The organism is Streptomyces fulvoviolaceus (genome assembly GCF_000718165.1).
GTDB classification, from domain to species: Bacteria; Actinomycetota; Actinomycetes; order Streptomycetales; family Streptomycetaceae; genus Streptomyces; species Streptomyces fulvoviolaceus.
Genome location: NZ_JOEY01000004.1, coordinates 1 through 57671 on the forward strand (window position 1 = coordinate 1; position 57671 = coordinate 57671).

The 57671-nt window shown below is 70.4% G+C and carries 51 protein-coding genes; 25 read left to right on the forward strand and 26 right to left on the reverse strand.

Annotated elements, in window-relative coordinates:
* Positions 1 to 162 precede the first annotated feature (162 nt).
* From IG08_RS0105015 to IG08_RS0105025, 3 genes are all read right to left on the reverse strand, one after another.
* Positions 163 to 924 carry an ANTAR domain-containing protein gene (locus IG08_RS0105015; RefSeq protein ID WP_030596718.1) on the reverse strand — a complete coding sequence of 254 codons (762 nt, stop codon included), beginning with the start codon at positions 922 to 924 and terminating at the stop codon, positions 163 to 165.
* Positions 921 to 1502 carry a hypothetical protein gene (locus IG08_RS58805; protein ID WP_234342807.1) on the reverse strand — a complete coding sequence of 194 codons (582 nt, stop codon included), beginning with the start codon at positions 1500 to 1502 and terminating at the stop codon, positions 921 to 923. The genes IG08_RS0105015 and IG08_RS58805 overlap by 4 nt, the downstream gene beginning before the upstream one ends.
* Before the next feature lie 80 nt (positions 1503 to 1582).
* Positions 1583 to 2017, reverse strand: coding sequence for an STAS domain-containing protein (locus tag IG08_RS0105025; RefSeq protein WP_030596722.1), 435 nt, complete (start codon positions 2015 to 2017; stop codon positions 1583 to 1585).
* Positions 2018 to 3627: 1610 nt separating this feature from the next.
* On the opposite strand from IG08_RS0105025, the gene IG08_RS0105035 reads away from it, so the two are divergent.
* A complete protein-coding gene (locus IG08_RS0105035) occupies positions 3628 to 4251 on the forward strand; it encodes a restriction endonuclease (RefSeq protein ID WP_078655451.1) in 624 nt (207 codons plus the stop codon).
* Positions 4252 to 4387: 136 nt separating this feature from the next.
* A complete protein-coding gene (locus tag IG08_RS53910; RefSeq protein ID WP_315904008.1) occupies positions 4388 to 4768 on the forward strand; it encodes a hypothetical protein in 381 nt (126 codons plus the stop codon).
* 46 nt (positions 4769 to 4814) lie between these two features.
* On the opposite strand, the gene IG08_RS62405 is transcribed toward IG08_RS53910, so the two are convergent.
* Together IG08_RS62405 and IG08_RS0105050 are read right to left on the reverse strand one after the other, a co-directional pair.
* Complete coding sequence (locus IG08_RS62405; RefSeq protein WP_030596727.1) at positions 4815 to 5069, reverse strand: ANTAR domain-containing protein; 255 nt, start codon at positions 5067 to 5069, stop codon at positions 4815 to 4817.
* A 153-nt stretch (positions 5070 to 5222) separates the two neighbouring features.
* Positions 5223 to 6092 carry a hypothetical protein gene (locus IG08_RS0105050; protein ID WP_030596729.1) on the reverse strand — a complete coding sequence of 290 codons (870 nt, stop codon included), beginning with the start codon at positions 6090 to 6092 and terminating at the stop codon, positions 5223 to 5225.
* Between the two features lie 345 nt (positions 6093 to 6437).
* On the opposite strand from IG08_RS0105050, the gene IG08_RS0105055 reads away from it, so the two are divergent.
* On the forward strand, positions 6438 to 6683 hold the full coding sequence (locus IG08_RS0105055; RefSeq protein ID WP_030596732.1) for a hypothetical protein: 246 nt from the start codon (positions 6438 to 6440) through the stop codon (positions 6681 to 6683).
* A 3-nt stretch (positions 6684 to 6686) separates the two neighbouring features.
* On the opposite strand, the gene IG08_RS0105060 is transcribed toward IG08_RS0105055, so the two are convergent.
* Genes IG08_RS0105060 through IG08_RS0105070 form a run of 3 tightly spaced genes read right to left on the reverse strand, consistent with a single transcriptional unit; the run spans position 6687 to position 8807 of the window.
* Positions 6687 to 7226, reverse strand: coding sequence for a carboxymuconolactone decarboxylase family protein (locus IG08_RS0105060; protein ID WP_030596734.1), 540 nt, complete (start codon positions 7224 to 7226; stop codon positions 6687 to 6689).
* A gap of 31 nt (positions 7227 to 7257) precedes the next feature.
* The gene (locus IG08_RS0105065; RefSeq protein WP_030596736.1) at positions 7258 to 7776 is read right to left on the reverse strand and encodes a DUF4240 domain-containing protein; all 519 of its coding nucleotides are present in this window, start codon (positions 7774 to 7776) and stop codon (positions 7258 to 7260) included.
* Between the two features lie 56 nt (positions 7777 to 7832).
* On the reverse strand, positions 7833 to 8807 hold the full coding sequence (locus tag IG08_RS0105070; RefSeq protein ID WP_030596738.1) for a helix-turn-helix transcriptional regulator: 975 nt from the start codon (positions 8805 to 8807) through the stop codon (positions 7833 to 7835).
* Between the two features lie 111 nt (positions 8808 to 8918).
* Here IG08_RS0105070 and IG08_RS0105075 point away from each other — a divergent pair, with 111 nt between their 5' ends.
* Positions 8919 to 9713: a class I SAM-dependent methyltransferase gene (locus IG08_RS0105075; RefSeq protein WP_030596739.1), complete on the forward strand. Its 795-nt coding sequence runs from the start codon at positions 8919 to 8921 to the stop codon at positions 9711 to 9713.
* Positions 9714 to 9823: 110 nt separating this feature from the next.
* Here IG08_RS0105075 and aceE read toward each other — a convergent pair whose 3' ends face one another.
* The gene (gene aceE / locus IG08_RS0105080; protein WP_030596741.1) at positions 9824 to 12526 is read right to left on the reverse strand and encodes a pyruvate dehydrogenase (acetyl-transferring), homodimeric type; all 2703 of its coding nucleotides are present in this window, start codon (positions 12524 to 12526) and stop codon (positions 9824 to 9826) included.
* A 284-nt stretch (positions 12527 to 12810) separates the two neighbouring features.
* The gene (locus tag IG08_RS0105085; protein ID WP_030596744.1) at positions 12811 to 13434 is read right to left on the reverse strand and encodes a GntR family transcriptional regulator; all 624 of its coding nucleotides are present in this window, start codon (positions 13432 to 13434) and stop codon (positions 12811 to 12813) included.
* Between the two features lie 281 nt (positions 13435 to 13715).
* Here IG08_RS0105085 and IG08_RS0105090 point away from each other — a divergent pair, with 281 nt between their 5' ends.
* Positions 13716 to 14396, forward strand: coding sequence for a hypothetical protein (locus IG08_RS0105090; RefSeq protein WP_030596746.1), 681 nt, complete (start codon positions 13716 to 13718; stop codon positions 14394 to 14396).
* Positions 14397 to 14463: 67 nt separating this feature from the next.
* On the opposite strand, the gene sucB is transcribed toward IG08_RS0105090, so the two are convergent.
* The 3 genes from sucB to IG08_RS0105105 all read right to left on the reverse strand — a co-directional run bounded on the left by sucB (position 14464) and on the right by IG08_RS0105105 (position 19499).
* Complete coding sequence (gene sucB, locus IG08_RS0105095; RefSeq protein WP_030596747.1) at positions 14464 to 16212, reverse strand: 2-oxoglutarate dehydrogenase, E2 component, dihydrolipoamide succinyltransferase; 1749 nt, start codon at positions 16210 to 16212, stop codon at positions 14464 to 14466.
* A gap of 59 nt (positions 16213 to 16271) precedes the next feature.
* On the reverse strand, positions 16272 to 17660 hold the full coding sequence (lpdA, locus tag IG08_RS0105100; RefSeq protein ID WP_030596749.1) for a dihydrolipoyl dehydrogenase: 1389 nt from the start codon (positions 17658 to 17660) through the stop codon (positions 16272 to 16274).
* Positions 17661 to 17972: 312 nt separating this feature from the next.
* Positions 17973 to 19499 carry a leucyl aminopeptidase gene (locus tag IG08_RS0105105; protein ID WP_030596751.1) on the reverse strand — a complete coding sequence of 509 codons (1527 nt, stop codon included), beginning with the start codon at positions 19497 to 19499 and terminating at the stop codon, positions 17973 to 17975.
* Between the two features lie 340 nt (positions 19500 to 19839).
* Between IG08_RS0105105 and IG08_RS0105110 the strand changes: the two genes are divergently transcribed.
* The 5 genes from IG08_RS0105110 to IG08_RS0105130 all read left to right on the forward strand — a co-directional run bounded on the left by IG08_RS0105110 (position 19840) and on the right by IG08_RS0105130 (position 26423).
* Complete coding sequence (locus tag IG08_RS0105110) at positions 19840 to 21879, forward strand: hypothetical protein (RefSeq protein ID WP_052424491.1); 2040 nt, start codon at positions 19840 to 19842, stop codon at positions 21877 to 21879.
* Between the two features lie 107 nt (positions 21880 to 21986).
* Positions 21987 to 23510 (forward strand): GT4 family glycosyltransferase PelF, encoded by a 1524-nt coding sequence (pelF, locus tag IG08_RS0105115; RefSeq protein ID WP_030596761.1) that lies wholly within the window; start codon positions 21987 to 21989, stop codon positions 23508 to 23510.
* Positions 23507 to 25003: a hypothetical protein gene (locus IG08_RS0105120; RefSeq protein WP_030596764.1), complete on the forward strand. Its 1497-nt coding sequence runs from the start codon at positions 23507 to 23509 to the stop codon at positions 25001 to 25003. The genes pelF and IG08_RS0105120 overlap by 4 nt, the downstream gene beginning before the upstream one ends.
* Positions 25000 to 25650, forward strand: a complete 651-nt coding sequence (locus IG08_RS0105125) for a spherulation-specific family 4 protein (RefSeq protein ID WP_030596766.1) — start codon at positions 25000 to 25002, stop codon at positions 25648 to 25650. Before IG08_RS0105120 ends, IG08_RS0105125 begins: the two co-directional genes overlap by 4 nt.
* Positions 25647 to 26423, forward strand: coding sequence for an endo alpha-1,4 polygalactosaminidase (locus tag IG08_RS0105130; RefSeq protein WP_030596767.1), 777 nt, complete (start codon positions 25647 to 25649; stop codon positions 26421 to 26423). The genes IG08_RS0105125 and IG08_RS0105130 overlap by 4 nt, the downstream gene beginning before the upstream one ends.
* A gap of 69 nt (positions 26424 to 26492) precedes the next feature.
* Here the strand turns inward: IG08_RS0105130 and IG08_RS0105135 are convergent, their stop codons facing one another.
* The gene (locus tag IG08_RS0105135) at positions 26493 to 27278 is read right to left on the reverse strand and encodes an adenosylcobinamide-GDP ribazoletransferase (protein WP_030596769.1); all 786 of its coding nucleotides are present in this window, start codon (positions 27276 to 27278) and stop codon (positions 26493 to 26495) included.
* 60 nt (positions 27279 to 27338) lie between these two features.
* Here IG08_RS0105135 and IG08_RS0105140 point away from each other — a divergent pair, with 60 nt between their 5' ends.
* Positions 27339 to 28091, forward strand: coding sequence for a hypothetical protein (locus IG08_RS0105140; protein ID WP_030596771.1), 753 nt, complete (start codon positions 27339 to 27341; stop codon positions 28089 to 28091).
* Here IG08_RS0105140 and IG08_RS59945 read toward each other — a convergent pair.
* The 3 genes from IG08_RS59945 to cobT form a co-directional block, all read right to left on the reverse strand.
* Positions 28043 to 28729, reverse strand: coding sequence for a hypothetical protein (locus tag IG08_RS59945; protein WP_030596772.1), 687 nt, complete (start codon positions 28727 to 28729; stop codon positions 28043 to 28045). The genes IG08_RS0105140 and IG08_RS59945 overlap by 49 nt on opposite strands.
* On the reverse strand, positions 28726 to 30480 hold the full coding sequence (locus tag IG08_RS0105150) for a phosphatidylglycerol lysyltransferase domain-containing protein (RefSeq protein WP_030596774.1): 1755 nt from the start codon (positions 30478 to 30480) through the stop codon (positions 28726 to 28728). Before IG08_RS0105150 ends, IG08_RS59945 begins: the two co-directional genes overlap by 4 nt.
* Before the next feature lie 68 nt (positions 30481 to 30548).
* Positions 30549 to 31637, reverse strand: coding sequence for a nicotinate-nucleotide--dimethylbenzimidazole phosphoribosyltransferase (gene cobT / locus IG08_RS0105155; protein ID WP_030596776.1), 1089 nt, complete (start codon positions 31635 to 31637; stop codon positions 30549 to 30551).
* Between the two features lie 138 nt (positions 31638 to 31775).
* Here cobT and IG08_RS0105160 point away from each other — a divergent pair, with 138 nt between their 5' ends.
* The gene (locus IG08_RS0105160) at positions 31776 to 32378 is read left to right on the forward strand and encodes a methyltransferase domain-containing protein (protein ID WP_043453296.1); all 603 of its coding nucleotides are present in this window, start codon (positions 31776 to 31778) and stop codon (positions 32376 to 32378) included.
* On the opposite strand, the gene IG08_RS0105165 is transcribed toward IG08_RS0105160, so the two are convergent.
* Positions 32367 to 33569 (reverse strand): bifunctional adenosylcobinamide kinase/adenosylcobinamide-phosphate guanylyltransferase, encoded by a 1203-nt coding sequence (locus IG08_RS0105165; protein ID WP_030596780.1) that lies wholly within the window; start codon positions 33567 to 33569, stop codon positions 32367 to 32369. The two genes, IG08_RS0105160 and IG08_RS0105165, sit on opposite strands and share 12 nt — an antisense overlap.
* A 205-nt stretch (positions 33570 to 33774) precedes the next feature.
* Here IG08_RS0105165 and IG08_RS0105170 point away from each other — a divergent pair, with 205 nt between their 5' ends.
* Positions 33775 to 33993 carry a hypothetical protein gene (locus IG08_RS0105170; RefSeq protein WP_030596783.1) on the forward strand — a complete coding sequence of 73 codons (219 nt, stop codon included), beginning with the start codon at positions 33775 to 33777 and terminating at the stop codon, positions 33991 to 33993.
* A gap of 43 nt (positions 33994 to 34036) precedes the next feature.
* Here IG08_RS0105170 and IG08_RS0105175 read toward each other — a convergent pair whose 3' ends face one another.
* The 3 genes from IG08_RS0105175 to IG08_RS0105185 form a co-directional block, all read right to left on the reverse strand.
* A complete protein-coding gene (locus IG08_RS0105175; protein ID WP_030596784.1) occupies positions 34037 to 35104 on the reverse strand; it encodes a S1C family serine protease in 1068 nt (355 codons plus the stop codon).
* A 57-nt stretch (positions 35105 to 35161) separates the two neighbouring features.
* On the reverse strand, positions 35162 to 35863 hold the full coding sequence (locus tag IG08_RS0105180) for a class I SAM-dependent methyltransferase (protein WP_030596785.1): 702 nt from the start codon (positions 35861 to 35863) through the stop codon (positions 35162 to 35164).
* An 80-nt stretch (positions 35864 to 35943) separates the two neighbouring features.
* A complete protein-coding gene (locus tag IG08_RS0105185) occupies positions 35944 to 36573 on the reverse strand; it encodes a DUF3043 domain-containing protein (protein WP_078655454.1) in 630 nt (209 codons plus the stop codon).
* A 251-nt stretch (positions 36574 to 36824) separates the two neighbouring features.
* On the opposite strand from IG08_RS0105185, the gene IG08_RS0105190 reads away from it, so the two are divergent.
* The 6 genes from IG08_RS0105190 (at position 36825) to IG08_RS0105215 (ending at position 45597) form a co-directional block, all read left to right on the forward strand.
* Complete coding sequence (locus tag IG08_RS0105190; protein ID WP_078655455.1) at positions 36825 to 37625, forward strand: PspA/IM30 family protein; 801 nt, start codon at positions 36825 to 36827, stop codon at positions 37623 to 37625.
* A gap of 23 nt (positions 37626 to 37648) precedes the next feature.
* Positions 37649 to 37927, forward strand: a complete 279-nt coding sequence (gene pspAA / locus IG08_RS0105195) for a PspA-associated protein PspAA (RefSeq protein WP_030596791.1) — start codon at positions 37649 to 37651, stop codon at positions 37925 to 37927.
* A 154-nt stretch (positions 37928 to 38081) separates the two neighbouring features.
* Positions 38082 to 39302 (forward strand): sensor histidine kinase, encoded by a 1221-nt coding sequence (locus tag IG08_RS0105200; protein WP_030596793.1) that lies wholly within the window; start codon positions 38082 to 38084, stop codon positions 39300 to 39302.
* Complete coding sequence (locus IG08_RS0105205) at positions 39299 to 39982, forward strand: response regulator (protein WP_030596795.1); 684 nt, start codon at positions 39299 to 39301, stop codon at positions 39980 to 39982. The genes IG08_RS0105200 and IG08_RS0105205 overlap by 4 nt, the downstream gene beginning before the upstream one ends.
* 137 nt (positions 39983 to 40119) lie before the next feature.
* Positions 40120 to 43239, forward strand: a complete 3120-nt coding sequence (locus IG08_RS0105210; RefSeq protein WP_030596798.1) for an efflux RND transporter permease subunit — start codon at positions 40120 to 40122, stop codon at positions 43237 to 43239.
* Positions 43240 to 43350: 111 nt separating this feature from the next.
* Entirely contained in the window at positions 43351 to 45597 is a 2247-nt protein-coding gene (locus tag IG08_RS0105215) for a protein kinase domain-containing protein (protein ID WP_030596800.1), read from the forward strand.
* A gap of 18 nt (positions 45598 to 45615) precedes the next feature.
* Here IG08_RS0105215 and nadA read toward each other — a convergent pair whose 3' ends face one another.
* A complete protein-coding gene (gene nadA / locus IG08_RS0105220; protein WP_030596802.1) occupies positions 45616 to 46800 on the reverse strand; it encodes a quinolinate synthase NadA in 1185 nt (394 codons plus the stop codon).
* 254 nt (positions 46801 to 47054) lie between these two features.
* Here nadA and IG08_RS0105225 point away from each other — a divergent pair, with 254 nt between their 5' ends.
* Positions 47055 to 47411: an iron-sulfur cluster assembly accessory protein gene (locus tag IG08_RS0105225; protein WP_030596804.1), complete on the forward strand. Its 357-nt coding sequence runs from the start codon at positions 47055 to 47057 to the stop codon at positions 47409 to 47411.
* A 70-nt stretch (positions 47412 to 47481) separates the two neighbouring features.
* Here the strand turns inward: IG08_RS0105225 and IG08_RS0105230 are convergent, their stop codons facing one another.
* Together IG08_RS0105230 and IG08_RS0105235 are read right to left on the reverse strand one after the other, a co-directional pair.
* A complete protein-coding gene (locus IG08_RS0105230; RefSeq protein WP_030596811.1) occupies positions 47482 to 49314 on the reverse strand; it encodes a hypothetical protein in 1833 nt (610 codons plus the stop codon).
* 106 nt (positions 49315 to 49420) lie between these two features.
* A complete protein-coding gene (locus IG08_RS0105235) occupies positions 49421 to 49630 on the reverse strand; it encodes a hypothetical protein (protein ID WP_030596813.1) in 210 nt (69 codons plus the stop codon).
* A 130-nt stretch (positions 49631 to 49760) separates the two neighbouring features.
* Between IG08_RS0105235 and IG08_RS0105240 the strand changes: the two genes are divergently transcribed.
* Positions 49761 to 50735 (forward strand): carbohydrate kinase family protein, encoded by a 975-nt coding sequence (locus IG08_RS0105240; RefSeq protein WP_030596815.1) that lies wholly within the window; start codon positions 49761 to 49763, stop codon positions 50733 to 50735.
* Between the two features lie 85 nt (positions 50736 to 50820).
* Here IG08_RS0105240 and IG08_RS0105245 read toward each other — a convergent pair whose 3' ends face one another.
* On the reverse strand, positions 50821 to 52197 hold the full coding sequence (locus tag IG08_RS0105245) for a cysteine desulfurase/sulfurtransferase TusA family protein (protein WP_030596817.1): 1377 nt from the start codon (positions 52195 to 52197) through the stop codon (positions 50821 to 50823).
* A gap of 312 nt (positions 52198 to 52509) precedes the next feature.
* On the opposite strand from IG08_RS0105245, the gene ctaC reads away from it, so the two are divergent.
* From ctaC to IG08_RS0105265, 4 genes are all read left to right on the forward strand, one after another.
* Positions 52510 to 53469, forward strand: a complete 960-nt coding sequence (gene ctaC, locus IG08_RS0105250) for an aa3-type cytochrome oxidase subunit II (protein WP_030596818.1) — start codon at positions 52510 to 52512, stop codon at positions 53467 to 53469.
* Positions 53466 to 55202 carry an aa3-type cytochrome oxidase subunit I gene (ctaD, locus tag IG08_RS0105255; RefSeq protein ID WP_030596820.1) on the forward strand — a complete coding sequence of 579 codons (1737 nt, stop codon included), beginning with the start codon at positions 53466 to 53468 and terminating at the stop codon, positions 55200 to 55202. Before ctaC ends, ctaD begins: the two co-directional genes overlap by 4 nt.
* Entirely contained in the window at positions 55199 to 55597 is a 399-nt protein-coding gene (locus IG08_RS0105260) for a cytochrome c oxidase subunit 4 (RefSeq protein ID WP_030596822.1), read from the forward strand. The genes ctaD and IG08_RS0105260 overlap by 4 nt, the downstream gene beginning before the upstream one ends.
* A 130-nt stretch (positions 55598 to 55727) precedes the next feature.
* Complete coding sequence (locus IG08_RS0105265) at positions 55728 to 56990, forward strand: L,D-transpeptidase (RefSeq protein ID WP_030596824.1); 1263 nt, start codon at positions 55728 to 55730, stop codon at positions 56988 to 56990.
* A gap of 98 nt (positions 56991 to 57088) precedes the next feature.
* On the opposite strand, the gene IG08_RS0105270 is transcribed toward IG08_RS0105265, so the two are convergent.
* Positions 57089 to 57490 carry a response regulator gene (locus IG08_RS0105270; RefSeq protein ID WP_030596826.1) on the reverse strand — a complete coding sequence of 134 codons (402 nt, stop codon included), beginning with the start codon at positions 57488 to 57490 and terminating at the stop codon, positions 57089 to 57091.
* Positions 57491 to 57671: the final 181 nt, after the last annotated feature.

Consider the following 57671-nt stretch of genomic DNA (forward strand, 5'->3'; position numbering starts at 1 on the left):
GCGCAGGAAGTCGATCAGGTCGAAGTCGGCGACCAGGTTGTCCGCCAGCTCGACGAAGGTCTTGGCCAGGAGCTGCTGATTCATCGTGTCACCCTCGATGGAGACTATGCCCGCCGCAAGGGGGCGGGAAGTGCGGCACGTGCGTCGGATGGCACCGGTACATCAGGTTTCCTCGTCGGTCCGTTCGGGTTCCGCGTCCGGGGAGGAGCGGAGCCGATGGGCCACCACGTCGGCGGCCACGTCGGCGAGCCGGCGCCCCTGCGTGTAGGCGTGGGCGCGGAGCCGGACGAAGGCTTCGTCGATGCCGACGCCGAGCTGGACGCTCAGGATGCCGGTGGCCTGGTCGATTTCCGCCCGATAGGCGCCCAGGTCCTCGAAGTCTCGGTCTGCCGGTGCTCCTCCGGCCGGTGCGCCCGTCTCGTCGATCCGCGCGTCGAGCAGGAGCAGCGTCGCGAGATCGGCGAACGCCAGCGCGTCGGCCAGTTCCTCGGCGTCCAGTACGGTCGGCACGTCGGCGTACAGGTCCAGGACTCCCGGGCTGATCGCCCCCATCTGCAGGGGGAGCGCGAAGACGGCGCGTGCCCCGGCTTCCAGGGCCGCATCCGCGAACACGGTCCAGCGGTCCTGCAGTTCACCCGTCAGCAGATCGGGCGTCAGGACGGCTGAGCCATGGGTGAAGGCATCCACACAGGGCCCCTCGCCCAGCGTGAGCTGCAGCTCCTCCAGTTGTTCGCTGATGTCGTCGGTGCTGCACAGCGGATGGCTCGCCGTGGTGCGGGACATCGCCGACAGTCCGGCCCCGCCGACCGGGAGCGCGGCCACGGCCGCGGTGCACACGTCCACCACACCGACCCGGGCACCGCGTCGCGCCGCCTGCTCGGCGACCAGCACCTGTATCCGCTCCGACCGGCTGTCGGACCTCACCCGGACCACCGGCTCCGGGCATCATGCACCAGGCCGTCCAGCCTCGCCCCGGCCCGCTCCCCGACAGGAAGCACCAGCACCTCGAGCAGCGTGGCACTGACCGGCCTCCAGATCTCTCCCACGTCCAGCCATCCCCACGAGTGGAGCGCGGTGAGGGTGGGGTGATCGGCCCGGTTCACCAAGGTGGCGCCGAGCCACGCCTGTTGGTCGGTCAGCAGCCGCTCCTGCAACCGGCGGGCGACGTCCCGGTCCTGCGGGTGCGGGCGGACCAGGAGGTCGGTGATCGCGAAGACGCTGCCGGACTCGGCGAGTTGCTCGATGCCGCGCGGCAGTGCTCCCTCGAACCCGAGCCACCAGAAGCGGTCGCTGCGCACCGGGAATCCGAAGGCGCAACCCACCAGACCATCCGTTTCCGCGATCACCATGGCGAACCCCGGCCGACGGATGTCGCCGGTGAGACGGTTCAGGAAGTCGTGGCGGTCAGGAGCACGGTATGTCCGACGTGGAGGCGTCCCGAGTGAGTCCACGTACAGATCCGCCAACTCCGCGCCCAGGCCTTGCGCCTGCCAGCGGTTCACCCGACGCAACCGCACCGCGTCCGGAGCAGGCGACTCGCCGCTCCGGCGTTTGTACGGCTGTCCCTGCCCGAGTCGGCCCGTCACTGCACATCGCCCGAGAGGACGGGCACCAGCGGAACATGCCGGTGCGGCCGGTGCCCAGTGGCCGGATCGGGCACGGCCGGGACGTCCCCGTGAGGAGATGGCGGGTACCCGACCGGCAGGCCGAGGAGCAGGGCCCCCGAGCCGGTGAGGTCGAGTATCAGGCTCAGTGTCCGTGGCGGGTGGTGCAGTCGCAGGGTCCCGCCGGCCTCGGTGGTCATCTGCGCGGCGTGCAGGAAGACGTTGAGGCCGCTGCAGTCGCAGAAGGTGACGGGGGAGAGGTCGACGTCGATGGTGCGGATACCGTCGCCCGGACACCGCTGCAGTGCCGCACGCACCAGCGGGGCCGTTTCCAGGTCGATCTCGCCGGCCAGGGTGATCAGCGCCCGGTGCCTTCGGACATGACGGTAGACGGTGAGCTGCGGAAGGGGCATGACGCCTCGGTTCGGAGGACCATCCGGCAGTGCACGCGGCGACGCCGGGACTCCCGGGCCCCCTTGGCGCGCTCCCGGCAGGGGCGTACGTTCGGCGGAGGTGGAGCGACGGTCGGTCCGACCGCCTGTGCGACAGGACAGTGGACCCACCCGGTTCCCTCCAGGGATGCGCCGGGTGACGGACGAAAGGTCCGCTCCCCGCAGCCATCGGTGTCGAGCAACGACAAGCCGCCGGGGTCTGGGACGTCTGTACAGCAGCATAGTCCGCAACCCGGTCCGGCGGACGGCCGGAAGCCGCCCATTCCCCGTCCTCGGGCGGTGCCAGGAGACGATGCGGGGCGGCCGGGCATGTCCGGTGCCCTGCACGGTACTTGGGCCGTCGGCACGGAACGCGGCGACCGACGGCCGCCCGGGTACGACGGTCCGTGCACCGCCCCAGGAGGTGGCTCCGCATGGCGGAGCCGAACGGTTCAACCCTGCGGACACCCGGTCCCGACAGGCCCCGCACCGGCTCGGACGCGAAGCTTCAGGCCGCACGGCCCGGGCCTCTCCCGACGGGCCCCGCACCGGTTCGGGCGCGACGCTGCAGGCCGCACGGCCCGGGCCTCAGGAGCCACCGGAGACCCGCGGCCGGACGACCGTCGCGGACGGGGTGGTGGAGAAATCTCCGGGATCGCCGCACGGGAGGTTCCCGGAATCAGCGCACCGGGCGGCGGATTCACTCGCACCATGGGCGCCGTGCGCGACCGGGTCCCGGGCGGCCACGCGAGCGCGGGGCGCGGCGTCAAGGTCGAGGTCGGCGACGGGTGAGCGGGGTCTGGTGCGTGCAGTGGCAAGACGGAGGAGGTCGCTCGAGCGTGGAGGAGTGCGTGCCGGACCCCGCGTCTGCGGCATGATCCGCCGGGCAGGCCCATGACCACGCTCGGCGAGGACGCGCGCGACTGACCAGAGACGTGGCTGCCGCGCCGCGTGAGGCGGCGACCCGACTACGCCGCTGGTTCTCCTCACACGCTTCTCGGCCGACTTCGGACATCTCCTTGGGGGCGAGGGGGGTCACCAGGTGAGTCCCGCCCGGATGCGCGCCCCTGGCGAGGGTCCGACAAATGGAAACGTGTGCGTTGTGGGGGCATGCGGCGGGCGGGGCGCGGTTGATGGTGACGTACCGCTGTTCGGGCGCGTGATCTTGGTCTGCGGGATGAGTGGCGGAAGTGCTGTCCATGGGCTCTCGTCGACTTCGTACCGCTGGAGTCGACGGGCGTTCGGCGCGTCCGAAAAGGGCTCTCACTCGCAGCGGGCAGGAAAATTCGAACTAGTGTCAGAAGTGCCTGCGCCGATGCCTGTTGTGCGGTCGGAATGGCCGCGGGCGGGAGCGCCGAGGGGGCTACGGTGCCTTGGACCGATCCGTACGTGAGGAACGACGGTGCGCGAGTCCGGGGGCCCGGTCGCCGGGCTCCGGGAGCGTGGCACGAGTGGGCGATTCTGCCGGCGGCGCGTCTGGTGGTGCGAGGCTCCGTTCGGGGGCAGCGGTGAGCCGCCGGGCGCCGGTGCGGCGGACTCGTAAGCCTCCGAAGCGCGCCCCGACCCCGACGAAGCCCAGAGGGCCCCAGCCGTTGGTGCTCGCCGTAGCGGCTGCCGCGGGCGCCGGGCTCTGCGCCGCCGTGGGGCAGTGGCTGTTGGGCAACTGGTGGCTGATCGTCGTGCTCGCCGCCCTCGTGGGTGGGGCCGGCGGTCTCTGGCTCACGCAGTGGGCGGTGAGCGCCCGCTGGGAGCGTGTGCACGTCCGGAGGCTGCGCTACAAGCTTCCCCAGCTCGACGGGCTTCACCACGAGGACTTCGAGTTCGCGGTACGGGATCTGATGCGCCGTGACGGCTGTGCGGACGCCGTACAGGTGGGCGGGGCCGGGGACAACGGTGCGGATGTGACAGCGACCGATCCGCTCGGCAGGCGCTGGGTGATCCAGTGCAAGCACCGGCAGGACGGGGCCTCGGGATCGCCGGTGGGGACCCCGGATCTGCATGTGCTCAACGGCACCGGCCGGCAGCTGCACGGCGGGGACGTGGTGGTTCTGGTGACGAACGGACGCTTCACCTCGGGGTGTGCGCCGCTCGCGAAGTCCCAGAAGCTGCATCTGGTCGACCGCGGAACGCTGGGGGAGTGGGCGGCGGGCTCACGGCCGCTCTGGGAGCTGCTTCAGCGGCTGCCCCCGCCGGGCAAGCGGTCGGCGTTGTCCTGAGAACCGGTTGTCGTCAGCCGGAGGAGTACGCTGAAGTTACCGAGGGTATTTCGCGCACCGGCCGCCGTGCCTGTGTCGTTTTCGGCGATTGATTACGCCGGGCCGGTTCCGACCGGTCCGGAGCAGGGTTCGCATCATGACTGCGACCGTTTCGTACGCGCCGACACCCGAGGTCCGGCCCTCCGCTCCGCCCCTCCGCATGCCGTCGGCTCCCACTGTTCACGCACCGGCTCTGCTGGTCGTCCCGCCGGAGACTGTTCCCGTCTCGGCCGCCTGGCTGATGGCCGCCGCGAGCGACCCCCTGCGCACGTCGACCACGAGCCGGCTGATGGAGGAGGCGGCGCGTCTGCGCACCGTGTCGGAGACCGACCGGTCCGTGCAGGCCGTCTGGGACGCCGAAGGAGGCCACGAGGTCCGCGGTCCGATCGCACGTCCACGGATCCCGGCAGTCACTGCTCCGGTACTCGGCATCACGCCAGTCGCTCTTCCGCTACCGAATCCGGCACGCTGGATGTGAGGGGCGTCCGGCGGCCGTCCTGGACGAGGGCACCGGAGGGTTGAGCTCACAGCTCCCGCTGTATCGGCTCAGGGAGAATCCGGTCCTTCGTCGTGGCGACCAGGGCCGCAGCCACGTCCCGGAGCTTGACACTGCAGTGCTGCGACACGCCCACCGCCAGATCCCACGCCCGCTCGCCGGCGCACGGCGCCAGGGCCATCACCGTGCCGCGCGCCTGGTCGATCACCGCACGGGTCGCCGGCGCCCGCCCCAACTGCTCGTTCCTGGCGTGCAGTTCGACGATCTCGTCCGGCTCCGCCACAGACCCCGGTCGGCCTGCCGGGCACGGTGACGGCAAGGCTGCCCGGGTGCTCTTCATGGAATGGCCGGCCAGCTCGGCGTATCTCGGCCCGGGCCTTCTGTGTTCGGCTCGCCGCCAGGTCGCCCACCGAGGCCCGGACCGGCTTGTCACTGCTCAGTCGGCGGTGGCGTCGGAACCGCGCGCGGAATCGCCGCTGGACGGCGCGGACGACGCCGAATCGCTGGGTTCGGAACTGGTGCCAGAGCTGGAACCGGAACCGGAACCGGAACCGGAACCGGAACCGGAACTGGGACTGGAACTGGTGTCCGGCGCCGTGCTCGCGTCCGGCGAGGCAGAGCTGTCCGTCTGCGGCGCCGTGCCGCTGGACGCACCCGGGGTGGGTGTCCGGTTGTCGGCGGGACCGGGGGTGCCGGCCGTGCCACCGCCCACCGAGGTTCCCCTGCCCGGCTCATTCTTGACCACAGCTGCCACCGGCTTGCCCGCGATCAGCTCCACCGCGGTCACCGTGACCATCGCCAGGGCGAACACCAGGCCCGTCGCCAGGGCGTATTTCCTCCAGCCGATGGTTCTCCGGACGGAGCCACCACGATAGGTGGTGACCGACTCGCCTTCGGGAGGCGCGGAGCCCGCTGTCGTCCCGCCGTGCTCGCCCTCCGGGCCACCGGGCCCGGAGGGCGGCCGGGCGTCGACAGTCGTGGCGTCCGCCGGCATGCCGAACGCCGCCCGGGCGTCCGCCCGGTGGTCCGCCCGCTCCTCGCCCGGCGTCCTCGGCACCCCTACGGACGGCACCCGGCTACGGATCCCCTCGCCCGTCCGTCGGAAGGCGTGCGAGAAGACCGCCGCGCCGGTGGTCGCGCTGGCACTGACCACGGCGGCGCCGATGATCGTCCCGGTCACCCCGAGCAGGGACGCCAGCACCGCGCCCGCCACGGTCGCGAGTGCGCTCGCCACTACCTGCACAAGAGTCAGGTCGAGGACCTTGCGCTTGGGTGCCCGTTCCCGTTCTTCTCTGAGATTCCCCATCAATGTCCCTTGATAGTTCCGGGGCCCGACAGCCGTCGGCGCCGTGACCATCGGCGTGATGGCGGACAGCAAGGACCAGGCCGGGCGACAACTCCCCGGCCGCTGCGTCAGGTTGACCGACTCGGTTCGCCGCCCGCGCGTGCTGACGGGCCAACGGGACGACTGCCCCGCCGGCGGTGTTTCACCTGTGATCGGCGACCGCGACCGCGGTCTCTCAGCCACACATGGCCGACCACTGCCATCTCACCCCGGGCCGCTCTCACAGGCTTCTCGCAGACAGCTCACTGATCACCCCGAGACAGCCGCCCTATCGTCATGGACACGCACTGACTGGAGGTGGGGAAAATGAACAGCAGTCACACGACGAACACCACGAACACCACGAAGAGGGCGACTCGCCGGGCCGGTATCACTCGCGGCCCCTGGGCGGCGCTCTGCGCGGCAGCCGCCGTCGTCCTGGGTCCGGCCGCCGTCACCGCGTCCGCGCTCGACCAGGCCAACGCGGCCCCGATGCACCACGCGGTGAAGGTCGACCAGACGCAGGCCTACATCCCGACGGACACCACCCGCAGGCGCGCGACCGCGGTCTGACCCTCACTCGGGGGCGTCACCGGTCAGGCCCAGGAACCGCTCCCCGGACGGATCGATGTCCACCCCGAGCCCGTTCATGAGGCCCGCCAGCATGACGTAGTAGCCGACTGTCGTGACGATCTCGACGACCTGCCGGTCGGTGAAGCAGGCGCGGAGAGCCGCCAAACTGCCCTCGGACAGGGTGTGCTGGGACATGAGCTCGAACGCCGCGGTCACCGCCGCGGACTCGGGCTCGTCGAACTCCCGCCCGCTGGAGCGCTGTTCGGCGATCACCGCCAACTGGTCGACCGTCACACCCGAGTTCAGGGCGATCGGGCGGTGCTGCACGGCCTCGTACGCGCACTCCGTGCCGGCGGCCACGGCCATGATCACCAGCTCGCGCAAGCGGACGGGCAGCGTCGACTCGAGCAGCACGGCCAGGCCCAGGTCGATCGCGGAGTCCGCCAGCGGCGGGGCGTGGGAGAGCATACGGAAGGCGTTGAGCGGCACGGGAAGCTTCGCGACGCCGTCGGCCGGACGCTCCGGGTACGGGATACGGGCCATGATCCCCCTCGCTGTCCGTCTCTGAACGCTGTCAGCCTCTGAACCGCTCCCACAGCTTCGGATACCGCTCCGCCAGCACCGACTCGTTCTCGAAGTCCACCGGCGTCCCCTCAGGCTCCGAGGGCGCCGGCGCGATGCCCAGGTCGGGGGCGACGGTGCCGGTGAGCTGCTCGTAGGCCTCGTCGGCCGAGTAACCCAGCTCCTCCCCGTCCCCGTCGATCTCCTCGTCGAAGTCGCCCAGGAGGTCGGCGAGCGAGTCGGGGGCGTGCACGGCACCCTCGTACACCTCGCGGCCCTGGCCGATCAGCCAGCACCGGAAGAAGTCGAAGGCGTCGTCGCTGGCCCCGTCGAGCAGCACCCACGCGGCGCCCCACAGGTCCCATGTGTACGCCCGGTTGTAGCGGGCCTCGAAGTGACGGGCGAAGTCGAGCACCATGTCCGGGTCCAGCGCGAGGAGCCGGTCCACGAGCAGGTCGGCCTGCTCCTCGGGGTCGCCGTCGGCGCGCTCGCGGGTGGCGTCCACCAGCTCCCAGAACTCCGTCTCGTCCATCACTGGTCCAGCATCGGTCCTGGAGGGGTGGGGCGCACGTGGAGTGTGGCGGATTGTTATGTCCCGTACAGACCGGCCATTCGTACGGCGTCACCGATGAAACGCGCCCGCAGAGCCTCCGGCGCCAGCACCTCCACCTCCGGTCCCAGCGCCGTGAGCTGTGTGTGGGCGACCTTCTCGGACTCCACCGGCAGGGTCACCGTCAGCCACCCGCCGTCGTCCGGGGCGCCTGCGAGCGACAGGGCGTCCCTGGCCGACACGGGATCGACGACGTACGGCAGCCTCCGCACGCCCTCCGGCGACAGCCGTACGACCACCTCCGCCCGCAGGATCGACCGCGCGAACTGCTCGGCCCGCTCCTCCCAGAAGGCGGGCAGATCGAACTCCTCGTCGCGGGAGAAGCGCTCCTCACCTGCGTCGACGGCGGTGAACCGGTCGATCCGGTACACCCGGTACGCCCCCTGCTCCGCCACTCGCGCGCACAGGTACCAGACCCCGGCCTTGAGCACGAGCCCGTACGGCTCCAGCTCCCGCTCCACCTCGCCGTCCCCGCTCCGATAACGCGCTACGACCCGCCGGTCGTCCCACACCGCATCCGCGACCGCGGGCAGCAGCTCCGGCGCCTTCGGCTCGGTGAACCAGTTCGGGGCGTCCAGGTGGAAGCGCTGGCCGGCCGTCTTCGAGGCGTCCCGGAGAGAGGGGAGCAGAGCCGCCGACACCTTCAGCCGGGCCGCGGAGGCGGCATCCTCCAACCCCATCTCGCGCAACGCCCCCGGCACACCGGACAGGAACAGCGCCTCCGCCTCACTGCGAGCCAGGCCGGTGAGGCGGGTGCGATACCCGCCGATCAGCCGGTAACCCCCCGCCCGCCCCCGGTCCGCGTACACCGGAACCCCCGCCTCCGACAACGCCTGCGCATCCCGCGTGATCGTCCGCTCGGACACCTCCAACTCCGTCGCCAGCTCGGCGGCGGTCATGGAAGGGCGGGACTGGAGCAGCAACACCATTTTGATGAGACGGGCAGCGCGCATACCGCCATGATGGGCCGACGGCGCCGTCGTGCTCACCCGAACCCCTGTACGCGCACTGCCCGCTCCGCGAGCCTGGTGGCCACTGTCGTGCGCAAGGGAAGGAGGGGCCGCGTGCCCCGCTACCTGTTCGACAACAACGACGCCCGGACTCCCGACCGCTTCTCCCTCCTGGAATCGAGCTACGACGCCGTCTCCCGCCGACAGATCGAGTCGGCCGGGCTCGCGCCGGGCTGGCGTTGCCTGGAGGTCGGGGGCGGCGGCGGGTCGTTGGGCGACTGGCTGGGCGAACGGGTCGGGCCGCAGGGCGAGGTCACGGTCACGGACATCGAACCCCGCTGGGCCGAGGAGCGGTCCCGCCCCGCCCACGTGCGCCTGCTGCGGCACGACATCGTCCGCGACCCGCTGCCCGGCGACGGCTACGACCTGATCCACGCCCGGCTCGTACTGGTGCACCTGCCGCAGCGGCTGGAGGTGCTGGACCGGCTGGTGTCGGCCCTGCGGCCGGGCGGCCGGTTGTTGCTGGAGGACTTCGACTGCTCCTGGACCCCCGTGCTCGCGGCCCCCGACGAAGCGGCGGTCGCCCTCTTCGCCCGCGTCCAGAGCGCCCTGATGGCGCACCTGGAGAAGGCGGGAGTCGATCTCGTCTGGGGGACCCGCGCCTTCCGGGCCATGGTCCGGGCCGGTCTGGAGGACGTCAGGGCGACGACGCATGCCGCATCGTGGCACGGGGGTGGCGCCGCAGGCATCGGGCTGCACCGGGTGGATGTGGAGCAGGCGGCCGACGGGCTGCGTGCGGAAGGCGTCACGGACGCCGAACTGGACCGGTTCTACGCCTTGTCACGAAATCCGGAGTTCGTCGTCAACTCCTACGCCTTGGTCAGCACGCAGGGCCGCCGCCCGCACTGAGACGGAAAGAACGGCCCCGGCGGCAAGGCTTTTGCCGCCGGGGCCGTTCGGGCCCTTCAGAAGAACATCAGAAGGGGGGATCAGAAGGGGGGATCAGAAGGCGAAGCGGCTCACAGGCCGTACTTCTCCCGCGCCTCCTTCACCGCCGTCGCCTTCACCTCGCCGCGCCGCGCCAGCTGGGCCAGGGCCGCGACCACGACCGACTCCGCGTCGACGCCGAAGTGGCGGCGGGCCGCCTCGCGGGTGTCGGAGAGGCCGAAGCCGTCCGCGCCGAGCGAGGAGTAGTCCTGCTCGACCCACTGGGCGATCTGGTCGGGGACCTGGCGCATGTAGTCGGAGACCGCCAGCACCGGGCCCTCGGCACCGTGCAGCGCCTGCCGGACGTAGGGGACCCGCTCCTCGCCACGGAGGAGGGACGCGTCGGCCTCCAGGGCGTCGCGGCGGAGTTCCGTCCAGGACGTCGCCGACCAGACGTCGGCCGCGACACCCCACTCCTCGGCGAGCTTCTTCTGCGCCTCCAGGACCCAGTGGATCGCCGTGCCGGAGCCGAGGAGCTGGATGCGGGGCGCGTTGGCGACCGGTGAAAGTCCCGCAGACTCCGCCGTGTTGAAGCGGTACAGGCCCTTGACGATGCCCTCGTCGATGCCCAGGCCGGCCGGCTTCGCGGGCTGCGGGATCGGCTCGTTGTAGACCGTCAGGTAGTAGAAGACGTTCTGGTCCTCGCCCGGGGCCGCTTCGCCGTACATCCGGCGCAGACCGTCCTTGACGATCGTCGCGACCTCGTACGCGAACGCCGGGTCGTACGTCAGCGCCGCCGGGTTCGTCGCCGCGATCACCGGGGAGTGGCCGTCGGCGTGCTGCAGGCCCTCGCCCGTCAGGGTGGTACGGCCCGCCGTCGCGCCCACCAGGAAGCCGCGGCCCAGCTGGTCGCCGAGCTGCCACATCTGGTCGGCCGTGCGCTGCCAGCCGAACATCGAGTAGAAGATGTAGAACGGGATCATCGTCTCGCCGTGCGTGGAGTACGCGGTGGACGCGGCGATGAAGTCGGCCATCGAACCGGCCTCGGTGATCCCCTCGTTGAGGATCTGGCCGTTCTTGGCCTCCTTGTAGTACATCAGCTGGTCGCGGTCGACCGGCTCGTACGTCTGGCCCTTGGGAGAGTAGATCCCGAGGGACGGGAACAGCGACTCCATACCGAAGGTGCGCGCCTCGTCCGGAACGATCGGCACCCAGCGCTTGCCCGTCTCCTTGTCGCGGACCAGGTCCTTGATGAGACGTACGAATGCCATGGTGGTGGCGATGTTCTGGGAGCCGGAGCCCTTGTCGAAGGACGTGAACGCCTTCTCGGCCGGGGCCGGCAGCGGGGCCAGCGCGTGCGTACGGCGGGCCGGGGCCGGGCCGCCGAGGGCCGCGCGGCGCTCCTGGAGGTAGCGGACCTCGGGGGAGTCGACGCCGGGGTGGCCGTAGGGGACCACGCCGTCGACGAAGTCGCTGTCCTTGATGGGGAGTTCGAGCAGGTCACGCATCTGCTTGAACTCGTCCGTCGACAGCTTCTTCATCTGGTGGTTGGCGTTCTTCGAGGCGAAGCCCTCGCCGAGAGTGTGGCCCTTGACCGTCTGGGCGAGGATGACCGTCGGGGCGCCCTTGAACTCCACGGCCGCCTTGTACGCGGCGTAGACCTTGCGCGCCTCGTGGCCACCGCGAGAGAGGTGGAAACACTCGAAGATCTTGTCGTCGCTCAGCAGCTTCGCCATCTCGACGAGCGCCGGGTCTCCGCCGAAGAAGTCCTGGCGGATGTAGGCGGCGTCGCGCGTCTGGTACGTCTGCACCTGGGCGTCGGGTACCTCGCGCAGGCGGCGTACGAGCGCGCCCGTGGTGTCGAGCTGGAACAGCTCGTCCCAGGCGTTGCCCCACAGCGACTTGATGACGTTCCAGCCCGCGCCGCGGAACTGGGCCTCCAACTCCTGCACGATCTTGAAGTTCGCGCGGACCGGGCCGTCGAGGCGCTGCAGGTTGCAGTTGATGACGAAGGTCAGGTTGTCCAGACCCTCGCGCGAAGCCAGCGCGAGTGCGGCCGTCGACTCCGGCTCGTCCATCTCGCCGTCGCCGAGGAAGGCCCAGACGTGGGACGCGGAGACGTCCTTGATGTTGCGGTTCGTCAGGTAGCGGTTGAAGCGCGCCTGATAGATCGCGGAGAGCGGGCCGAGGCCCATCGACACCGTCGGGAACTCCCACAGCCAGGGCAGGCGGCGGGGGTGTGGGTACGACGGGAGGCCGTTGCCGCCCGACTCGCGGCGGAAGTTGTCGAGGTGGTCCTCGTTCAGCCGGCCGTCGAGGAAGGCGCGGGCGTAGATGCCGGGGGAGGCGTGGCCCTGGATGTAGAGCTGGTCGCCGGAGCCGTCCGCCTCCTTGCCCTTGAAGAAGTGGTTGAAGCCGGTCTCGTACAGCCAGGCCGCGGAGGCGAAGGTGGCGATGTGGCCGCCGACGCCGTATTTGCTGCCCCGGGAGACCATCGCGGCCGCGTTCCAGCGGTTCCACGCGGTGATCTTCCGCTCCATCTCCTCGTCACCGGGAGCGCTCGGCTCGGCGGCGGTGGGGATGGTGTTGATGTAGTCGGTCTCGAGGAGCTTGGGCAGCGCGATGCCGTTGCCCTCCGCCCTCTCCAGCGTGCGGCGCATCAGGTACGCGGCACGGTGCGGGCCGGCCGCCTTGGCGACCGCGTCCAGGGAGGCCTGCCATTCGGCGGTCTCCTCGGGGTCCCGGTCGGGGAGCTGGTCGAGCTCGCTCGGCTGGATGGCGTTGGGGTCGGTCATGTCGCCGCCTTCCTCGGTCGAAGGGGGTTCCCTCATCGGCAAGGGTTCGGGGGTGCCCTTTGTCTTTGGCAGGACAGGGCGGAGGGCCTGGGTGCTGTGACACCATGCGGCTCCGCCGCGCGGCCCGTCGGTGACTGTAACTCCCTGATCGATGATCGATCAAAGGGGTGAGAGGTAAAACTTCTCGATAACGAGAAAGTCGGCACGGGGTGCCTTTTGGGCAGGCACCCCGTGCCGCACATTTTGATGGTTTTCGCAGGTGAGCACGGGTGTGCTCGGCTGTGTCACGCGCGCGGCGCGCAGCCCAGCACGTGCGCCTTCACCAGCTCAGCGATCCGCGGGTCCCGGCGCCGGAACGCCTGCACCAGCTCCTCGTGCTCCTCCGCGTACGACTGCTGGACCGTGCCCAGCCAGCGGATGGACAGGGCGGTGAAGACCTCGATGCCCAGGCCCTCCCAGGTGTGCAGGAGCACGGAGTTGCCTGCCGCGCGGACCAGTTCGCGGTGGAAGCCCACCGTGTGCCGGACCTGGCCCGTGCCGTCCGACTCGCGGTCGGCCTCGTACAGGGCGGCGACATGGGGCTCCAGGGCCGAGCAGTCCTCCGCCAGCTTCTCCGCCGCCAGCTCCGCGGCGATCGCCTCCAGGCCGGCCCGGACCGGGTAGCTCTCCTCCAGGTCGGCGGCGGTCAGATTCCGCACGCGCACGCCCTTGTTCGGCGCCGACTCGATCAGCCGCAGCGACTCCAGCTCGCGCAGCGCCTCCCGCACGGGGGTCTGACTGACCTCCAGCTCGGTGGCGATCCGTCGCTCCACGATCCGCTCGCCCGGCTTCCAGCGACCGCTGACGATCCCTTCCACGATGTGCTCGCGGATCTGTTCGCGCAGCGAGTGGACGACGGGCGCGGTCATGATTGCTCCTTAAGGAGGGGCCGCCCATCGGCCCCGGGGGCGTTTGACGTTTAGACAATAAGGCCGCGGGCCCGTCCGGGAGGGGCGCACGGGGGCGCTTTCATGCAGGTGAGACGAGACTTACACGCCTCTCAGACCCATGCCTCCTGTAAAGCCCCGTACCGGCTACGGCCCGGAGGGGTCACCGCCGTGTCACCGGAGGAACCCCTGCGCCGTGATCCGTGTCGCGGTCGGCAGGAGTGCTCGCAAGGAGGTGCTCCTGGGAACGGCAGGGGGACGGCATGGACATCGGGGGACGGCGTGCAGCGGTGCGCCGGATGGCGGCGGCAGCGGTGATCGGCGCGGTCGTGGGGCTCACGGGCTGCCAACAGATGGACACACGGGCCGGGGCGAAACCCAGTGGCGGGAGCACGGAGACGATGACCGGCATGGCGGGCGCGGCCCGGGGCGGCGGCTCCGGCGGCGCCTGCGTCTTCGTCAAGCCGGACGGGGCACAGAAGTTCGGCCACGTCGGCTGGGGCTTCCAGGTCACGGGGACGAAGCGCTGGGTCTACGGCGCCGTCGAGAACCCCAGCGGCAGGCTGTACACCCCGCCGGGCGGCGACATCGGCGCCTGGCACGCGGAGGGGACGTACAAGCGCATGATGAGCGAGATGTCCACGGACACTCACTATCCGGGCAACTCCGAGCACCCGTACAGCCGTTACCGCTGCACCGGCTCGTCGACGAGCGACGTGAACGCGGCCTGGGCCATGATCCGTACGGTGGAGGCCCGCGGGTTCCTCGTCGGCGTCGACCCGAAGACCGGGAAGCTCACGTCCCGGGACTGCCTCGATGCGACGTACGACGTCCTGAAGGCGTACCGGACGAAAGGGCTGACGCGCGCCGAGAAGCTGGCCGTCCCGAACGTGTGGGTGGAGTCGCTGTGGGGCTGGTCGGACAAGAGGCTGACGCCTCGGTGATACGGCGGTGCCCCCGCCCGGAGAACTCGGAGAGTTCCGGACGGGGGCACCGTACAAACCAGGTGGCTTACAGGCCGAGTTCGACCTCGAACTCGCCCGCCTCCAGGATCGCCTTGACCGCGGTCAGGTAACGGGCCGCGTCGGCGCCGTCCACCAGACGGTGGTCGTAGGAGAGGGTCAGGTAGGTCATGTCGCGGATGCCGATGACCGTGCCCTCCTCGGTCTCGATGACGGCCGGACGCTTGACCGTGGCACCGATGCCGAGGATCGCGACCTGGCCCGGCGGCACGATGATCGTGTCGAAGAGCGCACCGCGCGAACCGGTGTTGGAGATGGTGAAGGTCGCGCCGGACAGCTCGTCCGGGGTGATCTTGTTCGCCCGGACCTTGCCCGCGAGCTCGGCGGTGGCCTTGGCGATACCGGCGATGTTGAGGTCGCCCGCGTGCTTGATGACCGGGGTCATCAGGCCCTTCTCGGAGTCCACCGCGATACCGATGTTCTCGGTGTCGAAGTAGGTGATCGTGCCCTCGGCCTCGTTGATCTTGGCGTTGATGGGCGCGTGCGCCTTCAGCGCCTGGGCCGCGGCCTTGACGAAGAACGGCATCGGGGAGAGCTTGACGCCCTCACGGGCCGCGAAGGAGTCCTTCGCCCGCCCGCGCAGCTTCATCAGGCGGGTGACGTCGACCTCGACGACCGAGGACAGCTGCGCCTGCTCGTGCAGCGCCTTGACCATGTTGTCGCCGATGACCTTGCGGATGCGCGGCATCTTGACGGTCTGGCCACGGAGGGGAGAGGCCTCCAGGGACGGCGCCTTCTTCGCGGCCGACGGAGCTGCAGCGGCAGGGGCCGGAGCAGCCGCGGCGGCCTTCGCGGCCTCGGCGGCGGCGAGGACGTCCTGCTTGCGGATACGGCCGCCGACGCCGGTGCCCTTGACGGTGGCCAGGTCGACGCCGTTCTCGGCGGCGAGCTTGCGCACCAGCGGGGTCACGTACGCGCCGTCGTCACCCGAGGTCGCGACCGGAGCGGGCGCGGCCGGGGCGACCGGAGCCGGAGCGACCGGCGCGGGGGCCGGGGCAGCCGGAGCCGGGGCAGCGGCGACCGGGGCGGGCGCCGGAGCCACAGGGGCGGGGGCAGGCGCGGGAGCCGGGGCCGGGGCCTCGACAACCGGAGCCGGAGCCGGAGCGGCGGGGGCCGGGGCAGCGGCCGGAGCCGCACCCGCGGCGCCGATGACGGCCAGTTTGGCGCCGACCTCGGCCGTCTCGTCCTCGCCGACCGTGATCTCGAGCAGCACACCGGAGGTGGGCGCCGGGATCTCGGTGTCGACCTTGTCCGTGGAGACCTCGAGCAGCGGCTCGTCGGCCTCGACGGAGTCGCCGACCGACTTCAGCCAGCGGGTGACGGTGCCCTCGGTGACGGACTCGCCCAGGGCGGGGAGCACGACATCGGTGCCGGAGGCGCCACCGGCCGGAGCCGGAGCGGGAGCCGGGGCCTCGGGGGCCGGGGCGGGGGCCTCGGCCACAGGGGCCGGAGCCGCTACGGGCTCCGCGGCCGGTGCCGGGGCAGCGGCAGGTGCACCCGTGCCGTCGTCGATCACGGCCAGCTCGGCGCCGACCTCGACGGTCTCGTCCTCGGCGACCTTGATGGAGGCCAGGATGCCGGCGGCGGGCGAGGGGATCTCGGTGTCGACCTTGTCGGTCGAGACCTCGAGCAGCGGCTCGTCGGCCTCGACGCGCTCACCCTCGGCCTTCAGCCAGCGGGTGACGGTGCCCTCGGTGACGCTCTCGCCGAGCGCCGGAAGGGTTACGGAAACCGCCATGGTTTCGGTTGCTCCTTACGAATTGCGGAAGTCTGAGTCGTCGCTTCGTCGACCGAGGGTCAGTCGTGCGAGTGGAGGGGCTTGCCGGCCAGGGCCAGGTGGGCCTCGCCCAGCGCCTCGCTCTGGGTCGGGTGAGCGTGGATGAGCTGCGCGACCTCGGCGGGCAGCGCCTCCCAGTTGTAGATCAGCTGGGCTTCGCCGACCTGCTCGCCCATACGGTCGCCGACCATGTGGACGCCGACCACGGCACCGTCCTTCACCTGGACGAGCTTGATCTCGCCCGAGGTGTTGAGGATCTTGCTCTTGCCGTTGCCCGCGAGGTTGTACTTCAGAGCGACGACCTTGTCCGCGCCGTAGATCTCCTTGGCCTTGGCCTCGGTGATACCGACGGAGGCGACCTCCGGGTGGCAGTAGGTCACCCGCGGGACACCGTCGTAGTCGATCGGGACGGTCTTGATGCCGGCCAGACGCTCCGCCACCAGGATGCCCTCGGCGAAGCCGACGTGCGCGAGCTGGAGCGTCGGGACGAGGTCGCCGACGGCGGAGATGGTCGGGACGTTCGTCCGCATGTACTCGTCGACCAGGACGTAGCCGCGGTCCATGGCGACGCCCTGCTCCTCGTAGCCGAGACCGGCCGAGACCGGGCCGCGGCCCACCGCTACCAGCAGGAGCTCGGCCTCGAACTCCTTGCCGTCGGCGAGGGTGACCTTGACACCGTCGGCCGTGTACTCGGCCTTCGAGAAGAAAGTGCCCAGGTTGAACTTGATGCCGCGCTTGCGGAACGCGCGCTCAAGAAGCTTGGAGGAGTTCTCGTCCTCAAGGGGGGCGAGGTGCTTGAGGCCCTCGATGATCGTGATGTCCGACCCGAAGGACTTCCAGGCGGAGGCGAACTCGACGCCGATGACGCCGCCGCCGAGGACGATCGCCGACTTCGGCACACGGTCCAGGACGAGGGCGTGGTCCGAGGAGATGATGCGGTTGCCGTCGATCTCCAGGCCCGGCAGCGACTTCGGCACGGAGCCGGTCGCGAGCAGGATGTGGCGGCCCTGGACGCGCTGGCCGTTCACGTCGACAGAGGTGGGGGAGGACAGGCGGCCCTCACCCTCGATGTAGGTGACCTTGCGGGAGGCGATCAGCCCCTGCAGGCCCTTGTACAGGCCGGCGATGACGCCGTCCTTGTACTTGTGGACAGCCGGTACGTCGATGCCCTCGAAGGTGGCCTTCACACCGAACTGCTCGCTCTCGCGGGCCTGGTCGGCGATCTCGCCCGCGTGGAGCAGGGCCTTCGTGGGGATGCAACCCCGGTGCAGGCAGGTGCCGCCGACCTTGTCCTTCTCGATCAGGGCGACGTCCAGGCCCAGCTGAGCCCCGCGCAGGGCCGCGGCGTAACCACCGCTACCACCGCCGAGGATCACTAGGTCGAAAACGGTGCTGGCGTCGTTCGCCACGTCACGTCCTCCATGCATGTGCGCCGTACCCGGTCTGCAGTGACCGGGCGGCGGCTGGTGTCCGGCCGCTCTTTCTTCGGCCCTGTGGTGGGGGCCCTGTCCTGCCGTGCCCCATCTTCGCACCTGTCAGGGAGGAACGAGACGCCGGGCCGGGGTGTGAGACGCCACACGCTCACATGTGAAGCAGGGGCCGAGGGCTCACATGCGAACAGGGGAAGCGGTGAGACACCCAGGGGCGCGGGGAACTGCGCGACCGGCCACAACCGGCCCGCAGTCGCCCGCGACCTCAGGTACCGAGCTGTCAGGCGAACGTCATCCCAGGTCGCCGGCCGCGGTCAGCTCCGCCAGCCGCACCAACGTCCGCACAGCGGTCCCCGTGCCCCCCTTGGGGGTGTACCCGAAGGGCCCGCCCTCATTGAAGGCCGGACCAGCGATGTCGAGGTGCGCCCACGTGATCCCCTCACCCACGAACTCCCGCAGGAACAGACCGGCGACCAGGCCACCCCCCATCCGCTCACCCATGTTCGCGATGTCGGCCGTGGGGGAGTCCATGCCCTTGCGCAGGTGCTCCGGCAGCGGCATGGGCCAGGCGGGCTCGCCGACCTCCTCCGCCGCCTCGTGCACCGCGGAGCGGAACGCGTCGTCGTTGGCCATGATCCCGAACGTCCGGTTGCCCAGCGCCAGCATCATCGCGCCGGTCAGGGTCGCGACGTCCACGATCGCGTCCGGCTTCTCCGCGGAGGCGGCCCACAGCGCGTCGGCCAGGACCAGCCGGCCCTCGGCGTCCGTGTTGAGGACCTCCACCGTCTTGCCGCTGTACATGTGCAGCACGTCGCCGGGACGGGTCGCGGTACCGGACGGCATGTTCTCGGCCAGCGCCAGCCAGCCGGTGACGTTGACCTCGAGGCCCAGACGCGCGGCGGAGACCACGGCCGCGAAGACCGCCGCCGCCCCGCTCATGTCGCACTTCATCGTCTCGTTGTGCCCGGCCGGCTTCAGCGAGATGCCGCCCGAGTCGTAGGTGATGCCCTTGCCGACGAAGGCGAGGTGCTTCTTCGCCTTGGAGGAGGTGTACGACAGCTTCACCAGCCGCGGACCCGCCGCCGAGCCGACGCCGACGCCGAGGATGCCGCCGTAGCCGCCCTTCTCCAGGGCCTTCACGTCGAGCACCTGCACCTTGATGCCGTGCTCCTTGGCCGCGGCCTCGGCCACGGCGGCGAAGGCCTCCGGGTTGAGGTCGTTCGGCGGGGTGTTGATGAGGTCGCGCGCGCGGTTGAGCTCCTCCGCCACGGCGGTGGCACGCTCCACGGCGGCCTTGTACGCCTTGTCACGGGGCTTGCCGCCGAGCAGGGAGACCTCGGCGAGCGGAGCCTTGCCGTTCTTCGCCTTCGGGTCCTTGCCGTTCTCCTTGTACGCGTCGAAGGAGTACGCGCCGAGCAGGGCGCCCTCGCCGATCGCGCCGGCGTCGGCGGAGTCGGTGAGCGGCAGGGCGAAGGCGGCCTTCTTGGCGCCGGCGAGGGTGCGGGCGGCGGCACCGGCGGCCTTGCGCAGCGCCTCCGGGGCGAAGCCGGAGTTCTTGTCGGGCTCGGCGCCCAGGCCCACGGCCACCACGAGCGGCGTCTTGAAGCCGGCCGGTGCGGGCAGCTTCGTCACCTCGCCCTCGGCGCCGGAGGCACCGAGGGTCTCCAGGACGCCGGCGAGCCGACCGTCGTAGGCCTTGTCCACGGTTTCGGCGCCCGGGGCGACGACCGGGCCCTTCGCGCCCTTGGCTACACCGATCACGATCGCGTCGGCCCGCAGGCCGGGCGCCGCGGCGGTGCTGAGAGTGAGAGCAGTCACGGTGGTGAAATCTCGCTTCCGATGTGAAGTTGCTTGGCCGAATGAGGTGGGTCGACCGGGCCCGACGGGCGACCCTAGAGGTATGTGAAGGGTCAGTCTCGACCGGGGCCTTCACCCCTGTCGGCGACCACCCGGGACGAGCCTACGCTCGGGGCGGCTGTCGATCATTCCTGCGGTCATTCACCTGCTGGTGGCGTCATGGCCACATATCGATCCCCTGCCCCGGTGAGGTGGGTCACACTCGTCTGGTTCCGGCGGGCGCATCGCTCGCCGCTTTGCATGATTTCCACGGATCCTCCTTGCTTCGACCACAAGGAGGCCGTTTGGGGGAGAGACGACCATGAAGCGCAGAGCGCACCCATGGAGAGCCGCGGCCGTCGTCATGACGACCGCGGGGCTGATCGCACTGGGACTGGGCACGCCCGGAGCATCGGCCGCCGAAGAGCCGCGCATTGATCTCAAGGTGCTGGTGGTGGACAACGGCGACAGTCCCGTCGACGCCATCACCGCCCAGCTGGAGAGCACCGGCATCCCGTACACCACGATCGACCTGACCGACGCGAACCGCCCGACCATCACGGACGCGTTCCTCAGCGACACGGTGAACGGCACGCCCCGCGCCAAGTACCAGGGCGTCGTCCTGCCCAACGAGGCCCCGTTCGGCTCGGGTTCCGCCGAGCAGACCGCTCTGGAGAGCTACGAGACGACGTACGGCATCCCGCAGGTCGACGCCTACACCTGGGCGCACCCCGGGGTCGGCCTCGACTACACCAGCGAGGGCGGCTGGGCCGGCACCCTCGACGGGCGTGCGGCGGCCGTCACCGACGTCGGCAAGGCGGGGTATTTCGGCTATCTCGACGGCGCCTTCACCTTCGAGGACAACGATGCCTCGGTGCAGGAGAGTTACGGCTTCGTCGCCAAGCCCCGTACCGGCTTCACCAGCTACGTCGACATCCCGGTGCCCGCCGGCACGGGCAACGGAAGCCTCGTCGGCGAGTACGCCCACGACGGGCGCCGCGAACTCGTCGTGACCTTCGCGTACAACCAGTACCAGCAGCAGTTCCGGGTACTTGCCCGTGGCATTGTCGAATGGCTGACTCAGGGCGTACACCTCGGGCAGAGCCGCAACTACTTTGCTGTCCATGTCGATGACGTCTTCGCCCCCGACAGCCGCTGGGACACCGAACGCAACTGCACACCGGGCGACTTCGACTGCGTGGGCGGTGACGGCGAGGGGACCACGCCGATCCGCATGACCGCCGCCGACGCGCAGTACGCGGCGCAGTGGCAGCAGGAGCACGGCTTCACGCTCGACATGGTCTACAACGCCGGCTCCGGCGAGGAGTGGAAGAGCGAGAACGGCGGCACCGACGAGCTCACCGACCAACTGCTCGCCGACAAGACGCAGTACCGCTGGATCAACCACACCTACACGCACCAGTATCTGGGCTGTGTCCAGGACACGACCACGGTGCCGTGGAGCTGCGCCACGAACGCCGACGGCTCGACCCAGTACATGAGCCGCGCGGACATCTCGGCGGAGGTCAGCAGCAACTACAACTGGGCGCTCACGAACGGCCTTCCGGTCGACCGTTCCGAGCTGGTCACCGGCGAGCACTCCGGGTTGAAGACGCTGCCCCAGCAGCCCGACGACAACCCGAACCTGGCCGGTGCCCTCGCCGACAACGGCATCGCGTGGACCGCCTCGGACAACTCCCGTGAGCCCGAGCAGCGTACGGTTGGCAGCAGCACGCTGACCGTGCCGCGCTACCCGATGAACGTGTACTACAACGTCGGCACCGACGCCGAGATGGTCGACGAGTACAACTGGATCTACACCTCGGCGGCCGACGGCGGCAGCGGCGTCTGCGAGAACAACCCGACGTCCACCTGCCTCGACGACTCGCTGGACACGGCCACCGGCTACGACACGTACATCGTCCCGCTGGAGGCGCGCACCGCCCTCGGGCACGTCATCAACAACGACCCGCGGCCGCACTACGCCCACCAGTCCAACCTCGCCGAGGACCGGACGCTGTACCCGGTCATGGACGAGGTCCTGGCCGACTACCAGGCGCTGTTCGCCGACAGCGCCCCGGTGCAGAACCTGGCGCAGGCCGCCATCGGCACCGAACTGCAGCGCCGGGCCGCCTGGCAGACCGCCGTCGACGGGGGAAACGTCACGGCGTACCGCATCGGGAACACCGTCACCGTCACCGCACCCTCCGGGACCCAGATCCCGGTGACCGCACCGGAAGGGACCACCAAGCAACTCCTGCTCGGTACCACCGCGTTCGGGACGCCGTACGCGGGGCAGCGCTCGGCCTGGACCACGCCGGAGCTGCTGCAGAGTGCCGTCACGCTGAATCTGCCCGCCTAGGCACAGCGCAGCCGCAGTAGGCACAGCACGACCCGCACACCGTACGCACCCCGGCCCCCCACGGCCGGGGTGCGTTCCGAGCCGTAGTTCCGCAGGGGGGAACGCGCATGTCGCGCACCGGCCGTCATGTCACCATGCTCACCGAAGGCACCTATCCGCACGTCCACGGCGGGGTCAGCACCTGGTGCGACCAACTCGTCAAGGGCATGCCGGAGGTCGACTTCCATATCGTCTCGCTCACCGGCAGCGGCCGCGAACCCGTGACCTGGGAGCTGCCGCCCAACGTCGCCCGGCACATCTCCGTGCCGACCTGGGGCCCGCGCCCGGGCCGCAAACAGGCGCCGTACGGCAAGGCCCGGCGCCGTTTCATCGACTCCTACGAGCGGTTCCTGCTCTCCTTCCTCGACCCCGAGGCCCACTGCGACTTCGGTGAGGCCCTCTACGACCTGGCCCGACTCGCTCGCGACGGACGCCTGTCGGCGGCCCTGCGCACCGAGTCGGCGCTGCGGTCGCTGATGTGGATCTGGACGATGCCGCATCTGCCGACGGCGGCCGCGCGTCCGACGGTTCACGACGCGCTGACGGCAACCGACCTGCTGGAGCACGCACTTCGCCCGCTCGGCGTCCGCGTCCCCGAGGACTCGGTCGCCCACGCCGTGAGCAGCGGCCTGGCAACGTTGCCCGCGCTCGCCGCCCGCAAGCTGGACGGTGTGCCCTTCCTGCTCACCGAGCACGGCATCTACCTGCGCGAGCGCTACCTCGGCTACCGCGCCGATGCGCAGCGCTGGCCCGTGAAGGCGTTCATGCTCGGTTTCTACCGTGAACTGAATTCACTCGGATATCGCGCGGCCGACCTGATCACACCGTGCAACCAGTACAACCGCCGCTGGGAGGAGCGCGGCGGCGCCGACGCCGACAAGATCCGCACGGTCTACAACGGCGTCGACCCGGCCGCCTTCCCGCACGCCGGCCCCGAACCCGACGTCCCCACCCTCACCTGGTGCGGCCGCGTCGACCCCATCAAGGACCTGGAAACGCTTCTCCGCGCGTACGGCATGGTCCGCGCCGAAATCCCGGAAACCCGGCTGCGGTTGTACGGCCCGGTCCCGCCCGGCGGCGAGGCCTACCGCACCCGTCTGGAGAAGCTCGCCGCCGAACTCGGCGTCACCGACGGCCTCACCTTCGAGGGCCGCATCAGCGAGGTGTGGCGGGCCTACGCGGCCGGTCACATCGTCATGCTGTCGTCGATCTCCGAGGGCTTCCCGTTCTCCATCATCGAGGCCATGTCCTGCGGTCGCACGACGGTCTCGACGGACGTCGGAGGAGTGAGCGAGGCGGTCGGCGACACGGGTCTGGTGGTGCCGCCGCGCGAGCCCGAGAAGATGGCGGCAGCGGCACTGACCCTGCTGAGGGACGACGAACGACGCCTGAAGCTGGGAGAGTTGTCCCGCCAGCGCGTGATCGACCGCTTCACGCTCCGCCGCTCCGTGGACGCTTTTCGGACTATCTACCAGGAGCTCGCGGGCATGCCCGAGGTGTACGAGCCCACGCTCGAAACCGTCGCCGACTGGACCCTGGAACTGCACGATCCGTGGTACGCGGCGGTCGCGACGGACGGAACCGACTGGTGAGCGGAAGCATTCACCTGCCTCCGGGCGCCCGTCCGCAGACCCTGCCCCACCTCCCCCGGCAGCGCTCCACCCCGAGCTGGGCCGAGCCCGACCCGGTCGACGAACTCGCCGGGCGCCTCGACGACTTCATAGCCGCCGCCGTGCACCCGGACGAGATCGCCGCCCTGCTGGAGTCCGACGGACTCTCCGACGACCAGATACGCGAGCGGTACGGCGTGAAGAACTCCTTCGCACTCGCCGAGGAGCTGTACGAGCGCGTCGAACGCCGTTACCCGGAGCCGGACGGCCCGGTCCACGACCCCTGGCAGGTCGGCCTGCTCGGCTGCCTGCTGCGTGGGGTCGTCTTCGCCCTGCCGGGCCTCGGCTACGTCCTCGGGGCACCCCTTCTCGCGGGCCCGCAGGACGACTTCGGTCTCCCCGCGGGCACCCTCCCGCTGCTGGCCGGCGCCCTGGTCGGCTGGACCTGGAACCAGGGGCTCGCCCATCGGGCGTACTCCTGGCTGGGGTTGGGCGACCGCTCGGCGGCCCGCCGCAGTCTCTTGCTGGGCGCTCCGACGGGCATGCTGCTCGGCGCCCTGGTCGCACTGGCCGTCGCGGGCACGGGCGACCTGAGTGCGGTTGCCTTCGCCGCCGGGCAGTCCTTCTACCTGGGGGCGGCCACGGTCCTGCTCGTGATGGGCCGTGAACGGGCCCTGCTGGCCTGCCTGTTGCCGATGGCGGCGGGTGCGGTACTGGCCTTCGTCCACCCCATGCCGGAGGCGGCGAGACTGGTCCTGCTGGTGGGCTCCCTGGCCGCGGTGGCGGTCCTGGGGCTGGTTGAAGTGGCGTCGGCAGTACGCGCCCCAAAGGGGCGCGGCGGACTGCGCGACCAGCCACGATGGAGCCGCAGACGACCAACAACAATGGGCCCCCGTCTCTCCGCCTCCCTCCCGTACGCCCTCTTCGGCCTGGGCAGCGGCGTCCTCGTCCTCTACGCGGCCCTGGGGGACGTCCTCGCGGGCGAGGAGCACAGCGCGATCGCCGCACCCGCCGCCGTCGCGCTCACCCTCAGCATGGGCCCCGCCGAATGGCTGCTCTACCGCTTCCGCAGCGGCGGCCTCGCCGGACTGCGCTCCACCAGCACCCCGAAGGCGTTCTGGCGGACCACGGCACTCACGGTCGTCAGATGCCTGGCGTCCTACCTGGCCACCCTGCTCGCCCTCAGCCTCGCCGCCTCCGCGCTGTGGCCGGACGCCCCGGCCGTCGGCGGCGTCCGGCTGGCCGGCCTGCTCCTGCTGGGCGTGGTCCTGTGGACGGGCCTGCTCCTGCAGTCCTTCGGCGCGGTGCTCAGCGCGACCACGGTCCTGTGCGCAGCGGCCCTCGCCCAGACCCTGGCCCTCGTCACGCACGCGGCCGGCCCCCACCTGGCCGGCCTGATCGTGAACGGCACGGCGGCCGCCGCCCAAGCCGCCCTGGTCTGCGTCCTGTTGGGAAGGGCGACCGCCCACCGATGACCGAACTGCTCATCCCCTACTACGAGCACCCGTCCGTCCGCCCCGCCGAATGGAACGCGATCGTCGCGGCCGCACCCCGTCTCCACGGGGTTGTCCTCAACCCGGACAGCGGCCCCGGCGAACGCCCCGACCCGGCCTTCGCCGAGGTCGCCACCCGGCTGCGGGCGGCGGACGTCCGGGTGCTCGGGTACGCCGACACCGACTACGGCCGCAGACCGTACGCCGACGTGGTCCGCGACCTCGATCGCCACCGCGACTGGTACGGCACCGACGGCGCCTTCCTCGACCAAGTCGCCTCGGGAATCGAGGAGTTCGCTCATTACCGGCGTCTGGCGACCGCCGCCTGGGGCGCCGGCTTCGGCACCCTGATCCTGAACCACGGCACCGAACCGCACCCCTCCTACGCCCGCATCGCCGACGTCCTCGTCACCTTCGAGGGCACCTGGACGTCGTACCGCCTCCTGGGCCCTCAGCCCTGGCGCGGCGGCACGGGCGCGCGGCTGTGCCATCTCGTCTACGGCGTCCCGGCCGACATCGACCTGGCGGCGCTGGCCCGGGCGAGGGGGGCCTCGGTGCACTGCGCGGTGCCGGGCGTCGGCGATCATCCTTGGGGTACGTTGCCGCACGACTTGGAGCCCGCCCCGTGAGACGCCCCGCCCTGCTGGTCCTTCTGCTTCTGCTGGCAGGCTGCACCACCGTCCCCGACGACAAGCCCTCGGACTCGCGCTGGCAGCCGCGCCCCGGCGTCGACTGGCAGTGGCAGCTCACCGGCCGCGTCGACACCTCCGTCGACGTGCCGGTCTACGACATCGACGGCTTCGACCAGTCCAAGGCCACGGTCACCGCCCTGCACCGCAAGGGCCGCAAGGTCATCTGCTACCTCTCCACCGGCGCCTGGGAGGACTGGCGTCCGGACGCGAAGAAGTTCCCCAAGTCGGTGATCGGCAAGGGCAACGGCTGGGAGGGCGAGCGCTGGCTCGACATCCGCCGCGTCGATGTCCTGGAGCCGCTGATGGCTGCGCGGCTGGACATGTGCCGCGAGAAGGGCTTCGACGCGGTCGAGCCGGACAACATGGACGGCTACAAGAACCGCACGGGCTTCCGGCTGAAGGCCGCGGATCAGCTCCGCTACAACCGGCTGATCGCGAAGCTGGCCCATGAGCGCGGTATGTCGGTCGGGTTGAAGAACGACCTGGACCAGATCCCGCAGCTGGTGAAGGACTTCGACTTCGCGGTCAACGAGCAGTGCGCCGAGTACGACGAGTGCGAGGCCAACACGCCGTTCATCAAGGCGAACAAGGCCGTTTTCCACGTGGAGTACGAGTTGCCGACGCGTCGGTTCTGCGCCGAGTCGCGGAGGCTGAAGCTGAGTTCGATGCTGAAGAAGTACGAGTTGGGGGTGTGGCGGAAGGCATGTTGAGTGCGGGTTCGTTGTGGCTGGTCGCGCAGTTCCCCGCGCTCCTTGGGGGCGCGTCCTCGCCGGCGCCTCTTAGGGGGCGAAGGTCAGCACCACGAGCGCAGTCGTCGCGGCGGTCTCCGCGAGCCCACCGAACACGTCCCCGGTGACCCCACCGAACCGCCGCATGCAGTGCCGCAACAGCAACTCGGCAACCGTGACCGCGGCGAGAACCGAGACAGCCGTACGGACGATGCCGTACGACCCGAAGAGCGCCCCCGCACCCGCCGCAGCCAGCGTCACCAGGACGCCAGCGATCGCCGCGCCCCGCACCGGCACCACACCCGCGACCGCCGCCCCCAACCCCTCCGGCCGCGCGGCCGGTACCCCCGCGCGGGCCGCAGACGTCAGCGCGAGCCGGGCCACCGTCGCCGAGACGACCGCGGCCACCGCACCCCGGGCCCAGGAGTCGCCGTAGAGCTGCGTCAGCGCGGCCACCTGCGCGAGCAGCACGAACACGAGGGTGATCACCCCGAACGGCCCGATGTCCGACTGCTTCATGATCCGCAGCGCGTCCTCCGCGGGCTTGCCGCTGCCGAGCCCGTCCGCGGTGTCCGCGAGGCCGTCGAGGTGGAGCCCCCGGGTGAGGACGGCCGGCACGGCGGCGGTGGCGACCGCGGCGAGCAGCGGGCCCGCGCCCAGGGCGAGGAGGAGCAACCCGAGCGCGGCCGCGAGAGCCCCGATCACCAGCCCGACCAGCGGAGCGCACAGCATTCCGCCCCGGGCGGCCTCCCGGTCCCAGCGGCTCACCTTGACGGGGAGCACGCTGAGCGTGCCGAAGGCGAAGCGGAGGCCGTCCGGCCAGGGGGTCTTGGACACCCGGGGAGGTTACCCGGCGGTCGGAAATGCGGGAGAGGCACCCATGGATAAAGTTCACTTATGGGACATTGGCTGCAGCGGAACATCATCGAGCCGGGCAAACTGCCGCTGCTGCTCGCTCTGACCGCGTTCGTGCTCACCTTCCTGATCACCCGGGTCATCACCCGGCTCATCCGCGCGGGCAAGGGCCCCTTCGGGAACGTCAGCTCCGGCGGCGTGCACATCCACCACGTGGTCCCCGGTGTCGTCCTCACCATCATCGGCGGCTTCGGCGCGGTGGCCGGCGGCGCGCACGGCTTCGGCTCGGCGCTGTGCGCGGTCATCTTCGGCATCGGCGCGGGCCTCGTCCTGGACGAGTTCGCGCTGATCCTCCACCTCGACGACGTCTACTGGACCGAGGCGGGCCGTCAGAGCGTCGAGGTCGTGGTGCTCACGGCCGCGCTGGTCGGGCTGGTGCTCGCCGGGTTCTCGCCGTTCGGCGTCAACGACCTGAGCCAGGACGAGCTCCAGGGCCGCGGCAACGTCATCACGACCGTGGCGGTCAACTTCCTCTTCGCCCTGCTCGTCCTGAGCAAGGGCAAGGCCCGCATGGCGATCTTCAGCGTGATCGTCCCGTTGGTCGGCCTGATCGGCTGCGTCCGCCTGGCCCGCCCGGGCTCGGCCTGGGCCCGGCGCTTCTACCGCCGTCGCCCGCGCGCCCGGGCCAGGGCGACCCTGCGCGCCTACCGCCACGACCGCCGCTGGGCGGGCCCCCGCCGAAGGCTTCAGGACCTGATCGGCGGCAAGCCCGATCCTGTGGTGGCGCGTCGGTGACGTAGGGCCGAGATCCCGCACAGGATCAGTACGGCCGCGATCGCCGCCAGGTGCTCCTTGCCGGCCAGGTTCTTCTTCAGCAGCACCTCGATCACCATCGCCGCGATCACCACACCCGCGGTGACATACGCGCGGTAGCGCCAGCCCAGGAACACCGCGAGGCCGACCACGGCCGCCGACGGCCCGGTGTCCACGACGTGCGCGTCCGAGCGGGGGAGACCGAAAGGGCTGTCCGGGCCCAGCCAGATGCCCACGCGCGCGTACAGCGTCCCGGCGAGCGTGGCCGCGTACGCCACCGCGAGCGTCCGCCACCGGCCCAGGCAGATCTCGGCGATCCCGAACACCAGCAGGATCTGCACCAGCGCACCCCAGACGGGCAGGTCGAGCGCGGGTACGAAGACGGACAGGGGAGTGCGCAGGAGGGCGAGCCACAAGGGGTCCGCGGCCCGCACGGCCCCGACGTTCTGGACGAACTGGTAGCCCCAGGACTGGTTCTGCACGAACTGCAGCAACGCCGTCAGACACACGGCACCGATGGCCATGGGGATCGCCCGCCGGCGCTTCTCGAACAGCGGCTCGCGCACGGCGACGTACAGCAGCCCCCATTCGGCGCGGGCCCAGCGGGCGAGCGTGTTCATCGATATGTCTCCAAAAGCTTGCGGTGCACCCACTTGGGCAGTCCCGGTGCCTCCAGGAACCCCTCCGCGCGCGCCGACGCGATGCCGATGCGCGGCAGGTCCGCGCTCTTCTCGAAGAGCAGGAACCGCGGCTCCCAGATGGGCCGGTACTTGGCGTTGGCGCGGTACAGCGACTCGATCTGCCACCACCGCGAGAAGAAGCTGAGCAGCGAGCGCCACAGCCGCAGCACCGGTCCGGCGCCGAGACGTGCTCCACGTTCGAAGACCGATCGGAACATCGCGAAGTTGAGCGAGACCTGGGTGATCCCGATCTCGTGGGCGCGGCCCAGGAGCTCGATCGCCATGAACTCCATCAGGCCGTTGTCGGAGTCGCGGTCGCGCCGCATGAGGTCCAGCGACAGCCCGTGCGGGCCCCAGGGGACGAAGGAGAGCACGGCCTTCAGGTCGCCGTTCGCGTCCGTGCACTCCAACATCACGCACCGCCCGTCGGCCGGATCCCCGAGCCGTCCCAGCGCCATGCTGAACCCGCGCTCGGTGGCCCCGTCGCGCCAGTCGTCGGCACGCTTCACCAGGTACGCCATTTCGTCGGCGGGAATGTCCTCGTGCCGCCGGACGCGCACCGTGTACCCGGCCCGTTTGACCCGGTTGCAGGCCTGCCGGACGGTCCGCATGGCCCGCCCCTCCAGCGTGAACTCGGCGACCTCGACGATCGCCTCGTCCCCGAGCTCCAGCGCGTCCAGGCCGTGCCGCGCGTACACGGTCCCCGCCTCCTCGCCCGCGCCCATCACCGCCGGGATCCACCCGTGCGCCCGGGCCTCGGCGAGCCACGGCTCGATCGCGCCCGGCCAGGCCTCGGGGTCGCCGATCGGATCCCCGGAGGCCAGTGACACCCCGCCGACCACGCGGTACGCCACCGCCGCCTTGCCGGTCGGCGACCAGACGACGCTCTTCTCCCGCCGCAGCGCGAAGTACCCGAGCGAGTCCCGCTCGCCGTGCCGTTCCAGCAGCGCCCGCAGCCGCTTCTCGTCGTCCTCGGTGAGCGGGTCGACGGCACGCCGGGAGCGGAAGGCGGCGTAGAAGACGGCAAGGACGAGGAGGGTGCTGAGCATGTTGATCGTGACGTCTACCCAGTTCGGGGTCGAGATGCCCGCCGAGCCGTCTGCGGCCACGGAGACCAGGCGCAGCGTGCCGTACTGCCAGCGCTCCAGGAACGTCGACGAGCCGGGTGCCTGGTCGGTGGCGGTCACCAGCAGTGCGGCGAACAGCGAGCACACGATCAGTCCGCCCACCGCGACCGCGGCCGCCAGCTTCGGGTTCGACCGGTCGCCCTTGGCGTAGAACTCCCGCCGCCCGACGAGCAGCGCGGCGACGAACGCGGCGGTGAGAGCCAGGGAGACCCAGTTCTGCGCGTACTGCCGGATCTCCGGGAACGCCATGGCGAAGGCGAACAGCGCGAGGAACGCTCCGCCGAGCACCAGGTTCAGGATCCACGCGGCCCGCTTGCGCCGCCGCATCGTGATCGCCAGGAACGCGGTGAAGACCCCGGAGGCGAACCCCGCGGTCAGCAGATACGGGGTGAAGAAGTTCTCCTGGTTGTGCCGCCGCACGTCCTGCCCCAGCGAAACCCACACCGCGGAAAGGAAGTTGACGAACGCGACGGCCCGCAGATACCAGACGGCGAAGGCGGCGGCCCGTCGAGAAGCACCAGTGGACCGGTCATCCCGAACGGGTGCAACTCGGACATCTCCCATGGAGGGTGATCATGCCCTTTGTCCGCCACGGCGCCGCTCAGCCACGACGGCGCGGTCGGGCGCCCGCCCTACTCCTCCTTCTCCGGCTCCTCTTCGACGACCTCCGGCACCTCGGGCTTCTCGGGCAGCTCGGCGGCCAGTGCCGCCGCGGCCTGCACCAGCGGCAGCGCCAGCAGCGCCCCCGCCCCCTCGCCGACCGTCACGCCGTGGTCGAGCAGCGGCTCCAGGGCCATCCGGTCCAGCGCCTTCGTCTGCCCCGGCTCCCCGCTCTTCTGTCCGGCCAGCCACCAGTCCGGCGCGCGGAACGCGACCCGCTGCCCCACCAGCGCGCACGCGGCCACCACGACCCCGTCGAGCACGACGGGCAGCTTGCGCACAGCGCTCTGCAGCAGGAACCCGGTGATCGCGGCGAGGTCGGCGCCGCCCACCGTCGCCAGCAGCTGCAGCTGGTCCCCGAGCACGGGCCGGGCCCGCCGCAGCGCGTCCCGGATCGCCGCGCACTTGCGCATCCAGGTCAGGTCGTCGATCGCGGCCCCGCCCCGCCCGGTGACGACGGACGCGTCGGTCCCGCACAGCGCCGCGACCAGCACCCCGGCCGCCGTGGTCCCGCCGACGCTCACATCGCCGAGCACCACCAGATCCGTACCGGAGTCGGCCTCCTCGTCGGCCACCGCGACCCCGGCCCGGAAGGCGGCCTCCGCCTCCTCCAGGGTCAGCGCGTCCTCGATGTCGATACGCCCGCTGCCGCGCCGCACCCGGTGCCGTACGACGCCTTCGGGCAGCGTCTCCGGGTCGCAGTCCAGCGCCATGTCGACGACCCGCACCGGCACGCCCAGCCGCCGGGCGAGCACCGACACCGGCCGGCCGCCCTCCAGGACCTCCCGCACCAGTTCCGAGGCGGTGCCCGCGGCCCGTCCCGAGACGCCCAGTTCGGCGATCCCGTGGTCACCGGCGAACAGCACGACCCGCGGCCGTTCGATCGGCCGTACCGGCACGGCCGACTGCGCCGCGGCCAGCCACTCACCCAGTTCGTCGAGGCGGCCCAGCGCCCCGGGCGGCACGATCTGACGCTCCCGGCGCGCCTCGGCGTCGCGACGCACGCCGCCGTCGGGGCGCTCGATCAGATCGGTGAAGTCGTCGAGATTAAGCGAGCTCATTCGCCGAACAGTACCGGCCCTGATCGAACAGGACAGCGCCACATCGCCACGACGACCGGGCAACGTCGTTGCACCCAAGATCACGATCCCATACGTTCCGTTTTGCAGTGGATTGTCGTACATCTCCGGGAGCCGCCCATGTCCGCACCGTCCGCCCCTTCAGCCCCGTCCGTACGACGTCTTCGCTCCACCGCCCGGGCGATGCTGCCGTTCCCCGAACCGGAGAGCTGGCTGGACGTCGGCACGGGCGAGGCCCGCTTCCCCGAGGCGGCGAAGGAGGTGTTCCCCTACACGTCCTTCGACGGCCTGGACCCCACGCCGCTCGTGATGGACGCGCAGGTGGCCGAGCGCGTCGAGGAGGCGCACATGGGCCGCCTGACGGACCCGCAGATCACGACCCGCCTGCGCGCCCGCTACGACGTGGTCAGCCTGCTCCACCACCACCGGCCGTGCGCTCCGGACTCCCGCGAGGAGGTGCGGGCCGCCCTCGCCGTGCTCCGCCCCGGCGGTCACCTGCTCCACGAAGTCGTCCGTCCCTACGGCAGCTTCACCGCGGACGGCCTCCGTGCGGAGCTGGAGTCCCAGGGCTGCACCATCATCACCTCGGACCGGCTGCCCCTGCCCCGCGCCCTGGTGACGGCGGCCAGGGCCCTGGACGAAGCCCTGACCCCCGTCATGGCCTACACCGGCTTCTCGAAGACGTACCGCGTGATCGCCCGCAAGGGCACGTCAGCCCCGTAGCACCAGCGCCTGTCCCGCCACCACCAGCAGCACCTGCTCGCACTCGGCCGCGAACGCCGCGTTCAGCCGCCCGAGTTCGTCCCGGTAGCGGCGCCCGGACGCGGTGGCCGGCACGATCCCCGAGCCCACCTCGTTCGACACGGCGACCACGGTCCGCCGCGTGGCCCGCACCGCCTCCGTCAACTCCCGTACCCGCGCCCGCAGTTCCCGCTCCCCGCCGTCGGCCCACTCCGCGTCGTCCCACGCCCCGACGGAGTCCATCGCGTCCGTCAGCCACAGCGACAGACAGTCGATGAGCAGCGCCGGCCCGTCGTCCTTCAGCAGCGGCACCAGGTCGCAGGTCTCGGCGGTACGCCACGACCCCGGCCGCCGCTCCCGGTGCGTGGCGACGCGCGAGGCCCACTCGGTGTCGCCGTTGCGGGAGCCGCCGGTCGCGACGTACAGCACCTGAGGAAAGGCCTCGAGGCGCCGCTCGGCCTCCACCGACTTCCCGGACCGCGCCCCGCCCAGCACCAGCGTCCGCCGCGGCACATCCGGTACGTCCTCATATGCGCCCACCGCCAGCGTCGTCCCGTCCGGCACGGCCCGCGCCCCGGCGGCGGCCAGCCGTCGCCGCAGCTCGGCGCCCGGCGGCACGTCGTGATCGAGATGTACGGCGACCACATCCGTCGTGGGCCCGACCGCACCCACCGCCCGCAGCCGCGCCAGGGCGTCCGGCCGCTCCACGACATCGGCGAGCACCATGTCGTACGACTCCTTGCCCCCCTCCTCCAGCCCGGCCGGCGCGCCCCCCGGCGGCAGATACAGCAGGCTCTGCCCGTCCGGGCCGGTCACCGCGTACCCGGTGCCCGGCGCGTCCATCGCCACCGCCCGCACCCGATGCCCCGTCAGCAGCGCCAGCTCCCGCCCGTCCGGCACCCGCCCCGGCTGCGGCAGCCCCGCCGGCACCTCGACGGCAGGACCGTCGTGCGGATGCGACAGCAGCACCTGCCGTACCCCGCCCAGCGAATGTCCCGCCCGCGCGGCGGCGAAGGCCGCGCCCGGCGTCAGGTCGAGCAGCAACGTCCCGTCCACGAGCACCGCGGTCGCGGCCCGCGCGTCCTGCCCGAGCGCGGTCGCGCAGGCGGCGCAGGGGCAGTCGGGGCGGGGGAGTCCCGCGGGGGCACCGGTTCCGAGCAAAGTGACGTCCACAGAACCGATTTTCGCCGGTCCCTACTGATCTTGCGCGTCCGAGGCCAACCCAGGGGCGCGGGCTGTATCGATATGCGGCTCCGCCGCGTGGGCGCGACCAGCCCCCACCGGCCCGCACTCGACGAACTACAGCGATCTTGTTCCACCCATCCACGCGGACCGCATAGGCTCGACCACGGAACGTGCCCACACAAGGGAGGCCTGCATGGCGACATGGACGTGGCGGTTCGAGAAGTCCGACGGCACCGAGGTGCAGCCCGCGGTGGTGCCTGAGGAGTTCACCACGCAGGGGGATGCCGAGTCCTGGATCGGGGAGGTCTGGAAGGAGCTTCTCGAGGGCGGCACGGACCAGGTGCATCTGTTCGAGGACGGGACGAAGATCTACGGCCCGATGAGCCTGCACGCCGAAGCCCCGGCCTCGTAAGGAGCAGTGAGGAGTGAGGCGGCCGTGGACCGGCCGCCCCTCCTCACTGCTCGCCCAGCGTCACGTCCACCGTCTTCGCACTGCCGTCACGCGTGAAGGTGACCGACGTCCTGCCGCCCGGTTTGTCGGCCGCGAGGGCCTCGGACAGCGAGGTGATGGTCGTGATCTGCGTGTCGCCGAGCTGGGTGATGATGTCGCCCGCCTCGATGCCGGCCTTGTCGGCGGCCCCGTCGCTCTTCACCTCGACGACGGCGACCCCGGCGGCCTGGTAGCTGTCGTCGACGACCGTACGGCCGGTGATGCCGAGCGCTGCCCGGCCCGAGTCGGTGACCTCGCCGTCCTTGATGATCTGGTCGGCGATCGTCTTCACCATCGCCGAGGGGATCGCGAACCCGATCCCGGGCGCCGCGCTGTCCCCGAGGTTCGGGTCGGTCGCGGCGAGCGTCGGGATGCCGATGACCTGGCCGTCGAGGTTGACGAGGGCGCCGCCGCTGTTGCCGGGGTTGATGGCCGCGGACGTCTGCACCATGTTGGCGATCGTCGCGCCCGTCCCGCCGTCCGTACTGCCCTCGCTGACGGTCCGTCCGGTCGCCGACACGATGCCCTGCGTCACGCTGGACGACAGTCCGAGCGGCGAGCCCATGGCGAGGACGATCTGCCCCACCGCGACCTTCGAGGAGTCCCCGAAGGTCGCCGCCTTCAGCCCGTCCGGGACCTTGTCCAGCTTGATGACGGCGAGATCCTGCTCGGGGTACGAGTAGACGAGCGTCGCGGTGAGTTCGTCCTCGCTGTTCGCGGTCGTCACCTTGAAGGTCTTGTCGTCCCCGACGACGTGCGCGTTGGTGACGATGTGCCCCTTGCCGTCGTACACGACGCCCGAGCCCAGATCACTGCTGGCCTGGATCTGCACGACCGACGGCAGAACGTCCTTGATGACCTTCTGGTAGTCGCTCTGCAGATCGCTGTCCGCGGCGGGGACGGCGGCCTGGGTGGTGGAGTCCTCCGACTTCTTCGAGTGCGAGGACCCCGAGTCGGAACACCCGGAGACGAGCGCGAGGGAGCACGCGAGCGCGGCGGCCAGCCGTAGGGCACGGGTACGGGAAGCGTCCATGCCCCGAGTCTCTCCACGGGGTGAATCTCCGGCTTGTGCTGGTCGCCCGAACGGGGCTCAGCCACGCACCCCGCACAGGTGCAGCAACGCCGCGACCCCGCGATACGGATCCGTCCGCCCGGCCCGCTCCTCGGCGGCCAGCAGCGCCTCCACGTCGGCCGGGATCTCCGCCCCGTCCACCGCCGTGTCCGTGAAGACCCGCACGCCGTACCAGGCCTGCAGCGGTGCCCCGATGCCCGCGAGCGTCGCGGTCAGCGTGCTCAGCCGGTCGGCGCGCACGTCGAGCCCGAGGCGGTTGCGGTACGCGGTGGTGTCGAAGGCGGACAGGGTCGAGCCCCAGTCGCCGGACAGCCCCGGCCGCATGGCGAGCGCGTCGCCGTTCCGCACGAGCAGCGACAGCAGCCCGCCCGGGGCGAGCATCCGCGCCATCCCGGCCAGCAGGGGATCGGGCTCGTCGACGTACATGAGCACCCCGTGGCACAGCACGACGTCGAAGCTGCCCGGCAGGAAGTGCACCCCGGTGTCCCGGCCGTCGCCCTCGATGATCCGCATGCGCTCCCGGATGCCCTCGGGCTCGCCGGACAGGGCCTGCCGGGCCGCCGCGACCATCGTGGAGTCCTGCTCGAGACCGGTCACCTGATGCCCGGCCCGAGCCAGGCGCAGCGACTGAGTGCCCTGGCCCATGCCCACGTCGAGCACCCGCAGCCGCTGCCCGACCGGGTACCGCCCGACTATCTGCTCGTCGAGCTGCCGGGCCACCAGCTCCTGCCGTACGGCATTACGCAGCCCGCCCAGCTTGTCCAGCCAGGCATCCGCGCCCCCGGAGAAAGATGTCGTACTCAGGGCCGCTCTCCGCGCTTGACCTGCGGCTTCGGCAGCCGGAGGCGACGCATCTGGAGGGAGCGCATGAGGGCGTAGGCGACGGCACCCTTGGGGCTCTGGTCGGGGAAGCGCTCGGCGAGCCGCTTCTTCAGCCGGTAGCCGGTGGTGATCGAGTCGAGCACGATGAGCACGATCACGACGAGCCACAGCAGCAGTGCGATGCTCTGCAGCGCGCCCACTCGCACCATGCTCAGCACGAGGATGACCACGGCCATCGGCAGGAAGAACTCCGCCACGTTGAACCGCGAGTCGATGAAGTCGCGCGCGAACTTGCGGACCGGGCCCTTGTCGCGGGCCGGGAGGTACCGCTCGTCGCCGGTGGCCAGCGCCTGGCGCTGCTTCTCCAGCGCTGCACGACGGTCGTCGCGCTGACGCTTGGCGGCCTCCTTGCGCGTCGTCGGCGTGTTGGCGACGCTGCGGCGCTGGGTCTGGGCCTCACTGCGCTTGGGCGTGGGCCGACCCTTGGGGGCCTGCGGGTCGCGGGGCTGCTTGGAGTCGGTCAGCGACGCCTTGTCGGCGGTCGCGGCCTTCTCTTCCTTGGCACGGCTACGGAACACAAAACCCAAGGGTACGGGGTGCGGGGGCATGGACCCCAGTCAGGTGGGGAACGATCCGGCAACACCAGTCGTCATGTAGGGGGACAGAGGGGACGTCCGGTGACCGACTGCTCACCCTGAAGGTCACCTACTCCTTACGCCGGAGCAAGGTCTTCGTCAGTCGTCCTTGGGGATGAGCGCATCCGTCCCCGAACAGTGCGTCAATGGATGCAGGGCCCGTACTGTGGGTTCTGTCGCAGAGCTGGAGCTGGAAGTCCGTCAGAAGGGGGCGCGCGAAGCCCATGAGCGGTGTCATGAAGCGTATGGGGATGATCTTCCGCGCGAAGGCGAACAAGGCCCTTGACCGGGCCGAGGACCCGCGCGAAACCCTCGATTACTCGTACCAGAAGCAGCTGGAGCTACTGCAGAAGGTGCGCCGCGGAGTCGCCGACGTGGCGACCTCCCGCAAGCGCCTGGAGCTTCAGCTCAACCAGTTGCAGTCGCAGTCGTCCAAGCTGGAGGACCAGGGCCGCAAGGCGCTCGCGCTCGGCCGTGAGGACCTCGCCCGTGAGGCGCTGTCCCGCCGCGCCGCGCTCCAGCAGCAGGTGACGGATCTCGAGACGCAGCACTCGACGCTCCAGGGCGAGGAGGAGAAGCTCACCCTTGCGGCCCAGCGCCTCCAGGCCAAGGTCGACGCCTTCCGCACCAAGAAGGAGACGATCAAGGCCACGTACACCGCTGCCCAGGCGCAGACCCGGATCGGCGAGGCGTTCTCCGGTATCTCCGAGGAGATGGGCGACGTCGGCCTGGCCATTCAGCGCGCCGAGGACAAGACGGCCCAGCTCCAGGCCCGCGCCGGCGCCATCGACGAACTGCTTGCCTCCGGTGCCCTCGACGACCAGTCCGGCATGCACAAGGACGACATCCAGGCCGAGCTGGACCGGCTCTCCGGTGGTACGGATGTAGAGCTGGAACTGCAGCGCATGAAGGCGGAGCTGGCCGGCGGCACCTCGTCCCAGCAGGCGATCGAGGGCGGCGCCGAGCAGTCCCAGTCCCAGTCCCAGCAGCAGCCGCAGGACACCCCGCGTTTCGACAAGCAGTGATGCCCACGCCTTAGGAGGGCGACGTGATCGTACGGATCATGGGGGAGGGGCAGGTGAGGCTGGCCGACAGCCACCTCACCGAGCTGAACAAGCTGGACGACGAGCTGTTGGCCGAGATGGAGAACGGCGACGGGCCCGGCTTCCGGCACACCTTCGAGGCCCTCCTGGCCAAGGTCCGTGAACTGGGCGAGCCCCTGCCGGACGACGCCCTGGAGCCCTCGGAACTCATCCTGCCGTCGCCGGAGGCGACGCTGGAGGAGGTCCGGGAACTGCTGAGCGACGACGGGCTGATCCCGGGCTGAGTCAGCCCCTCCGGCGTTTGAGGAGCGGGGGTCTGGGGGCGGAGCCCCCAGGGACGCCCGCATCGACACCGGCCGCCGCACAGGAACACGCACAAGAAGACGTACAGGTAGCCCCCGTTCCAAGCCCCGCAGGGCCCCCGTACCGTTGACAAATGTGAGCACCCTCCAACGCGCCCGGCACCAATTGCAGGCGCACCCCCTGGCGCTGGACGCCCTCCTCGCGGCCGGCGTCCTCGCCTGCATGGTGGCCGGCTCGTTCGTGGACCCTCACGGGGAGCACGACGTCAGCTGGGGATTCCGTACCCCAGACCCGCTCAGCCTGGTCCTCATCGTGCTCTCCGCCGCCACCCTCGTGTTCCGCCGCCGCGCCCCCATGACGGTCCTCGCCCTCACCGGCGGCTTCTCCCTCGTCGAGTCGGTCACCGGCGACCCCCGCGCCCCCGTGGCCATGTCCGCGGTCATCGCCCTCTACACGGTCGCCTCCACCACCGACCGCCCCACCACCTGGCGCGTGGGCCTGCTCACGATGACCGTCCTCACCGGCGCCGCGATGCTCGGCGGCTCCCTCCCGTGGTACGCCCAGGAGAACCTCGGCATCTTCGCCTGGACCGGCATCGGCGCCACCGCCGGCGACGCCGTACGCAGCCGCCGTGCCTTCGTCCACGCCATAAGAGAGCGCGCCGAGAAGGCCGAACGCACCCGCGAGGAGGAGGCCCGCCGAAGGGTCGCCGAGGAACGCCTGCGCATCGCCCGCGACCTGCACGACGTCGTCGCCCACCACATCGCCCTGGTCAACGTCCAGGCCGGAGTCGCCGCGCACGTCATGGACAAGCGGCCCGACCAGGCCAAGGAGGCCCTCGCCCACGTACGCGAGGCCAGCCGCTCCGCGCTCAACGAGCTCCGCGCCACCGTCGGCCTGCTCAGGCAGTCCGGCGACCCCGAGGCCCCGACCGAACCCGCCCCCGGCCTCGACCGCCTCGACGAGCTCGTCGGCACCTTCCGCAGCGCCGGCCTGCATGTCGAGGTCGCCCGCGCCGACCACGGCACCACCCTGCCCGCCGCCGTCGGCCTGGCCGCCTACCGGGTCGTCCAGGAAGCCCTCACCAACGTCCAGAAGCACGCCGGCATGGAGGCGAAGGCCGAGGTCAGCGTCGTACGCGTGGGACCGAACATCGAGATCACGGTCCTCGACAACGGCACCGGCCAGGACGACGACCCCACGAGCGGCGGCGGACACGGCCTGCTCGGCATGCGCGAGCGCGTCACCGCCCTGCGCGGCACCCTCACCACCGGTCCCCGCTACGGCGGCGGTTTCCGCGTCCATGCGATCCTGCCGGTCAAGACCCGCACCGCCACCACCGGGGAGAGTGCATGACCATCCGCGTCCTGCTCGCCGACGACCAGGCGCTGCTGCGCAGTGCCTTTCGTGTACTGGTCGACTCCGAGCCGGACATGGAGGTGGTGGGCGAGGCGTCCGACGGTGCCGAGGCCGTACGGCTGACCAAACAGGAGCGCGCCGACGTCGTCCTCATGGACATCCGGATGCCCGGCACCGACGGCCTCGCGGCCACCCGGATGATCAGTGCCGATCCCTCCCTCGCCCATGTCCGCGTGGTCATCCTGACCACCTTCGAGGTCGACGACTACGTCGTGCAGTCGCTGCGCGCGGGCGCCTCCGGCTTCCTCGGCAAGGGCAGCGAACCCGACGAACTCCTGAGCGCCATCCGCGTGGCCGCGGGCGGCGAGGCCCTGCTCTCCCCGGTGGCCACCAAGGGGCTGATCGCCCGTTTCCTCGCGAACGACGACGGGGCGGACGACGACCGGGACCCGGCCCGCTCCGAACGACTCGCCACCCTCACCGTCCGCGAGCGCGAGGTGCTGGTCCAGGTCGCAGGCGGCCACTCCAACGACGAGATCGCCGAGCGCCTCGAGGTCAGCCCGCTCACCGTGAAGACGCACGTCAACCGGGCCATGGCCAAGCTGGGCGCCCGGGACCGGGCCCAACTGGTGGTCATCGCGTACGAGTCGGGGCTGGTACGCCCACGGGTGGAGTGAGCTCAACCACTCGTACTGCGGCCGGAGTAGGGGCCGTATAAGGAATTGGACCTGGGGGCTACGGAACACCTCACACCGATGGCACAGGGTTGAGGGGCCACTTCTGACGCCGCTCACAGAAGAGAGATCCTTCACCCATGTCCTGGCTGTCCAGGTTCAGCCTCGCGCAACGGGCCCTGATAGGCCTGATGTCCATCATCGCGATCGCGTTCGGCGCGATCGCGATCCCGCAGCTCAAGCAGCAGCTCCTGCCCACCATCGAACTGCCGATGGTGTCGGTGCTCGCCCCCTACCAGGGCGCGTCCCCGGACGTCGTCGAGAAGCAGGTCGTCGAGCCCATCGAGGACAACCTCGAAGCGGTGGACGGCATCACCGGCGTCACCTCGACGGCCAGCGAGGGCAACGCCCTGATCATGGCGTCCTTCGACTACGGCAACGACACCAAGCAGCTCGTCGCCGACGTCCAGCAGGCCGTCAACCGGGCCCGCGTCCAGCTCCCGGACGACGTGGACCCGCAGGTCGTCGCCGGTTCGACGGACGACATGCCGACCGTCGTCCTCGCCGTCACCTCGGACAGGGACCAGCAGGCACTGGCCGACGAGCTGGACCGGACAGTCGTACCGGATCTGAAGGACATCGACGGCGTCGCCCAGGTCACGGTCGACGGCGTACGGGACCTCCAGGTCGCCGTCACCCCCGACGACGCGAAGCTGGCGAAGGCGGGGCTGACGACCCAGTCCCTGGCCCAGGCCCTCCAGGCGGGCGGTGCGACCGTCCCGGCCGGCTCCTTCGACGAGGACGGCGCCAACCGCACCGTCCAGGTGGGCGGCGGCTTCACCTCGATCGAGCAGATCCAGGACCTGATGGTCACGAGCGAGGGCGCCAAGAAGCCCGTACGCCTCGCCGACGTGGCCACCGTCGAGCAGGAGCAGGCCACAGCCGACTCCATCACCCGCACCGACGGCAAGCCCAGCCTCGCCGTCCAGGTCACGATGGACCAGGACGGCAGCGCGGTCGCCATCTCGAACGCGGTCGAGGACAAGCTCCCGGACATGCGCAAGGACCTGGGCGCGGGCTCTTCGGTGACGGTCGTCAGCGACCAGGGCCCGGCGGTCTCGAAGGCCATCGAGGGCCTGACCACCGAGGGCGCGCTCGGCCTGCTCTTCGCGGTCCTCGTCATCCTGGTGTTCCTGGCGTCGATCCGCTCGACGCTGGTGACGGCGGTGAGCATCCCGCTCTCGGTCGTCCTGGCCCTGATCGTGCTCTGGACCCGCGACCTCTCCCTGAACATGCTCACGCTCGGCGCGCTGACCATCGCCATCGGCCGGGTCGTCGACGACTCGATCGTGGTCCTGGAGAACATCAAGCGGCACCTCGGCTACGGCGAGGAGCGCGAGTCGGCGATTTTGAACGCCGTCCGCGAGGTGGCCGGCGCGGTCACCTCCTCGACCCTCACCACGGTCGCGGTGTTCCTCCCGATCGGCCTCACCGGCGGCATGGTGGGCGAGCTGTTCGGCTCGTTCAGCCTGACGGTGACGGCCGCGCTGCTGGCCTCGCTCCTGGTCTCGCTGACGGTCGTACCCGTCCTGTCGTACTGGTTCCTGCGCGCCCCGAAGGGCACCCCGGCGGACGCGGCGGAAGCCCGCCGCAAGGCGGAGGAGAAGGAGGCGAGGAGCAGGCTCCAGCGGTTCTACGTCCCCGTCCTGCGGTTCGCGACGCGGCGCCGTATGACGAGCGTGGCGCTCGCGGTCGTGATCCTCATCGGTACGTTCGGCATGGCCCCGCTGCTGAAGACCAACTTCTTCGACCAGGGCGAGCAGGAAGTGCTCACCGTCAAGCAGGAGTTGAAGCCGGGCACCAGCCTGGCGGCGACGGACGTCCAGGCGAAGAAGGTCGAGCAGCTGCTCGGCGACACCAAGGGCGTCAAGGACTACCAGGTCACCGTCGGCTCCTCCGGCTTCATGGCTGCCTTCGGCGGCGGCACGGACACCAACCAGGCGTCCTACCAGGTGATGCTGGAGGACTCGGCCTCCTCCGAGGACGTCCAGGACGACATCGAGGCGGGCCTGAAGAAGCTCGACGGCATCGGCACGACCACCATCGCGGCCGGTGACGGCTTCGGCAGCCAGGACCTCAGCGTGGTCGTGAAGGCGGCCGACGCGGACGTCCTGCGCAAGGCGGCGGAGCAGGTGCGGGGTGCGGTCGCCGGTCTGGACGACGTCACGGACGTCACCAGCGACCTGGCGCAGAGCGTGCCGCGCATCTCGGTCAAGGCCAACTCCAAGGCGGCAGCGGCCGGTTTCACCGACCAGACCCTCGGGGCGGCCGTCGCCCAGGCGGTCAAGGGCACCACCGCCGCCCAGGCGACCCTGGACGACACCGAGCGTGACGTGGTCATCAAGTCGGCGAAGCCAGCTGCGACTCTGGAGCAGCTGAAGGAACTGCCCCTGGGCCCGGTGAAGTTGGGTGACATCGCCACGGTGAAGCTGGTCGACGGGCCGGTCTCCATGACCCGGATCGACGGTCAGCGCGCGGCCACCATCACGGCGAAGCCGACCGGCGACAACACCGGCGCGGTGAGCACGGACCTGACGTCCAAGCTCGACGCCCTGAAGCTCCCGGCGGGCGCCACGGCCGAGATCGGCGGCGTCACCTCGGACCAGGACAGCGCGTTCAAGAACCTGGGCCTGGCGATGCTGGCGGCGATCGCGATCGTCTTCATGCTCCTGGTCGCGACCTTCCGTTCCCTGGTCCAGCCACTGATCCTCCTGGTCTCGATCCCGTTCGCGGCGACGGGCGCGATCGGCCTGCTGATCGTCACGGGCACCCCGATGGGCGTCCCCGCGATGATCGGCATGCTGATGCTGATCGGCATCGTGGTGACGAACGCGATCGTCCTGATCGACCTCATCAACCAGTACCGGAAGCAGGGTTACGGCGTCGTGGAGGCCGTGATCGAGGGCGGCCGGCACCGTCTCCGCCCCATCCTGATGACGGCCCTGGCGACGATCTTCGCCCTCCTCCCGATGGCGCTGGGCGTCACCGGCGAGGGCGGCTTCATCGCCCAGCCCCTCGCGGTGGTCGTGATAGGCGGCCTGATCACGTCAACTCTGCTGACCCTGCTGCTCGTTCCGACGCTCTACACGATGCTGGAGCTCCGCAAGGAGCGCCGGGCGAAGAAGCGGGCGGCGAAGAAGGCGGGGGTGCCTTCGCAGTCGACGGAGGTCTCCGAGGAGCCGGAGCCCGCGGGCGTGTGACGGATGAGACGGCCGGGTTCCGGACCATGACGGTCCGGGACCCGGCCGTCGGCGTTCCGCGGTTAGGTATCTTGTGCCTCGAACTGCTTTACGGTGGAGGGGATCCCGGCGGTGCCACTGCACAAGGACGACCCGAAATCGGTCGGCGGCTACAAGCTGGTCGACCGGCTCGGGGCCGGCGGCATGGGCGTCGTCTACTGGGGCCGGTCGCGCTCGGGCCGTGACGTCGCCGTCAAGGTCGTGCACGCCCAGTACGCGGAGGACAAGGTCTTCCGAGCCCGCTTCCGCCAGGAGATCGAGGCCGTCCGCAAGGTCAGCGGCGCCTTCACCGCACCGGTCGTGGACGCCGACCCGGAGGCGGTACGGCCCTGGATGGCGACCCAGTACGTGCCCGGCAGCTCCCTCGCCCAGCGGATCCGAGACCACGGTGCGCTGAAGGGCACCGAACTGCGCCGCCTGGCCCTGGGGTTGGTCGAGGCATTGCGGGACATCCACCGGGCCGGGGTGGTGCACCGGGACCTCAAGCCCGCCAACGTCCTGATCGCCGAGGACGGCATCCGCGTCATCGACTTCGGCATCTCCCGCGCGGCCGAGAACCACCAGACCCTCACCGAGACCGGCCAGATGATCGGCACCCCGCCCTTCATGTCCCCGGAACAGTTCACCGACGCCCGCACGGTCGGCCCCGCCTCGGACGTCTTCTCGCTCGGCGCGCTGCTGGTGTTCTCCGCCACCGGGCGCGGGCCCTTCGACACCGACAGCCCCTATCTGACCGCCTTCCGGGTCGTCCACGAGGCGCCCGTGCTGGACGGCGTGGCGCAGCCGCTGCGCGGGGTCCTGGAGCGCTGCCTCAGCAAGGAGCCCGGCGACCGCCCCGAACTCGACCGACTGGCCCAGGAGTTCGCGGACGTCCTGCCCGAATCGCACCCCGATGACCCGCATACGGTGACCCTGCGCGCGGACGTCCTGCGGACCGTCGAGGCGACTTCCTCCGGCGCCGACCCGGCGGCGGTGACGAAGCTGCCGAAGGTCCGCCGACGGGGCGGCCGCCGCCTCCGCCCGCTGGTGGCGGCCGGCACGGTGGGCGCGGTGGCCCTGGGCACGCTCTGGTACATACGGTTCGGCCCGGGATTCGCGGACAGCCCCCGGACCACGAGTCCGAGCGCCACGACCGCGGCCTCCCGGTGGGCGGCGGTGCCGACCGGCTGGCAGGCCTGGCGGACGACGATGTTCGAGACCGCGCAGTCGGGCGAGGTCAACCCGCTGGCGAAGGCTGGCGAGGACACGAGCGACGCCACCTGCCAGAGGTACGAGAACGCGGTCTACTGCGCGGGCAACACCATCCTCCCGGTCCGCCTGGACGGCCGTACCGGCGCCACCGTCTGGCGCTCCGCCCTCGCGACCTCCGCCGAGGGCACGGACTCGTCGGGGAACAACTTCACACTCCTCGGCGTGCGGGACGACGCGATGATCCTGCAGCACGACGTCTTCGCGGCCGACGGGAGCAGCAAGTCGAGCATCGTCGCCCTCGACACCGAGACCGGCGACCAGCTGTGGGCCCGCGACCGGGGAGGGCCGAGCGCCGACCAGCTCGTGGCCGGCGACCTCGTCATGACCCCCGACTCCAGCGGTCGGTTGGTGACGGCCCGTTCCCCGCGCACCGGCACCGACCACTGGACCACACAGCTGCCCTCCGGCGACTTCTGCACCTTCGAGACGGCGGACTCCCGCCTGTACGCGCACTGCTTCCCGGACGACGAGTCCAAGGACGCCGTACTCCTGGAACTGGACAAGACCGACGGAACAGTGCGCCGACGTCTGAGCACCCCGAACGGGAGCGGCCTGCTCGGCACCGTCGACGGCCGCCTCGTCGTCGCCGTCGCGGTCGACGGCGGCTCCGGCCCGGCTCGCCTCGACCAGAAGAACACCTTCGACGAGATCCGGCTCCTCGACCCGGACACCGGCGCCACCACCACGACAGAACTCACGAAGACCTACACGGGCTCGATCCGCCTCGCCGCCGACACCGTCTGGATCACCGGAGCCAACGGCCAGGTGACCGCGGTCTCCCCCTTGACCGGCAAACAGCTCTGGCAGACCCGCACCAGCGTCGAGGAGTCGGGCCAGCCCACCTACGACCCCACCACCCACACGCTCTACCTCGCCAGCATCAGCGGCCGAGTCGCGGCCCTCGACTCCCGTAAGGGCACGCTGCTCCGGGAGACCGGCGCCCAGGCCGACCAACTCGCCAGCGGTGCAACGATCAAGTCCAAGGTGTCGCTGTACGGCGGGGCGGTGGTCGTGAACACACCGGACGGGACGGTCTTCAGCCTGGACCCCGCTCACCCCGAGGGGTGAGCGGGCGCCGCGGGAGTCCTACGGCAGCGCCAGCATCCGCTCCAGCGCCAGCTTCGCGAACGCCTCGGTCTCCTTGTCGACCTCGATGCGGTTGACGAGGTTGCCCTCGGCCAGCGACTCCAGGGTCCACACCAGGTGGGGCAGGTCGATGCGGTTCATCGTCGAGCAGAAGCAGACCGTCTTGTCGAGGAAGACGATCTCCTTGCCCTCGGGCGCGAAACGGTTCGCCAGGCGTCGTACGAGATTCAGCTCGGTCCCGATGGCCCACTTGGAACCGGCCGGAGCGGCCTCCAGCGCCTTGATGATGTACTCCGTCGAGCCGACGTAGTCCGCCGCGGCCACGACCTCGTTCTTGCACTCGGGGTGGACGAGCACGTTCACGCCGGGGATCCGGGCGCGGACGTCCTCCACCGACTCCAGGCTGAAGCGGCCGTGCACCGAGCAGTGGCCCCGCCACAGGATCATCTTCGCGTCCCGCAGCTGCTGGGCGGTCAGCCCGCCGTTCGGCTTGTGCGGGTTGTAGAGGACGCAGTCCTCGAGCGTCATCCCCATGTCCCGCACCGCGGTGTTGCGGCCGAGGTGCTGGTCGGGGAGGAAGAGGACCTTGTCGCCCTGCTCGAAGGCCCACTCAAGAGCCTTCTTGGCGTTGGACGACGTGCAGATCGTGCCGCCGTGCTTGCCCGTGAACGCCTTGATGTCCGCGGAGGAGTTCATGTACGAGACGGGCACGACCTGCTCGGCTATGCCGGCCTCGGTCAGCACGTCCCAGCACTCGGCGACCTGCTCGGCGGTGGCCATGTCGGCCATGGAGCAGCCGGCGGCCAGGTCGGGCAGGACGACCTTCTGGTCGTCGGAGGTCAGGATGTCCGCGGACTCGGCCATGAAGTGCACACCGCAGAACACGATGTACTCGGCCTCCGGGCGGGCGGCCGCGTCCCGGGCCAGCTTGAAGGAGTCACCCGTGACGTCCGCGAACTGGATGACCTCGTCGCGCTGGTAGTGGTGGCCGAGCACGAAGACCTTGTCCCCGAGCTTCTCCTTGGCCGCGCGGGCGCGCTCGACCAGGTCGGGGTCGGAGGGCGAGGGCAGATCGCCGGGACACTCGACGCCCCGCTCGCTCTTCGGGTCGGCCTCACGGCCGAGCAGCAACAGGGCGAGCGGAGACGGCTGTACGTCGAGCTCCGTGGTCTGGGCGGTGGTCACGACACGCACCCTTTCTACTTTTCGTCGAACTGACGTTATCTATCATAACCCGGTTCACGTCACTTTGACGATGGTCATAACGTCGATGTGACGTGAATCCCGATGAGGGGTCGATGAGCCATTTTCCGCTTGCCATCGCATGTGCGAGCATGAAGAGGACGCCGGAAAACCGGCGCCCGGCCCGGAATGAATCCGCGGCCTTGCCGGTTGCACCTGTCGGCAAGCAGTCTCCGTACAACCCGGGAGAGATGTAGATGTCCGTATCGGACGAGACCAGCACCGTCACCGACGGCATCATCCTGTCCGACGCCGCCGCGGCGAAGGTCAAGGCCCTGCTCGACCAGGAAGGCCGTGACGACCTGGCCCTGCGTGTCGCCGTACAGCCCGGTGGCTGCTCCGGCCTGCGCTACCAGCTCTTCTTCGACGAGCGTTCCCTCGACGGCGACGTCCTCAAGGACTTCGGCGGCGTCAAGGTCGTCACCGACCGCATGAGCGCCCCGTACCTGGGCGGCGCCTCCATCGACTTCGTCGACACCATCGAGAAGCAGGGCTTCACGATCGACAACCCCAACGCGACGGGCTCCTGCGCCTGCGGCGACTCCTTCAGCTAAGCCTCACGGCTGGGCAACAGAAAGGCGGCGGCCCCCTCCGACGGGGTCGCCGCCTTCTGCATGCCCGGAGCTACCGCGCCCCGGACGTCTCCGGCAGTCGCGCTCCCGCCTTCTTCAGCGGGATCTCCTTGCCGTCCGAGCCCACGACCTTCCGGTCGCCGAGCGGCTCGTCCAGCGGCACGGTCTGCTGGTACTCCTTGGCGATCATGATGCAGATCTTGTCCGGCCACGGGGTCTCGGTCACCGTGACCGTCACCTCGCCGGAGGTCTCACTCGCCGCAGCCTTGTAGTCGGCACACACCCCGCCGGTGAAGCTCACGGTCAGCTCCTGCCCCTCGACCGAGTAGCCGTCCACCTGCACGTCCCGCGTGGCCGGCGCCGAGGTCGGGTCATCGGGCCCGGTCGGCCGCGGGCTGGGCTGCCCGGTCGGCTCGTCGCTGGGCGTCGTAGTGGGCGATTCGGTGGCGATGTACGTCGGGTCGACCGCCGGATAGGTCACCGTGAAGCCGTCCTGCGCACCCGCCGACCGCACCTCGAACAGCCAGGACGGCACCAGCGCCTGCCGCCCGTCCACGCCGCGCGCCGCCAGCCCGAACACGGCCTTCTCGACGGTGATGGTGTTCGTCGCGGGGGACGGCGAAGACGTCGACTCCCCGCAGGGCGCCTCCAGCCGGTCCTTCAGCGGTACGGGACTGGCGCAGCCCCCGATGCCCATGCGGTGGTCGGTCCCGGGCGTCGCGTTCAGCAGCCCCAGCGTCTTCTCGGCGCTCAGGACGGGATACGTGTCCCCCTTCACCGGCACCTTCAACTGGCCGACGCTGCCCACCACTTCACCCTGGGCGTTGACGGTGACGCCGGTCGTCCAGCCGTAGGTGGGCAGCGAGCCGACCACCGGATCGGCGTTCACGACCCGCTGGGCGCCCATGACCTGGCTCGCGTCCAGCTTCGCGTCGTCCTGACCCACCGCCTTCAGGATCGGCGCGGCCGCCTTCTTCGCGGCCGCCTCGCTCACCGGGTCGTCGGCCGGGGCGACGGGGTCGCTCGCGCACTCGGTGGTGCTCTTGCAGTCGTCGGTGCCGGGGGAGTACCGGTGGAAGGTCCAGGCCCCCGGCGCCTGCTGGTTCACCTGCAGACTCGGCCCCGAACCGTCCTTCGCCCCGATCTTCCAGACCTGCCCCTCGGTCACCGGCGTCCCGTCGACCCCGAGCGCCTTCGCCAGCCGGGCCACCTCGTCCTTGGTGACCTCGCCCTGCGCCCGGTACACGGGCGCCGAGCCGGGTCCGTCCGGGAGCTCGCCCTCGGCACGGTAGGTGACGCCGTACGGGTTGGGCTCCCCGGGGGCGATGCCGTTCGAACCACCGCTCGCGGAGTAGCCGTCGAGGGCGAGCGGCGGGGGAGTGTCATCACCGGAGGCCCCGGATGTCGTACGACCGCCCGAGCTCCCGGAGGCCGTGGCGGCGAGGTAGGCCCCACCGCCCCCGACGAGCAGCACGGCGGCGGCGACGGAGGCGACGACGGCGGGGGAGCGACGCCGACCGGAACGGGCGCCGTCCCTGTCGTCGGCCTCCGCGTCCTCGGGAGCGCCGACATCAGGAGCGTCGGCGTCCTGCGCCTCCGGCTCGTCCTGCTCCAGCGGTTCGGCCTGCGCCTCAGGGGACGCCTGCTCCAGCGGTTCGTCCTGCGCCTCCGGCTCGTCCTGCTCCGGCGGTTCCGCCTGGGCCTCCGGCTCGTCCTCTTCCGGCGGTTCGGCCTGCGCCTCCGGTGACGCCTGCTCCTCCGCTTCGGCCTTCTTCTCTGCGGCGTCCTGCTCCTCGGCCGAGCCGCCGGCACCCTTCGTCTCCGAGACGACCTGCTCCTCGGCGGAGCCGTCGGCGTCGTCGTTGTCGGGTCGCTCGGTGTTCACCGCATCGCTCCTTCGGCTGCGCAGCGGGGCGTACCCCGCATCCCCTTTCCGGGGGACAGCGATGGGACGCAGCGGGGGAGCGCGCGGTTCCCGAAAACGCGCCGACTCAGTCGCCGTACTCCGACATCGCCTCCAGCATCCGGGCCGAACCCGGAGGAACCGTCACGCCGTGGATGAGTGAGGGCGAGACCGGAAGGGAAACGATCTGGTCGGGCACCGCCCAGTGAGGAGCCATCCGGGCACAGTCGCCGCGCAGCGAGGCGAGGTCGTCCTCCAGGTCGGCCGGAGCGGGGGCGTGGAGCTCGAGGTTCGTCATGTCGGAACCGTATGCACGCGACGGCCTGCGAAGAAAGATCTACTATCGGGTAGTTTTGGCGGCTTCGGAGCACCCCGCGGACCCGGTAGCGTGAACTGTCAATCCGTCTCCCCACAGGAGAGTCCACGCCGTGCGCATCGCAGTCACCGGCTCCATCGCCACCGACCACCTCATGACCTTCCCCGGCCGCTTCGCCGACCAGTTCGTCGCGGACCAACTGCACACGGTCTCGCTCTCCTTCCTGGTCGACAATCTCGACGTACGCCGGGGCGGAGTCGGCGCGAACATCGCCTTCGGCATGGGTCAGCTCGGCACCGAGCCGATCCTCGTCGGCGCCGCGGGCTTCGACTTCGACGAGTACCGCTCCTGGCTGGACCGGCACGGCGTCGACACCGGCTCGGTCCGCATCTCCGAGACGCTGCACACCGCGCGCTTCGTCTGCACCACCGACGCCGACCACAACCAGATCGGCTCCTTCTACACGGGCGCGATGAGCGAGGCCCGCCTCATCGAGCTGAAGACGGTCGCGGACCGCGTCGGCGGCCTCGACCTGGTCCTGATCGGCGCCGACGACCCGGAGGGCATGCTCCGCCACACGGAGGAGTGCCGCTCCCGCTCGATCCCCTTCGCCGCCGACTTCTCCCAGCAGATCGCCCGCATGGGGGGCGACGAGATCAGGATCCTGCTGGACGGCGCGACGTACCTCTTCTCGAACGAGTACGAGAAGGGCCTCATCGAGTCCAAGACCGGCTGGAGCGACAAGGAGATCCTGTCGAAGGTCGGCCACCGCGTCACCACGCTCGGCGCACAGGGCGTCCGCATCGAGCGGTCCGGCGAGGAGCCGATCGTCGTCGGCTGCGCCGAGGAGGAGCGCAAGGCCGACCCCACGGGTGTCGGCGACGCCTTCCGTGCGGGGTTCCTCTCCGGGCTTGCCTGGGGTGTCTCCCTGGAGCGCGCGGCGCAGGTCGGTTGCATGCTGGCGACTCTGGTCATCGAGACCGTCGGCACTCAGGAGTACCAGCTGCGGCGCGGCCACTTCATGGAGCGGTTCACCAAGGCGTACGGCGATGAGGCTGCGGCGGAGGTCCAGGGGCATCTGGGCTGAGATGCCGTGTGAGGGTGCGTGGGGGCTGGTCGCGCACACGCGGCGGTAGCCGCATATCGACACAGCCCCGCGCCCCCTGGGTGGGTCACCTCAACCGGCGGATCAGGTATGCCGTTCCCTTTTCCGCCGGCTCCTCGCCCATGTATTCCTGCTCCCGCATCTCGCACCACGCCGGGATGTCCAGGCGCGCCGCTTCGTCGTCGGACAGGACCCGGACCGTGCCGCCCACCGGGACGTCTCCGATGACCTTCGCCAGCTCGATGACGGGGATCGGGCAGCGCTTGCCAAGGGCGTCCACGACCAGCTCGTCTTCCCGCACGACGGCCGTCGGCGTCGGCGCCCCCAACTTCTCCCGCACGCCGGCCACGGCCCCCGGCAGCACGTCCAGGAAGCGCTCGACCTCCTCCTCGGTCGCCCCGAACGGCAGGGACACCCGCACGTTCCCCTCGCTCAGCACGCCCATCGCCCTGAGCACATGGCTGGGCGTCAGCGTGCTGCTGGTGCAGGAGGACCCGGACGAGACGGAGAAGCCGGCCCTGTCCAGCTCGTGCAGCAGTGTCTCCCCGTCGACATAGAGACAGGAGAAGGTGACGATCCCCGGCAGCCGGCGCTCCGGATCCCCCACCACCTCCACATCCGGCACCAGCTGCGGCACCCGCCCACGGATCCGCTCCGTCAGTTCCCGCAGTCGTACCGCCTCTTGCGCCGCCTCGGCCCGCACCGCCCGCAGCGAGGCCGCCGCCGCGACGATGGCGGGCAGGTTCTCGAACCCGGCCGCCCGCCCGGACTCCCGCTCGTCCACGGGCCCTTGGGGAGCGAACCGCACCCCCTTACGCACGATGAGCAGCCCGACCCCGGAGGGCCCACCCCACTTATGGGCACTGGCGGCCAACAGGGACCAGTCCCCCTCGACCGGCCCCCATCCGAGCGACTGGGCGGCATCCACCAGCAACGGCACCCCGGCCGCCCGGCACACCTCGGCGACGGCCGCCACCGGCTGCTCGGTTCCCACCTCGTGATTGGCGGACTGCAGGCACGCCAGCGCGGTGTCCGCCCGCAGGGCATCCGAGTACGCCCGCGCGCTCACCGCGCCCGCACGATCCACGGGCACCTCGGTCACCGCCCCGCCGTCCGCCGTGTGTACTTCGGCCGAATGGAGCACCGAGGAGTGTTCGACGGATGACACGATCAGGTGACGCCCGACGCGCCTCCGCCCCGCCAACGCCCCCGCGATCCCGGCGTGCACGGCCCGGGTCCCGGACGAGGTGAAGCTGAGTTCGTCCGGCCGGCACCCCACGGCCTCGGCAGTCGCCTCCCGCGCGGCATCCAGCAACATCCGGGCCCGGCGCCCCTCCCTGTACAAACGTGCGGGATCCGCCCACCCCTCGTCGAGCGAAGCCAACAGGGCCTGCCGGGCAACGGGATGAAGGGGAGCGGAGGAAGCGGCATCGAAGTAGGACACACAGCAACGTTAAAGCGCGCGGCCACTGCGACCCTCAGGGGCGCGGGGCTGCGACATGTGCGGATCCGCCGCGTGGGTGCGACCAGCCCCCACACACCCGCACTCGCAAACACACCCGAACCTCCCACCCCCTAGGCGCTTTCGAGTGACCCCCCGCGCGTATGCCACCCTCCCCGCGAACCCCCGGATGGCGTCGGCTAGGGTTTGGTCCGCATAAACATCCAAACCCCTGCCCGACGCAGGGCGGCGACCGACCCGCGAGAAGGCAGGCCGCAGCCAACCGCGCGGGCGAGACTCTCGGGAAGGCGCTACGTGAGTCCCAACGGCTCCGACCGCTCGCCGCGGCGCCCGATGCGGCGGAAGCTGCTGCAGGCAATGACCGCGGGCCTGGTCCTGGCGACCGCCACCGGCTGCACATACAAGGACTTCCCCCGCCTTGGTATGCCCACCCCGACCACGGAAGAGGCTCCGCGGATCCTCTCCCTGTGGCAGGGCTCCTGGGCTGCCGCGCTGGCCACCGGCGTGCTGGTGTGGGGCCTGATTCTGTGGAGCACGATCTTCCACCGGCGTAGCCGCACCAAGGTCGAGGTCCCCACGCAGACCCGGTACAACATGCCGATCGAGGCGCTGTACACGGTCGTTCCGCTCATCATCGTCTCGGTCTTCTTCTACTTCACGGCCCGTGACGAGTCGAAGATCCTCAGCCTCAAGAAGGAGCCGGACGTCACCATCAACGTCGTCGGCTTCCAGTGGAGCTGGGGCTTCAACTACATCGAGCCCGTCGACGGTTCCACCGGTGACGCGACGACCGACAAGAACCTGGCCGCGATTCCGGACCGGTTCAAGGAGGACTTCCCGGCGAACGCCGGCGGCGTCTACGACGTCGGCACGCCCGCCACCAAGAACCCGCAGACCGGAAACCCCGGCCCGACCCTCTGGCTCCCCAAGGGCAAGACGGTCCGCTTCGTCCTCACCTCGCGTGACGTCATCCACTCCTTCTGGGTGGTGCCGTTCCTGATGAAGCAGGACGTCATTCCGGGTCACACCAACGCCTTCGAGGTGACTCCCAACAAGGAGGGCACCTTCCTGGGCAAGTGCGCCGAGCTGTGCGGCGTCGACCACTCCCGGATGCTGTTCAACGTGAAGGTCGTCTCCCCCGAGCGCTACGAGCAGCACCTCAAGGACCTCGCCAAGAAGGGGCAGACCGGTTACGTTCCCGCCGGCATCGCGCAGACGAGCCACGAGAAGAACCGGGAGACGAACAACCTGTGAGCATCCTCAACGAACCCCAGGGTGCCGCCGCAGCTGAGGACTCGTACGAGAACGAGCTGCCGGTCAGGCGCAAGCAGCCCGGCAACGTCGTGATCAAGTGGCTCACCACCACCGACCACAAGACCATCGGTACCTTGTACCTGGTCACGTCGTTCGCGTTCTTCTGCATCGGTGGCGTGATGGCGCTGTTCATGCGCGCCGAGCTGGCCCGTCCGGGCCTGCAGATCATGTCGAACGAGCAGTTCAACCAGGCGTTCACGATGCACGGCACGATCATGCTGCTGATGTTCGCGACGCCGCTGTTCGCCGGTTTCACGAACTGGATCATGCCGCTGCAGATCGGCGCGCCCGACGTGGCGTTCCCGCGGCTGAACATGTTCGCCTACTGGCTCTACCTGTTCGGCTCGACGATCGCGGTGGGCGGCTTCCTCACCCCGCAGGGTGCGGCCGACTTCGGCTGGTTCGCCTACTCCCCGCTGTCGGACGCGGTCCGCTCGCCGGGCATCGGCGCCGACCTGTGGATCATGGGTCTGGCCTTCTCCGGCTTCGGCACGATCCTCGGTGCGGTCAACTTCATCACCACCATCATCTGCATGCGTGCGCCGGGCATGACCATGTTCCGCATGCCGGTGTTCACCTGGAACGTGCTGCTGACCGGTGTGCTGGTCCTGCTCGCCTTCCCGGTCCTCGCGGCCGCGCTGTTCGCCCTGGAGGCGGACCGCAAGTTCGGTGCGCACATCTTCGACCCAGCCAACGGCGGCGCATTGCTGTGGCAACACCTCTTCTGGTTCTTCGGACATCCAGAGGTGTACATCATCGCGCTGCCGTTCTTCGGCATCATCTCCGAAGTCATCCCGGTCTTCAGCCGGCGTCCGATCTTCGGTTACATGAACCTGATCGCGGCGACCATCGCGATCGCGGGTCTGTCCGTGACGGTGTGGGCGCACCACATGTACGTCACCGGCGGTGTGCTGCTGCCGTTCTTCTCCTTCATGACCTTCCTGATCGCGGTCCCGACCGGTGTGAAGATCTTCAACTGGGTCGCGACCATGTGGAAGGGCTCGCTCAGCTTCGAGACCCCGATGCTGTGGGCCACGGGCTTCCTGATCACCTTCACCTTCGGTGGTCTGACCGGCGTCATCCTGGCCTCGCCGCCGCTGGACTTCCACGTCTCCGACTCGTACTTCGTGGTGGCGCACTTCCACTACGTCGTCTTCGGCACCGTGGTGTTCGCGATGTTCTCCGGCTTCCACTTCTGGTGGCCGAAGTTCACCGGCAAGATGCTCGACGAGCGGCTCGGCAAGATCACGTTCTGGACGCTGTTCTTCGGCTTCCACGGCACGTTCCTCGTCCAGCACTGGCTGGGCGCGGAGGGCATGCCGCGTCGTTACGCGGACTACCTCGCGGCCGACGGCTTCACCGCCCTGAACACGATCTCGACGATCAGCTCCTTCGTCCTCGGTCTGTCGATCCTGCCGTTCTTCTACAACGTGTGGAAGACCGCCAAGTACGGCAAGAAGGTCGAGGTCGACGACCCGTGGGGCTACGGCCGCTCCCTCGAGTGGGCGACGTCCTGCCCGCCGCCGCGGCACAACTTCATCACCCTGCCGCGGATCCGCAGCGAATCCCCGGCGTTCGACCTGCACCACCCTGAGCTCGCCGCCCTCGACCAGCTCGAGAACGCGCCTCACGGTGAGAAGGCCCTCTCCGGCGGCAAGGAGGCCGGCAAGTGAAGATCCAGGGCAAGATGTTCATGTGGCTGAGCGTCTTCGTCCTCGCCATGGCGATCGTCTATGGCGTGTGGTCGAAGGAGCCGGCCGGTACCACGGCCCTCTTCCTGGCCTTCGGCCTGTGCATCATGATCGGCTTCTACCTGGGCTTCACCGCCCGGCGGGTCGACGCGGGTGCCCAGGACAACAAGGAGGCGGACGTCGCGGACGACGCCGGCGAGGTCGGGTTCTTCAGCCCGCACAGCTGGCAGCCGCTCGCCCTCGGGCTCGGTGGCGCCCTCGCCTTCCTGGGGGTCGCGATCGGCTGGTGGCTGCTGTACTTCTCGGCGCCGCTGCTGCTGATCGGTCTGTGGGGCTGGGTCTTCGAGTACTACCGCGGTGAGAACCGCACCCAGTAGCACGAACTGAGCACCAGAGAGCCCGGACACTCCGTCAGGAGGGTCCGGGCTCCTGCTTTTGCCGCAATACCGTTCCCTCGTCCGAGTTACCCGGCGCGCCGTCCTTGACGAAGCTCCTTAGCGTGAGGCTATGAGCCACTCTCCGCGCACCCGCACTGTCGTCAGCTGCACCCTGCTGGTGATCGCCCTCGGGGCGGGCGCCACCGCCTGTGGGTCCGACGGCAACCCCCTGTCTGCCGCCCCGTACGACGCGGCGGACCAGATCTCCTTCAACGGCCCCACGGGCGACGGGAAGAAGGCCGACCCGGACAAGCCCCTGGAGGTCACCGCCGAGGGCGACGACGGGCGTATCACGGACGTCACGGCCGCGGATGCCACGGGACGGTACGTGGCGGGCGAGCTCTCCGCCGACGGCGGTCGCTGGCACAGCACCTCACCGCTGGCCGCCAACGCCCGCTACACGGTGCGCGTGAGCACGGAGGACGAGGACGGGGCGCCCGGCCGCCGGGTCCTCACCTTCGACACCAGCAAGCCCACCACCAAGAAGCGCCTGACCGTCAAGTTCGGGCCGAAGGCGGGCAAGTACGGCGTCGGGCAGCCCGTCACCGCCGAGCTGAGCAAGGCCGTCAAGGACAAGGCGCAGCGGGCCGTCGTCGAGCGCGCCCTCAGGGTGGACTCCACGCCTGCCGTGGACGGCACCTGGCACTGGGTGGACGACAAGGAACTCCACTACCGCCCCAAGGAGTACTGGCCCGCCCACGCCACCATCCAGGTCCGCAGCAACCTGGAGGGCGTCAAGATCAGCGACCGGCTGTGGGGCGGAAAGGCCAAGCCGCTCACGCTGACCACCGGCGACCGCATCATCGCGGTGACGGACGCCTCGTCACACTCGATGACCGTCTACAGGAACGGCAAGTCGATCAACGAGATTCCGGTCACCACCGGAAAGTCCGGCTTCGAGACCCGCAACGGCGTCAAGGTCGTACTGGGCAAGGAGTACTTCGTACGTATGCGCGGCACCAGCATCGGCATCGCCGAGGGCAGCGCGGAGTCGTACGACCTGCCGGTCTACTACGCCACCCGCCTCACCTGGAGCGGCGAGTACGTCCACGCCGCTCCCTGGTCCACCGGCTCCCAGGGCTACGAGAACGTCAGCCATGGCTGCACCGGCATGAGCACCGGCAACGCCGAGTGGTTCTTCGACACCATCCACGAGGGTGACGTCGTCAAGGTCGTCAACTCCTACGGCGACACCATGGAGAACTTCGGCAACGGCTTCGGCGACTGGAACCTCGGCTGGAAGAAGTGGCGCAAGGGCAGCGCCCTGGTGGGCGGCAGCCCGGAGGGTCCCAGCCTGGCGGAGAGGGCAAGGCTGAGGCCGGAGAGCGTCTGAGAGACACCTCGACGGCAACGGGCCCCGTAGGGGCGTGGGGAACTGCGCGACAAACCCCACGGCCCGCAGCCGCCAAAGAGACCGGTGGACCCGAGCTCTCAGGCGCTCAGAGCCCTCTTCTGCCGCAACAGAGAGGCCAACGCCCCCGCGAACTCCACGGGATCCACAGGCAGCGTCACTGCCGCCTCCGCACGGCTCCACGTGGCCAGCCACGCATCCTGCGGTCGCCCGATGAGCAAGAGCACCGGCGGGCAGTTGAAGATCTCGTCCTTGATCTGCCGGCACAGCCCCATGCCCCCCATGGGCACGGCCTCACCGTCCAGGACGACGACGTCGATGCCGCCCTTGTCCAGCTCCCGCACAACCGCCGCAGACGTCGCACACTCGAGGAACTCGACCACGGGCACATCGGGAGCCGGCCGCCGGCCGGTGGCGAGCCGCACCTGCTCGCGGGTGTTGGAGTCGTCGCTGTAGACCAGCACCGTGGCGGTCGGCTGCATTCTTCCTCCGTGACGTCAGCGTCGTACGGCCAAAGACGGGCGGAGCCCGATGGCGCGGATGCTACTCCCTTGAACACCCCGTCAACACCTGTTGGAACATGCCTGCGATGGGCCATACGGGCAGTACACACGCTGCGGACACTCCGAACGGCACCCCCCGGAGTGAGCGCGAGATAAGCGA

Coding starts and splice junctions, on each gene's coding strand:
- sucB (WP_030596747.1), bottom strand. CDS start 16,212: ATGGCGGTTTCCGTAACCCTTCCGGCGCTCGGCGAGAGCGTCACCGAG.
- aceE (WP_030596741.1), bottom strand. CDS start 12,526: ATGACCGACCCCAACGCCATCCAGCCGAGCGAGCTCGACCAGCTCCCC.
- IG08_RS53910 (WP_315904008.1), top strand. CDS start 4,388: ATGACTGCGACCGTTTCGTACGCGCCGACACCCGAGGTCCGGCCCTCC.
- IG08_RS0105205 (WP_030596795.1), top strand. CDS start 39,299: ATGACCATCCGCGTCCTGCTCGCCGACGACCAGGCGCTGCTGCGCAGT.
- IG08_RS0105170 (WP_030596783.1), top strand. CDS start 33,775: ATGGCGACATGGACGTGGCGGTTCGAGAAGTCCGACGGCACCGAGGTG.
- IG08_RS0105270 (WP_030596826.1), bottom strand. CDS start 57,490: ATGCAGCCGACCGCCACGGTGCTGGTCTACAGCGACGACTCCAACACC.
- IG08_RS0105090 (WP_030596746.1), top strand. CDS start 13,716: ATGGACATCGGGGGACGGCGTGCAGCGGTGCGCCGGATGGCGGCGGCA.
- IG08_RS0105070 (WP_030596738.1), bottom strand. CDS start 8,807: ATGCGCGCTGCCCGTCTCATCAAAATGGTGTTGCTGCTCCAGTCCCGC.
- IG08_RS0105110 (WP_052424491.1), top strand. CDS start 19,840: ATGAAGCGCAGAGCGCACCCATGGAGAGCCGCGGCCGTCGTCATGACG.
- IG08_RS0105085 (WP_030596744.1), bottom strand. CDS start 13,434: ATGACCGCGCCCGTCGTCCACTCGCTGCGCGAACAGATCCGCGAGCAC.
- IG08_RS0105190 (WP_078655455.1), top strand. CDS start 36,825: ATGAGCGGTGTCATGAAGCGTATGGGGATGATCTTCCGCGCGAAGGCG.
- pelF (WP_030596761.1), top strand. CDS start 21,987: ATGTCGCGCACCGGCCGTCATGTCACCATGCTCACCGAAGGCACCTAT.
- IG08_RS0105065 (WP_030596736.1), bottom strand. CDS start 7,776: ATGGACGAGACGGAGTTCTGGGAGCTGGTGGACGCCACCCGCGAGCGC.
- IG08_RS0105265 (WP_030596824.1), top strand. CDS start 55,728: ATGAGCCACTCTCCGCGCACCCGCACTGTCGTCAGCTGCACCCTGCTG.
- IG08_RS0105025 (WP_030596722.1), bottom strand. CDS start 2,017: ATGCCCCTTCCGCAGCTCACCGTCTACCGTCATGTCCGAAGGCACCGG.
- IG08_RS0105150 (WP_030596774.1), bottom strand. CDS start 30,480: ATGGGAGATGTCCGAGTTGCACCCGTTCGGGATGACCGGTCCACTGGT.
- cobT (WP_030596776.1), bottom strand. CDS start 31,637: ATGAGCTCGCTTAATCTCGACGACTTCACCGATCTGATCGAGCGCCCC.
- IG08_RS0105235 (WP_030596813.1), bottom strand. CDS start 49,630: ATGACGAACCTCGAGCTCCACGCCCCCGCTCCGGCCGACCTGGAGGAC.
- IG08_RS0105210 (WP_030596798.1), top strand. CDS start 40,120: ATGTCCTGGCTGTCCAGGTTCAGCCTCGCGCAACGGGCCCTGATAGGC.
- IG08_RS59945 (WP_030596772.1), bottom strand. CDS start 28,729: ATGAACACGCTCGCCCGCTGGGCCCGCGCCGAATGGGGGCTGCTGTAC.
- IG08_RS0105125 (WP_030596766.1), top strand. CDS start 25,000: ATGACCGAACTGCTCATCCCCTACTACGAGCACCCGTCCGTCCGCCCC.
- IG08_RS0105140 (WP_030596771.1), top strand. CDS start 27,339: ATGGGACATTGGCTGCAGCGGAACATCATCGAGCCGGGCAAACTGCCG.
- IG08_RS0105175 (WP_030596784.1), bottom strand. CDS start 35,104: ATGGACGCTTCCCGTACCCGTGCCCTACGGCTGGCCGCCGCGCTCGCG.
- IG08_RS0105185 (WP_078655454.1), bottom strand. CDS start 36,573: ATGCCCCCGCACCCCGTACCCTTGGGTTTTGTGTTCCGTAGCCGTGCC.
- IG08_RS0105225 (WP_030596804.1), top strand. CDS start 47,055: ATGTCCGTATCGGACGAGACCAGCACCGTCACCGACGGCATCATCCTG.
- IG08_RS0105060 (WP_030596734.1), bottom strand. CDS start 7,226: ATGGCCCGTATCCCGTACCCGGAGCGTCCGGCCGACGGCGTCGCGAAG.
- IG08_RS0105055 (WP_030596732.1), top strand. CDS start 6,438: ATGAACAGCAGTCACACGACGAACACCACGAACACCACGAAGAGGGCG.
- IG08_RS0105160 (WP_043453296.1), top strand. CDS start 31,776: ATGTCCGCACCGTCCGCCCCTTCAGCCCCGTCCGTACGACGTCTTCGC.
- IG08_RS0105050 (WP_030596729.1), bottom strand. CDS start 6,092: ATGGGGAATCTCAGAGAAGAACGGGAACGGGCACCCAAGCGCAAGGTC.